59 protein-coding genes (2 of these 59 only partly in view) are annotated in these 56748 nt (G+C 63.3%); 49 read left to right on the top strand and 10 right to left on the bottom strand.

Annotated features, from left to right (window positions below; translation table 11 throughout):
- The 15 genes from KF821_03185 to KF821_03115 all read left to right on the top strand — a co-directional run.
- A protein-coding gene (locus tag KF821_03185) for a 2-phospho-L-lactate transferase (GenBank protein MBX3004815.1) crosses the window boundary here: on the top strand, positions 1–488 show its 3' portion. The gene continues 445 nt to the left of window position 1, outside the view; the window shows 488 of its 933 coding nt (coding positions 446–933); its start codon lies beyond the left edge, outside the window; it ends in the stop codon at positions 486–488.
- 26 nt (positions 489–514) lie between these two features.
- Positions 515–1141, top strand: coding sequence for a 2-phospho-L-lactate guanylyltransferase (cofC, locus tag KF821_03180; protein ID MBX3004814.1), 627 nt, complete (start codon positions 515–517; stop codon positions 1139–1141).
- An 18-nt stretch (positions 1142–1159) separates the two neighbouring features.
- On the top strand, positions 1160–1627 hold the full coding sequence (locus tag KF821_03175) for a four helix bundle protein (protein ID MBX3004813.1): 468 nt from the start codon (positions 1160–1162) through the stop codon (positions 1625–1627).
- 77 nt (positions 1628–1704) lie between these two features.
- Positions 1705–2139 carry a PaaI family thioesterase gene (locus KF821_03170; protein ID MBX3004812.1) on the top strand — a complete coding sequence of 145 codons (435 nt, stop codon included), beginning with the start codon at positions 1705–1707 and terminating at the stop codon, positions 2137–2139.
- Positions 2136–2690: a hypothetical protein gene (locus KF821_03165; GenBank protein ID MBX3004811.1), complete on the top strand. Its 555-nt coding sequence runs from the start codon at positions 2136–2138 to the stop codon at positions 2688–2690. Before KF821_03170 ends, KF821_03165 begins: the two co-directional genes overlap by 4 nt.
- A gap of 1 nt (position 2691) precedes the next feature.
- On the top strand, positions 2692–4050 hold the full coding sequence (locus KF821_03160; protein ID MBX3004810.1) for an aspartate aminotransferase family protein: 1359 nt from the start codon (positions 2692–2694) through the stop codon (positions 4048–4050).
- Positions 4051–4126: 76 nt separating this feature from the next.
- Positions 4127–6157 carry a chloride channel protein gene (locus KF821_03155; protein ID MBX3004809.1) on the top strand — a complete coding sequence of 677 codons (2031 nt, stop codon included), beginning with the start codon at positions 4127–4129 and terminating at the stop codon, positions 6155–6157.
- Between the two features lie 33 nt (positions 6158–6190).
- Positions 6191–7609, top strand: a complete 1419-nt coding sequence (locus KF821_03150) for an FAD binding domain-containing protein (GenBank protein MBX3004808.1) — start codon at positions 6191–6193, stop codon at positions 7607–7609.
- Positions 7609–7947 carry a hypothetical protein gene (locus KF821_03145; GenBank protein MBX3004807.1) on the top strand — a complete coding sequence of 113 codons (339 nt, stop codon included), beginning with the start codon at positions 7609–7611 and terminating at the stop codon, positions 7945–7947. Before KF821_03150 ends, KF821_03145 begins: the two co-directional genes overlap by 1 nt.
- Positions 7947–10181, top strand: a complete 2235-nt coding sequence (locus tag KF821_03140) for a molybdopterin-dependent oxidoreductase (GenBank protein ID MBX3004806.1) — start codon at positions 7947–7949, stop codon at positions 10179–10181. Before KF821_03145 ends, KF821_03140 begins: the two co-directional genes overlap by 1 nt.
- Before the next feature lie 5 nt (positions 10182–10186).
- A complete protein-coding gene (locus KF821_03135) occupies positions 10187–11089 on the top strand; it encodes an alpha/beta fold hydrolase (protein MBX3004805.1) in 903 nt (300 codons plus the stop codon).
- 213 nt (positions 11090–11302) lie between these two features.
- Positions 11303–11899: a nucleotidyltransferase family protein gene (locus tag KF821_03130; protein MBX3004804.1), complete on the top strand. Its 597-nt coding sequence runs from the start codon at positions 11303–11305 to the stop codon at positions 11897–11899.
- Positions 11900–11902: 3 nt separating this feature from the next.
- A complete protein-coding gene (gene thpR, locus KF821_03125) occupies positions 11903–12481 on the top strand; it encodes an RNA 2',3'-cyclic phosphodiesterase (GenBank protein ID MBX3004803.1) in 579 nt (192 codons plus the stop codon).
- Positions 12482–12484: 3 nt separating this feature from the next.
- The gene (rsfS, locus tag KF821_03120; protein MBX3004802.1) at positions 12485–12829 is read left to right on the top strand and encodes a ribosome silencing factor; all 345 of its coding nucleotides are present in this window, start codon (positions 12485–12487) and stop codon (positions 12827–12829) included.
- A 395-nt stretch (positions 12830–13224) separates the two neighbouring features.
- Positions 13225–13482: a hypothetical protein gene (locus tag KF821_03115; GenBank protein ID MBX3004801.1), complete on the top strand. Its 258-nt coding sequence runs from the start codon at positions 13225–13227 to the stop codon at positions 13480–13482.
- A gap of 98 nt (positions 13483–13580) precedes the next feature.
- Here the strand turns inward: KF821_03115 and ndk are convergent, their stop codons facing one another.
- Positions 13581–14036 (bottom strand): nucleoside-diphosphate kinase, encoded by a 456-nt coding sequence (gene ndk / locus KF821_03110; GenBank protein ID MBX3004800.1) that lies wholly within the window; start codon positions 14034–14036, stop codon positions 13581–13583.
- 80 nt (positions 14037–14116) lie between these two features.
- A complete protein-coding gene (locus KF821_03105) occupies positions 14117–17275 on the bottom strand; it encodes a tetratricopeptide repeat protein (protein ID MBX3004799.1) in 3159 nt (1052 codons plus the stop codon).
- An 86-nt stretch (positions 17276–17361) separates the two neighbouring features.
- Between KF821_03105 and KF821_03100 the strand changes: the two genes are divergently transcribed.
- From KF821_03100 to KF821_03090, 3 genes are read left to right on the top strand one after another with little or no spacing between them, the layout of a single operon-like run.
- Complete coding sequence (locus KF821_03100; protein ID MBX3004798.1) at positions 17362–18360, top strand: ATP-binding cassette domain-containing protein; 999 nt, start codon at positions 17362–17364, stop codon at positions 18358–18360.
- Entirely contained in the window at positions 18357–19139 is a 783-nt protein-coding gene (locus tag KF821_03095) for an ABC transporter permease (GenBank protein ID MBX3004797.1), read from the top strand. Before KF821_03100 ends, KF821_03095 begins: the two co-directional genes overlap by 4 nt.
- A gap of 2 nt (positions 19140–19141) precedes the next feature.
- Positions 19142–19843, top strand: coding sequence for a class I SAM-dependent methyltransferase (locus KF821_03090; protein ID MBX3004796.1), 702 nt, complete (start codon positions 19142–19144; stop codon positions 19841–19843).
- Between the two features lie 832 nt (positions 19844–20675).
- Here KF821_03090 and KF821_03085 read toward each other — a convergent pair.
- Both KF821_03085 and KF821_03080 read right to left on the bottom strand, forming a co-directional pair.
- Positions 20676–23030 carry a sodium-translocating pyrophosphatase gene (locus KF821_03085; protein ID MBX3004795.1) on the bottom strand — a complete coding sequence of 785 codons (2355 nt, stop codon included), beginning with the start codon at positions 23028–23030 and terminating at the stop codon, positions 20676–20678.
- A gap of 138 nt (positions 23031–23168) precedes the next feature.
- On the bottom strand, positions 23169–23471 hold the full coding sequence (locus KF821_03080; protein ID MBX3004794.1) for an antibiotic biosynthesis monooxygenase: 303 nt from the start codon (positions 23469–23471) through the stop codon (positions 23169–23171).
- A 206-nt stretch (positions 23472–23677) separates the two neighbouring features.
- On the opposite strand from KF821_03080, the gene KF821_03075 reads away from it, so the two are divergent.
- Entirely contained in the window at positions 23678–24925 is a 1248-nt protein-coding gene (locus tag KF821_03075; GenBank protein ID MBX3004793.1) for a sigma-70 family RNA polymerase sigma factor, read from the top strand.
- 49 nt (positions 24926–24974) lie between these two features.
- Here the strand turns inward: KF821_03075 and KF821_03070 are convergent, their stop codons facing one another.
- The 3 genes from KF821_03070 to KF821_03060 all read right to left on the bottom strand — a co-directional run bounded on the left by KF821_03070 (position 24975) and on the right by KF821_03060 (position 27462).
- A complete protein-coding gene (locus tag KF821_03070) occupies positions 24975–25505 on the bottom strand; it encodes a PspC domain-containing protein (GenBank protein MBX3004792.1) in 531 nt (176 codons plus the stop codon).
- Positions 25502–25834, bottom strand: coding sequence for a PadR family transcriptional regulator (locus KF821_03065; protein MBX3004791.1), 333 nt, complete (start codon positions 25832–25834; stop codon positions 25502–25504). The genes KF821_03070 and KF821_03065 overlap by 4 nt, the downstream gene beginning before the upstream one ends.
- Before the next feature lie 74 nt (positions 25835–25908).
- Complete coding sequence (locus tag KF821_03060) at positions 25909–27462, bottom strand: hypothetical protein (GenBank protein ID MBX3004790.1); 1554 nt, start codon at positions 27460–27462, stop codon at positions 25909–25911.
- Between the two features lie 103 nt (positions 27463–27565).
- On the opposite strand from KF821_03060, the gene KF821_03055 reads away from it, so the two are divergent.
- From KF821_03055 to KF821_02970, 18 genes are all read left to right on the top strand, one after another.
- Complete coding sequence (locus KF821_03055; GenBank protein ID MBX3004789.1) at positions 27566–29017, top strand: hypothetical protein; 1452 nt, start codon at positions 27566–27568, stop codon at positions 29015–29017.
- Entirely contained in the window at positions 29018–29623 is a 606-nt protein-coding gene (locus KF821_03050) for a class I SAM-dependent methyltransferase (protein ID MBX3004788.1), read from the top strand.
- A complete protein-coding gene (locus KF821_03045; protein MBX3004787.1) occupies positions 29620–30843 on the top strand; it encodes a DUF2029 domain-containing protein in 1224 nt (407 codons plus the stop codon). The genes KF821_03050 and KF821_03045 overlap by 4 nt, the downstream gene beginning before the upstream one ends.
- Positions 30840–32804: a hypothetical protein gene (locus KF821_03040; protein MBX3004786.1), complete on the top strand. Its 1965-nt coding sequence runs from the start codon at positions 30840–30842 to the stop codon at positions 32802–32804. Before KF821_03045 ends, KF821_03040 begins: the two co-directional genes overlap by 4 nt.
- Positions 32801–34315 (top strand): hypothetical protein, encoded by a 1515-nt coding sequence (locus tag KF821_03035; GenBank protein MBX3004785.1) that lies wholly within the window; start codon positions 32801–32803, stop codon positions 34313–34315. The genes KF821_03040 and KF821_03035 overlap by 4 nt, the downstream gene beginning before the upstream one ends.
- A 7-nt stretch (positions 34316–34322) precedes the next feature.
- Complete coding sequence (locus tag KF821_03030) at positions 34323–35717, top strand: hypothetical protein (GenBank protein ID MBX3004784.1); 1395 nt, start codon at positions 34323–34325, stop codon at positions 35715–35717.
- Positions 35718–35787: 70 nt separating this feature from the next.
- The gene (locus KF821_03025; protein MBX3004783.1) at positions 35788–36492 is read left to right on the top strand and encodes a response regulator transcription factor; all 705 of its coding nucleotides are present in this window, start codon (positions 35788–35790) and stop codon (positions 36490–36492) included.
- Between the two features lie 8 nt (positions 36493–36500).
- The gene (locus tag KF821_03020; GenBank protein ID MBX3004782.1) at positions 36501–37559 is read left to right on the top strand and encodes an ATP-binding protein; all 1059 of its coding nucleotides are present in this window, start codon (positions 36501–36503) and stop codon (positions 37557–37559) included.
- Positions 37560–37679: 120 nt separating this feature from the next.
- Positions 37680–37820 carry a Flp family type IVb pilin gene (locus tag KF821_03015; GenBank protein ID MBX3004781.1) on the top strand — a complete coding sequence of 47 codons (141 nt, stop codon included), beginning with the start codon at positions 37680–37682 and terminating at the stop codon, positions 37818–37820.
- 180 nt (positions 37821–38000) lie between these two features.
- Entirely contained in the window at positions 38001–39146 is a 1146-nt protein-coding gene (cpaB, locus tag KF821_03010) for a Flp pilus assembly protein CpaB (protein MBX3004780.1), read from the top strand.
- Between the two features lie 32 nt (positions 39147–39178).
- Positions 39179–40411, top strand: coding sequence for a response regulator (locus KF821_03005; protein MBX3004779.1), 1233 nt, complete (start codon positions 39179–39181; stop codon positions 40409–40411).
- Between the two features lie 214 nt (positions 40412–40625).
- Entirely contained in the window at positions 40626–41882 is a 1257-nt protein-coding gene (locus KF821_03000) for a CpaF family protein (GenBank protein MBX3004778.1), read from the top strand.
- 2 nt (positions 41883–41884) lie between these two features.
- A complete protein-coding gene (locus KF821_02995; protein ID MBX3004777.1) occupies positions 41885–42853 on the top strand; it encodes a type II secretion system F family protein in 969 nt (322 codons plus the stop codon).
- Positions 42854–42856: 3 nt separating this feature from the next.
- Positions 42857–43798 carry a type II secretion system F family protein gene (locus tag KF821_02990; GenBank protein MBX3004776.1) on the top strand — a complete coding sequence of 314 codons (942 nt, stop codon included), beginning with the start codon at positions 42857–42859 and terminating at the stop codon, positions 43796–43798.
- A 7-nt stretch (positions 43799–43805) separates the two neighbouring features.
- Positions 43806–44507 carry a ComF family protein gene (locus tag KF821_02985; protein ID MBX3004775.1) on the top strand — a complete coding sequence of 234 codons (702 nt, stop codon included), beginning with the start codon at positions 43806–43808 and terminating at the stop codon, positions 44505–44507.
- A gap of 76 nt (positions 44508–44583) precedes the next feature.
- Complete coding sequence (gene raiA / locus KF821_02980; protein MBX3004774.1) at positions 44584–45147, top strand: ribosome-associated translation inhibitor RaiA; 564 nt, start codon at positions 44584–44586, stop codon at positions 45145–45147.
- A gap of 1 nt (position 45148) precedes the next feature.
- On the top strand, positions 45149–45778 hold the full coding sequence (gene folE / locus KF821_02975; protein MBX3004773.1) for a GTP cyclohydrolase I FolE: 630 nt from the start codon (positions 45149–45151) through the stop codon (positions 45776–45778).
- 81 nt (positions 45779–45859) lie between these two features.
- Positions 45860–46006 carry a pilus assembly protein gene (locus KF821_02970; GenBank protein ID MBX3004772.1) on the top strand — a complete coding sequence of 49 codons (147 nt, stop codon included), beginning with the start codon at positions 45860–45862 and terminating at the stop codon, positions 46004–46006.
- 61 nt (positions 46007–46067) lie between these two features.
- Here KF821_02970 and folK read toward each other — a convergent pair whose 3' ends face one another.
- From folK to KF821_02955, 3 genes are read right to left on the bottom strand one after another with little or no spacing between them, the layout of a single operon-like run.
- The gene (gene folK, locus KF821_02965) at positions 46068–46556 is read right to left on the bottom strand and encodes a 2-amino-4-hydroxy-6-hydroxymethyldihydropteridine diphosphokinase (protein ID MBX3004771.1); all 489 of its coding nucleotides are present in this window, start codon (positions 46554–46556) and stop codon (positions 46068–46070) included.
- Complete coding sequence (gene folB / locus KF821_02960; protein MBX3004770.1) at positions 46549–46905, bottom strand: dihydroneopterin aldolase; 357 nt, start codon at positions 46903–46905, stop codon at positions 46549–46551. Before folB ends, folK begins: the two co-directional genes overlap by 8 nt.
- A 2-nt stretch (positions 46906–46907) precedes the next feature.
- A complete protein-coding gene (locus KF821_02955; protein ID MBX3004769.1) occupies positions 46908–47630 on the bottom strand; it encodes an SDR family oxidoreductase in 723 nt (240 codons plus the stop codon).
- A 108-nt stretch (positions 47631–47738) separates the two neighbouring features.
- On the opposite strand from KF821_02955, the gene traF reads away from it, so the two are divergent.
- From traF to KF821_02895, 12 genes are all read left to right on the top strand, one after another.
- The gene (traF, locus tag KF821_02950; GenBank protein ID MBX3004768.1) at positions 47739–48299 is read left to right on the top strand and encodes a conjugal transfer protein TraF; all 561 of its coding nucleotides are present in this window, start codon (positions 47739–47741) and stop codon (positions 48297–48299) included.
- Positions 48300–48428: 129 nt separating this feature from the next.
- Positions 48429–48698, top strand: coding sequence for a metal-sensitive transcriptional regulator (locus KF821_02945; GenBank protein ID MBX3004767.1), 270 nt, complete (start codon positions 48429–48431; stop codon positions 48696–48698).
- Positions 48699–48718: 20 nt separating this feature from the next.
- Positions 48719–48922, top strand: a complete 204-nt coding sequence (locus KF821_02940; protein ID MBX3004766.1) for a heavy-metal-associated domain-containing protein — start codon at positions 48719–48721, stop codon at positions 48920–48922.
- A 56-nt stretch (positions 48923–48978) separates the two neighbouring features.
- Complete coding sequence (locus tag KF821_02935) at positions 48979–51393, top strand: copper-translocating P-type ATPase (protein ID MBX3004765.1); 2415 nt, start codon at positions 48979–48981, stop codon at positions 51391–51393.
- 66 nt (positions 51394–51459) lie between these two features.
- Entirely contained in the window at positions 51460–52563 is a 1104-nt protein-coding gene (locus tag KF821_02930) for a L,D-transpeptidase (GenBank protein MBX3004764.1), read from the top strand.
- A gap of 8 nt (positions 52564–52571) precedes the next feature.
- Complete coding sequence (locus KF821_02925) at positions 52572–53468, top strand: hypothetical protein (GenBank protein ID MBX3004763.1); 897 nt, start codon at positions 52572–52574, stop codon at positions 53466–53468.
- A 17-nt stretch (positions 53469–53485) separates the two neighbouring features.
- A complete protein-coding gene (locus KF821_02920; GenBank protein MBX3004762.1) occupies positions 53486–53947 on the top strand; it encodes a TlpA family protein disulfide reductase in 462 nt (153 codons plus the stop codon).
- Positions 53947–54933 carry a DUF2085 domain-containing protein gene (locus tag KF821_02915; protein ID MBX3004761.1) on the top strand — a complete coding sequence of 329 codons (987 nt, stop codon included), beginning with the start codon at positions 53947–53949 and terminating at the stop codon, positions 54931–54933. The genes KF821_02920 and KF821_02915 overlap by 1 nt, the downstream gene beginning before the upstream one ends.
- Positions 54933–55718, top strand: coding sequence for a peptidoglycan editing factor PgeF (gene pgeF, locus KF821_02910; protein MBX3004760.1), 786 nt, complete (start codon positions 54933–54935; stop codon positions 55716–55718). Before KF821_02915 ends, pgeF begins: the two co-directional genes overlap by 1 nt.
- The gene (locus KF821_02905) at positions 55715–56443 is read left to right on the top strand and encodes a YggS family pyridoxal phosphate-dependent enzyme (GenBank protein MBX3004759.1); all 729 of its coding nucleotides are present in this window, start codon (positions 55715–55717) and stop codon (positions 56441–56443) included. Before pgeF ends, KF821_02905 begins: the two co-directional genes overlap by 4 nt.
- A 2-nt stretch (positions 56444–56445) precedes the next feature.
- Complete coding sequence (locus KF821_02900) at positions 56446–56688, top strand: YggT family protein (GenBank protein ID MBX3004758.1); 243 nt, start codon at positions 56446–56448, stop codon at positions 56686–56688.
- 3 nt (positions 56689–56691) lie between these two features.
- A protein-coding gene (locus tag KF821_02895; GenBank protein ID MBX3004757.1) for a YggU family protein crosses the window boundary here: on the top strand, positions 56692–56748 show its beginning. The gene runs 261 nt beyond the window's last position; only the first 57 of its 318 coding nucleotides appear in the window; the start codon lies at positions 56692–56694; the stop codon falls past the right edge of the window.

Below are 56748 nucleotides of genomic sequence, written 5' to 3'. Positions count from 1 at the left end.
TCCAAGAGTACTTCGTTGCCCGCCGCTGCGAGCCGCAGGTATCCGGCTTTCGCTTCGATGGCGTGGAGCAGGCGCAGCCCGCGCCTGGCGTTCTCGCCGCCATCGCCGCCGCCGAGCTTGTCGTCGTGTGCCCCTCCAACCCGTGGGTCAGCGTGGCACCTATTTTGGCCGTACCCGGCGTGCGCGACGCGCTGGCGGCCAAGCCAATAGTGGCCATCTCACCCATCATCGGCGGCCAGGCGCTCAAGGGCCCGGCGGCCAAGATGTTCAGCGAGCTGGGCATCCTGCCCAGTGCGCTGGCCGTGGCGCAACACTACGGCAGCTTGCTGCGCGGCTTCGTCTTTGACGAAGTGGACGCCGCGCAGAGCGAGGCCGTGGCCGCGCTCGGTATAATGCCCTTGGTGACTGCCACGGTGATGAAAGACCGCAGCGACCGTGCTCAATTGGCCAGCCAGGTGCTGGCCTTCGGCAGCCACCTGCTGGCATGAGCCTCCCACTACCCAAAGGAACCTAGATGTCAATTTGGGCGATTGTCCCCGTTAAACCCTTGCGCCGCGGCAAATCTCGCCTGGCGCCAGTGCTATCCGAAGATGACCGCGCTGCTCTCAACGAGCGCATGCTGATCCACACCATCGATACGCTCAAGAGCGTGCCCGAGTTGGGCGAAGTGCTCGTGGTCAGCCGAGACCCGGCGGCGCTGGCGATTGCCCGTGAGCACGGCGCGCGCACACTGCAAGAAGATGGGGCGCCACACCTCAACGTGGCACTCACCCGTGCCACGGCCGTGGCGCAGACCTATACCGCCACCAGTGTGTTGGTAGTGCCCGCTGATCTGCCGCAGCTCAGCCCGGCGGATCTCTCCGCCATGCTGCAAGCCGGCAAAGAAGGGCCGGCCGTAGTGATTGCCCCTGACCATCACCACGAAGGCACCAACGCGCTGTATGTCAACCCGGTGGGGTTGGTGCAATACCAGTTCGGCGAGGGTTCATTCCAGGCGCATAGCGCCGCGGCGGCGACAGCGGGTGCACGCCTGCATGTACTCGAGCTGCTCTCCCTTTCGCATGATGTGGATGTGCCGGAGGATTTGGACTTTCTACAATTGAGTGATGTAAACAAGGGAGCGACTAACGAAGTCGTCTAGTCGATTGGTTGATTGGTCATGGCAACAGTTAACCGGTTTCAGGATTTACGTGTCTGGCAATCAGCGCGCGATCTTGTCAATCAGATCTATCTACAAACAAATGCAGGGTCCTTTGCGAAAGACTTTGCATTGCGGGACCAAATTCGCAAAGCGGCAATATCTGTCATGTCCAATGTCGCGGAAGGGTTTGATGCAGGATATGACGGCGAATTTGTTCGCTTCTTAAGCTATTCATTTCGTTCCACAGCTGAAGTGCAATCACAGCTTTATATAGCCCTTGATCAAGGCTATCTTTCACAGGCTGATTTCGATTTGATCCTCGCCACGACCGTCGATGTTCGCAAGAAGATCCGTCGATTGAGTGCCTATCTGGCTGAGCACAAACGCGCAGGTTTTTCGGCACGAGAGACAGCTATCGAATATGTAGTTAATTCTGCAACGGTTGAGCTGCCCGACGAATTTATCTCCGACCAAGCAACTAACTAACCAAGCGACAGGGATAGGACTTTGCTTTCATGACTATGCAAAAACTCCCCAATTCAAAAAACTGTTTCGCCTGCGGCATGCAAAACCCCATCGGGCTCAAGCTCCAGTTCTATGCTGACCCTGCGGTAAAGAATGGCATTGTGGGGGAGTACCGCGTGCCGCAGGTCTATGAGGGCTATCCAGGCATCGTGCATGGCGGCGTCATCAGCACCATCATGGATGAGGCGGTGAGCCGCGTTTTTATGCTGCATGACCACAATCGCTTTATGTACACGGCGCGCCTCACCACCAAGTATCGCAAGCATGTGCCCATTGGGCAACCCTTGCGCATCACCGGCGTGGCGGTCAAAGACCGTGGCCGCGTGGCTGAGGCGCGGGCGGCCATCTTTGACGCCAGTGGCGAGCTGCTGGCCGAAGCTGAAGCCCTGATGGTGGCCCTGCCGCCCGAGGACCTCACCGACGTCAATTTGGATGAGCTGGGTTGGCGCGTCTATGCGGATGGTGACGCGTGAGCGCCGTAAGCATCAAGGGCAATATGCTACAGGTCGGCGCTGAGGCGAGCTTGTCGGACCTGCTTGCGCTGCCGGAGCTTCCCGCTGCCTTGCAGGCGCTGCTGCAGCAGGAGCCAGCGGCGCAGCCCACCGCGCTGGCGTACATCGCCAGCGCACCGGGCAGCGCCCGCCTGGCGGCCGCCATGCTGGCCCTTGACGCCGAACTAGAATATGCCGATGGCCGCACGCAGAGCTACGGCAACTTGCTCGCCTTGCGTGCCAGCGGCATACCCGGCAGCCTGACCGCCCTGCGCTTCAGCCTGCTGGCCACCCTGCAATACTATGAAGCCGATGGCGTGTGGCTGGCGCTGGCCCGCTGGCCTTCGGGCCGCACGCGGGTCGCCCTGGGCGGCTGGAGCGCCGCCCCGCTGCTGGCCCTGGATGGCCGCGATCCCAGCGGTATCCTCGAAGCCGCCGAGAACACGCTGATGCTGGCCAGCAACGGCGCGCCCGAAGACGAAGCGCGCATGCAGGCGGTGCGCCAATTGGCCGAGCAGATCACGCTGGCCTAGCATGTCTATTTCGCCCGAACTCTTGCAAGAAGCGGCTGCCTTGGCGGCGCGTTACCTCGCGAGCCTCGAAGACCGCCGCGTCTTCCCCGACGCGCAGGCGATTGCCGCGCTCGATGCCCTCAACATTCCTTTGCCGGCTGACGGCCAGTCGCCACTCGATGTTCTCCGCCAGTTGAACGCCCATGCCGGTGCCAGCGTGGCCTCAGCCGGGCCGCGCTACTTCGGCTTCGTGACCGGCGGCACGCTGCCCGCCGCACTGGCCGCCTCGATGCTGTCCGCCGCGTGGGACCAGAACACCTTCAGCTCGGTCAACTCGCCCGTAGGCGTGCGCATGGAGCGCATTGCCATCGGCTGGCTGCGTGCGGCACTCGGCCTGCCCGAAGGCGCCGACGGCGCCTTTGTAACCGGGGCCACCATGGCTAACTTCAGCGGCCTGCTAGCCGCACGCCATGCCTTGCTGGCCCGCCAGGGCTGGGATGTCGAGGCGCGTGGCCTCTTCGGTGCGCCAGAGATACGCGTCGTGGTGGGCGCTGAGGCGCATTCCAGCCTGTTCAAGGCGCTGGGCATGGCCGGCTTCGGGCGTGAGCGCGTGGAGCGCGTGCCAGTAGACGGCCGGGGCCGCATGCGCGCCGACCAATTGCCCCCTCTGGATGAGCGCACGCTGCTGTGCATCCAAGCTGGCAATGTCAATACTGGCGCTTTCGACCCGGCGGCTGAACTGTGCGCCGCCGCCCGCGCCGCGGGTGCCTGGGTGCATGTGGATGGCGCCTTCGGCATCTGGGCCGCCGCCTCGCCCGCACTGCGCCATCTCACCACTGGGGTGGAGCTGGCCGACTCGTGGGCCACCGATGGCCACAAGTGGCTCAATGTCTCTTACGATTGCGGCGCCATCTTTGTGCGCCAGCCTGAGCACCTCGCTGGCGCCTTCGCCCAGCAAGCCGCTTACCTATTGCGCGGCGAAGAACGTGAGCCGTACGACTTCACCCCCGAGGCCAGCCGCCGCGCCCGCGGCATTGAGGCTTGGGCGGCGCTGCTCTCACTGGGGCAAAGTGGCCTGGCCGATCTCATCGAGCGCAACTGTGCCCAAGCGCGTCACATGGCCGCCGGGCTGCAGGCGCAGGGCTTTGCGGTGCTCAACGAAGTGGTGCTCAATCAAGTACTCGTCTCGTTCGGCGATGATGATTTCACCCAGCGCATGATCGCGGCGCTGCAAGCCGAGGGCACCTTCTGGGCGGGCAGCAGCCAGTGGCAGGGGCGCAGCGCTATGCGCATCTCGTTCTCCTCTTGGCGCACCACGCTGGCCGATGTCGAGCGCTGCCTGCGAGCCGTGGCGCGCGTGAGCGCCCGCTTGAACGCCTGACCATTCCAACGTGCGGCGTTAACACCCTGGCGAGAAGAGTCCTATAATCGGGGCTCACTTTTCGTTAGGATCTGACATGCAAATTCCCGCTTCATCTCGCTTCGTACAACTTACTTCACGTGTTGCCGCCTGGTTGGATCGTGCCCAGGTCTCCGGCCAGTTGGTGCTTAGTGCCACGGCGGTGGCCGTGGGCCTGGGGACCGGCTTTGGTGCCATTGTCTTTATCTGGATGCTCGGCCAGGTAAGCGCTGTGCGCGATCTCTTGCGCCACTGGCTGGGCTCCGCCCCGGGCCTGATTGTGGCGATGGCCTTGGCCGGCTTTGCCGTGGGCTGGATCATCGAGCGCTTCGCTCGCGAAGCCAAGGGGCACGGCGTGCCCGAAGTGATGGAAGCAATGGTCTTGCGCGGTGGGCGCATTCGCCCGCGGGTCTCGCTGGCCAAGGTGATCGCCTCCTCGCTCACCATCGGCGCGGGCGGCTCCGCGGGCCGTGAAGGGCCGATCGTCCAAGTGGGCTCGGCGCTCGGCTCGACGATTGGCCAGCTACTGCGCTTCTCCAACGAACGTATTCGCACCCTGGTGGCCTGTGGCGCCGCGGCCGGTATTGCCGCGGTCTTCAATGCGCCGATTGCCGGCTCGATCTTTGCATTAGAAGTCATTCTGGGCAGTTTCACGGCACACAACTTTGCGGCGGTGGTGATCAGTGCCGTCTCGGCCAGCGTGGTGACCCAGGCCTATCTGGGCAACCGCCCTTCGTTCGACGTGCCCGCCTATCCGCTCAGCCACCCGGCTGAGTTGCTTATCTATCTGGTGCTGGGTTTGCTGGCGGCCGTGCTGGCGATTGTCTTTATCCGAGGCTTGTATAAAGTAGAGGATCTTTCCGACGCGTGGAGCATTCCGCTGCGCTACAAAACCGCCTTGGGCATGGCGCTCACTGCCGTGGTGGGTTTGCTGATCCCCGGCGAGGCCGTGCTGGGCACGGGCTTGCCACTGATCGGCGATGCCATCGGTTCCGGCTTTGATTTTTCCATCGGGCTGATGCTGGCCATCCTGGCCTGTAAGTTGCTTAGCACCTTGTTCACCCTCGGCACGGGCAACTCCGGTGGCGTGTTTGCGCCCAGCCTGTTCATGGGCGCTATGCTGGGCGGCATCGTGGGCCAGGCGGCGCATGCCTTGTGGCCCACGGTGGCGGTCAACCCTGGGGCCTATGCCCTGGTGGGCATGGCCGCCACTTTTGCCGGGGCCGCACGCGCCCCGATGGCCGCCATTCTGATCGTCTTTGAAATGTCCAATGACTATCGCTTGATCCTGCCGTTGATGATGGCTAGCGTCGTTGCCACCTTGGCGGCGGAGTTAATGTTCAGCGAGTCGATCTACACGCTGAAGCTCAAACAGAAGGGCATCAGCGTGCGCCGTGGCCGCGTGGTGGATGTATTGCAGAGTGTGCGCGTGGACGAGGTGCTCAGCAAGCCCAAACCGCTGGCGCACAACGCCACGCTGGAACAAGCCGAGCGCGAGTTTGCCCGCCAGGGGCGGCGCACCCTGCCCGTGGTGGATGGGCGTTCCCGGCTGGCCGGCGTGTTCAGCCTGGCCGATCTGGAGCTGGCCGTGCAGCAAGATCTGCCCTGGAAGACGCCGGTGCGCCAACTGGCCACTCCGCTGGCCGGGATCAGCCTGGCCTATGCCGATGAGCCCGTGGGCGAGGCCCTGCGACGCATGAGCAGCCGCGGCCTGAGCATGCTGCCCGTAGTTTCGCGCCGCCGCCCAGGCAAACTGGAGGGCGTGGTGCGCCGCGACGATATTCTCAGTGCCTATGATCTGGCTCTGGCGCGCCGCACCGAGGTGGAGCACCGTGCCGAGCAGTTGCGGGCGCGCAATGAGGAACACACCACCTTTGTGGAGTTCCAGCTCTCGGCGCGCGGCTGGGCGGTGGGCAAAACCATCGCCGATGTGGCCAAACGCCTGCCGGCGGGCTGCGTGGTCGTCTCGATCCGGCGTAAGGGCGAAGTGCTGATCCCGCGCGGCGCCACGCGCTTCCAGCGCGCCGACCAGGTGATGGTCTATGCCCGCAAGGAAGACCTGGAGGCCGTGCGCGCCACCCTGGGCTAGTGGGCTGGCGCAGCGCAAACTATAATTAGCCTTATGTGGTCTACCTATCTCACTGTTGCTTCTGTTGATGAGGCCTTGGCCGCCTTGGCCGAACATGGCGCTGCGGCGCGCATTGTGGCCGGCGCTACCGATCTCATCGTAGAGTTTGAGCGCGGCGCACGCAAAGGCGTGCACACCCTCATCGATGTCACACGCATCCCCGGGCTGGACGCCATCACCCAAGATGAGGCCGGCCGCATTCACCTCGGCCCGCTGGTGACGCACAACCAGTGCGCCGCCAGCCCGTTGCTGCGCCAGGCGGCGCTGCCGCTGGCGCAGGCCGCCTACGAGGTCGGCGCGCCACAGATCCGCAACCGCAGCACCGTGGCCGGCAACCTCATCACCGCCTCGCCCGCCAATGACACCATTCCAGCGCTGATGGCGCTGGACGCTACGCTGGTGTTGCGCTCCAGCGCTGGCGAGCGCAGTGTGCGCCTGGCCGAGTTTTACACTGGCGTGCGCCGCACCGTGATGCAGCCGGACGAGATGCTGGTGGATATTCACTTCGCCGCCCTCAACCCGGCCAGCCAGCGCGGCGCCTTCATGCGCATGACCCTGCGCCGCGCCCAGGCCATCTCTGTGATCAACGCCGCGGTAGTGCTGAGCCTGGATGCAGGCAAGGTCAGCGCCGCCGCTATCACCCTGGGCGCGGTGGCGCCCACCATCATCCGCGCCCCCGAGGCCGAGGCCGCCCTGGTGGGGCTGGCCCTCGATGAAACCAGCATCGCCCAGGCGGCGCAGTTGGCCGCCGCGGCCGCCTCCCCGATTGGCGATATTCGCAGCTCGGCCGATTACCGCAAAGAGATGGTGCGCGTCGCTGTAGCGCGCTTGCTCGAAGAGCTGGCCCAATCGCAGCAGCCGCAGCGTATTCCGGAGAAGCCGGTGCTGCTTGCAAAGCCGACCAGTCGACTAGTTGACCAGTCGACTGGTCAGTTGGTCAAGAGCGGCCCTATTGATGTCTCAATAAATGGCAAGCAATACTTATTTGCTTCGGGCCACGAGAAAACCCTGCTGCGCCTACTACGCGAAGAAGCCTTGCTCACTGGCACCAAAGAAGGCTGCGCCGAGGGCGAATGTGGCGCCTGCACCGTATTCATGGATGGCAAGGCGGTGATGAGTTGCCTGGTACCGGCGCCGCGTGCCCACGGCGCCACGATTACCACGGTGGAGGGCCTGGCCGCGCCGGATGGCACGCTGCATCCGTTGCAGCAAGCCTTCGTCGATCATGCCGCCGTGCAATGTGGCTATTGCACGCCCGGGTTCCTGATGTCTGGCGCCATGTTGCTGGATGAGCAGCCGCAACCCACCCGCCAGCAGGCCAAAGAGGCCGTAGCCGGCAATCTGTGCCGATGCACGGGCTACTACAAAATTTTGGATGCGATCGAAAGCGCCGGCAAGGCGGAGGCAGCCTGATGATGTTGCGCAAACCCACGCGTGATCCTTTCCCCTGGCGCGTCCATCCCATTTGGCGCGGCATCGGCTGCCTGCTGCTCATCATCCTGCCGGTGTTGGCCTATGGCTTCACCGATCTGATCATCGCCTGGGCGCTGGCTAACAACGAAACCTTGGCCCGCGGCGTACAAGCCAACCCAGCGCTGCTCACCAATCCCTACTTCAAGGGCACCTTCACGCTGGTGCTTACCGTCATCCTCTATCTGGTGTTCTCGATTCTCGGCTCTATCATCTATTCGCTGGCTGGAGGCCCGTTGAATGAAGAGGTGGCCACCATGACGCGCGGGCGGTACGAATAATGCCCACGCGCCAAACTGCCATCGGCCAATCGGTCACCCGCGTAGATGCGCTGAGCAAAGTACTAGGGCAGGCCCAATATCCCGGCGATATTAACAAGCCGAACCAGGCCTACGCCAAGGTGCTGTTTGCCGGGCGGCCGCACGCCATCATTCACTCCATCGACACCTCGGCCGCCGAGGCCCTGCCTGGTGTCATCGCCATCTTTACCGCCAAGGATGTGCCCGTGAATGCCTATGGCCTGATGGTGCAAGACCAGCCGGTCTTGTGCGGCCCAGGCTCCAGCACACCCTACGCCGAGCGCGTGCGCTTTGTCGGTGACCAGGTGGCCTTCATCGTCGCCGAGAGCGAAGCCATCGCCGCCGCAGCGCGTGACCTCATTCAAGTGGAATACGAAGACCTGCCGGTGCTCACTGACCCGTTGGCCGCCATGCAGCCCGCCGCGCCGCGCCTGCATCCCGATAGCGAGAACACCTATCACCGCTACCGCGTGCGCTATGGCGGCGATATCGAGGCCGCCTTCGCCGCCGCCGATGTCATCGTCGAAGGCGAATATCACACCCCCGTGCAGGAGCACGCCTACTTGGCCCCCGAAGCCGGCCTCGGCTACATCGACGACCAAGGCCGCGTCACGGTGGAAGTCGCCGGCCAGTGGGCGCACGAGGAGCGCATGGCCATCGCCCACGCCCTCGATCTGCCCGAAGAGCAAGTGCGCGTGATCCACCCCGCCATCGGCGGTGCCTTCGGCGGCCGTGAGGATATGTCGGTGCAGATCGTGCTGGCCCTGGCCGCCTGGCGCCTGCATCAGCGCGGCATCCATCGCCCGATCAAGATCATCTGGTCGCGCGAAGAGTCGATGATCGGGCACCACAAACGCCATCCCTACATCATTCGCTCCAAATGGGGCGCTACCAAGGACGGCAAGATTATCGCCGCCCAATCCGAAGTGATCGCCGATTCAGGGCCATACATCTACACCTCGGTCAAAGTATTGGGCAACGCCACCCTGTTGGCCACCGGCCCCTACGTCATCCCCAATGTGCACGTGGATGCCTGCGCGGTCTACACCAACAACATTCCCAACGGCGCCTTCCGCGGCTTTGGCGGCCCGCAGGGCTCATTCGCCTCTGAATCGCAGATCAATAAGCTCGCCGCGGCCCTCGGCATCGATGCGGTGGAGTTGCGCTTGCTCAACGTGGCGCGTGAAGGCGATATCCTCGCCACCAACACTCCGCAGCCCAAAGGCGTCTCGCTCGACAAAGTGATCGCCGCCTGCGCCCGCGCCGCCGGCTGGCAGGAGCACGCCGGCGGCTGGCAGCGCCCCGCTCAGGGTTGGGGCACTGCGTCGCCGCCCGCCGCGCACATTCGCCGCGGCATCGGCTTTGCCAGCGCCTTTAAGAATGTAGGCTTCTCGTTTGGCTTCCCCGAGCGTGCCTGGGCCACGATTGAGATCCATGGCGCGGGCGAGATCGAACGCGTCGTGGTGCACCAAGCCGGCTCGGATGTCGGCCAGGGCGCCCACACCGCCTTCAAGCAGATGGCCGCCGAGGCCGTGGGCGTCCCGCTGGAAAAGGTGGAGCTGGTGGTGGCGGATACGGCCGTCACCGGCGATTCGGGCTCGGCCTCAGCCTCACGCCTGACTTTTATGGCGGGCAATGCCATCCGCGGCGCGGCCGCCGCCGCGCTGGAACGCTGGCACAACGAGGATCGCCCGGCCATCGCCGAATACAAGTATGTGCCCCCGGCCACCACGCTGCTCGATCCCGAAACCGGCGAGGGTGACCCGAACTTTGCCTATGGCTACGTTGCCGAGGCCGTGGCCGTGGAAGTGGATACCCAAACTGGCCAGGTGCATATCACCGATGTGCTCTGCGCCGATGATGTTGGGCGCGCCATCAACCCGCAGCAGATCGAAGGCCAGATCGAGGGTGCCGTGGTGCAGGCCGCGGGCTACACGCTGATGGAGAATTTCATCCAAGAGGGTGGCTACGTTAAGACGCCGTACTTCTCCAACTACCTGATCCCCACGGTGATGGATGTGCCCGACCGGGTGCAATCGCTGATCCTGGAATTTGCCGCAGACGAAGGGCCGTGGGGTGCGCGCGGCATGGCTGAGATGCCTTACCTGCCCTTTGCCCCGGCGGTCACCGCCGCAGTCTATGACGCCACCGGGGTATGGATCGATCAGTTTCCTCTGCTGCCGGAACGTGTGCTGCGCGCCCTCGGCAAGCTCTAGGTGGTATGACGTTCATTGAACGTACCCTGTTTGGCGAACCGCGGCGGCTGGACCGTGCCGCGCGTACGGGCCTGAGCGGTACGCTGGCGCAACTCTCCGACGGCAAGACCTATTACGAAGTGGCCGGCCCGCCCAAGGGCCAGCCCGTGGTGCTCATCCACGGCTTTTCGATGCCCAGCTTTATTTGGGATCCTACCTTCACTGCGCTAGCCGCCGCCGGCTACCGCGTGCTGCGCTATGACCTGTATGGGCGCGGCTGGTCTGACCGGCCCCACCGGCGCTATGACAGGGCACTCTTCGTGCGCCAACTGGCCGAGCTGCTCGATACACTCACGCTACCGCACGCCAGCCTGGTCTCGCTTTCCATGGGCGGCGTGATCGCCGCAGAGTTTGCCTTTCGCTTCCCCAAGCGGGTGCGCCGCCTGAGCTTCGTGGACCCGGCCGGCTTTGATCTCGGCTTGCCCGCGGCGGTCAAGGCCGTATTTTGGCCCGGGGTGGGCGAGCTGCTGCTCGGCGTGCTGGGCCGCATGGGCCAGCAGACTCTGCTGGAAAGCATGCTGGCCGATTTTTACCAGCCCAGCCCCGCAGTGATCGCATCATCTAAGCAGCGTTACCTCGAGCAGATGCAATACGGGGGCTTTAAACGCGCCCTGCTGTCTTCGCTGCGCAGCGGCATGTTGGACGAGGATTTCGTGCTCTATCGCCGCCTCGGCGAGCTGGCCATGCCGGTGCAGCTCATCTGGGGCGAGCTGGATGATACGGTTCCCTTTCGCCATGCACAAACCTTTATGCAGCTTGTGCCGCGCACTGAGTTTCATCCCATCCCACACGCCAAGCACATTCCTCACTTTGACCGGCCTGAGCTTGTTAATCCTCTACTGATCGAATTTATCCAAAGGAGCGTATGAGCCATCACGGGGGTATAGCAGCACAGTATAGGTCGCACATCTCATTGCGAGAAAGCTGTTTTTGTCATTGCGAGCGTAGCGAAGCAATCTACCCGCATCGATTGGCAACCAAGCTCGGTGTAGCAACCAGGCACGCGCGCCGCCACACCGCTGTCCCTCTTCCGTCATTGCGAGCGCAGCGAAGCAATCCCCAAGCCAGAACGCGAGCAGCCCATGCCTGAACGCGTCGCGGGCATCGTGCTGGCTGGCGGCGGCTCCAGCCGCCTCGGCCAACCCAAGCAACTGCTCGATTGGAAGGGCACGCCCTTCGTGCGCCAGGTGGCCGAGACCGCCCTGGCCGCGCAGCTCAGCCCCGTGATCGTCGTCACCGGGGCGGCCGCCGCCGAGGTAACCGCCGCCCTGCACGGCCTGGCCGTGCAGGTGGTGCACAATCCCAATTGGGCCGCGGGGCAGAGCAGCTCCGTGAAGGCGGGGCTGGCCGCGGTGCCCGCCGATGCCGCCGCCGCCATCTTCATGGCGGTCGACCAGCCGCAGTTGCCCGTGCGCCTGCTCGATTCGCTCAAAGAGCAACACGCCTTCAACCAGCCACCCATCGTCGCCACCCTGGTGGATGGCCGCCGCAGCATGCCCGTGCTGTTTGATCGCAGCACCTTTCCTGATTTCGCCACTCTGCAAGGAGACATGGGCGGCCGCGCCCTGTTCTCTACCCACCAAGTTACCTGGTTTCCCTGGTTGGATAGCTCGATGGCGATCGATGTCGATACCCCCGAAGAGTACGCCCGCCTATTGCGCACGTTGGAGCCGCGCTAGCGTATGCGCGCCTTCATCGCCTTCGAGTTGCCCGAAAAATTGCGCAGTGCACTGGCCGCCCTGAGCGCAGGCTTGCAGTCTAGCCTGCGCGGCGTGCCGCTAAGTTGGGTGCCGCCGCGCAACATGCACCTCACGCTTAGATTTCTAGGGGAGATCCGTCACAGCCAGGCGGCTGCCCTCGGTGAGGCGTTGCAGACCATCGCCGGTCACTCTGTGCAACTGGCGGTGCAGCTGAGCGCACTGGGCGCCTTCCCTGGTGTGCAGCACCCGCGTGTGCTGTGGGCCGGCTTGCATGCGCCCGCTGCACTGGCCACGTTGGCGGCACAGGTGGAGCAGGCCGCCATGGCAGCCGGGCTGCCTGCCGCCGAAAGGCCCTTCATGCCGCACCTCACCCTGGCGCGCGTGCGCCGCCAGGCCACGCCGGCCCAGTTGGCTGGCGTGGCAGCGGCGTTGGCAGCGCACCCGCTGCCCGCGCTCAACGCCACGCTGGGCGAGCTGGTGCTGTTTGAAAGTCAACTCAAAGCGGGCGGCGCCGTATATAATCCTCTGGTGCGTGCTTCGTTGCGCAGCACTAAAGGATGAGTAGTGGAACCGTTTGAACTGGCTCGCAAGATCGTAGACGCTCTGGAAGACAAGAAGGGCGAAGACATTATGGTGCTCGACCTGTGCGAGCAGGCGCCGATAACCGATTACTTCGTGATTGCCTCTGGCACCAGTGAGCGTAACCTCAAGGCGCTGCAAGATGCCATCGTCGATGAAATTCGCCCTCAGGTGAGCTATAAGCCGCGCCTGGAAGGCAAGCCTGGCGAGGGCTGGCTGCTGGCCGATTTTGGCAGCGTAATGGTGCACCTCTTTTCCCATTCCCAGCGTGACTATTACCGCCTGGAAGATCTGTGGGCCGAAGCTAAAGTGGTGTTGCACGTACAGTAGCGCGCACTTGCACAGGCTGCCGGAGTTGGCGTGAAACAACACTCATTGCTAGTGGGCCTACTCAGCTTTTTGTTAGCCTCCTGTGCTGCGCTTTCGCCGCAAGCTACCCTCACGGCCACCGCACTCCCTACACAAACTCCCACTGAGGCTGCCACCGCCACTCAGGCGCCAACTCCAACCCCGGCGCCTACCCTGCGCACCAGCATCACTGGCTTTACCTATTCCGAGTTTTCGGGTTTCCCCTTACTCCCAACCCGGGGCACGTATAGCTTTCCCTGCTTGATCGAAGAGATTGTGCTGCTACCCCGCGGCGCATTCATTCAGCTCGAGGGTGAGTATCAGATCGTTGCTATGATGCCGAGCGGGCGGTGCAAACGATTAACATCCCCTTTCGCATGCAAAACACTGCGCAGCAGACGGCCATCTTCTTTGGCAACGCACCAATCGAGGGTATCGCTCCGTATAGTGTTATCGAAGAATCCCTAGGAGCCGGGGGCACCTTGCGCCAGCGAATGCCGGGCAAAATTATTTATGTGTCTTTTGGCCCCTGGCATGCGGCCTGGATTTTCCAGAGCGTGGCTATGCCCGTGATCGAATGGCCGAGCCTCCAGCCGTTGAAGAATTTGCACAACGTGGTGTGCCCGCCGATCTAGGTTCAGACTGGCTGATCCCCTTGCATATTGTGCAGCTTAACTAAGCAACAAAAAAACGGCCTCCGTCACGGAGGCCGTTTTTATCTCGATGGTTGCGCTTACCTGCCTTCAAACACCCATTTGTCAATATCGCGGTTCCAGCTCACCAGCTCCTCAGCCTTGAACCACAAGCCCACTTCGCGCTCACCGGTCTCCGGCTTGTCTGAGGCGTGGGTCAGATTGCGGCCCACTTCCAGGCCGAAGTCGTGACGGATGGTGCCGGGTGCGGCTTCGGTGGGGCGCGTCGCGCCCATCGTCTGGCGGATGGCCGCTACCGCGTTGGGGCCTTCCCAGGCCATCGCCATTACCGGGGCTGAGGTGATGTACTCCACCAGGCCCGCGTAAAAGGGCTTGCCCTTGTGCTCGGCGTAGTGCTCCTCAGCCAGGGCGCTGCTCACCTGCATGAACTTGGCGCCGGCCAGGCGTAGGCCGCGGCGTTCCAGGCGGGCAATGATCTCGCCCACCAGGGCGCGTTGCACGCCATCCGGCTTAACCAAAACTAAACTGCGTTCCAATGTGCCTCCAAAAAATGCTCAGAATAGATTTCTGCGTTAACTTCGCAGCAGGATTTTACCAACTTGCTGAGGGTGCGTCTTTATAGCAAGGCTTTGGCGCGGGTGTAGCAATCCAGCGCCTCGGTGAGTTGATCGTTGCGCATATAGGCATCACCCAGGGTTTGCCACACCGCCACCTGACGCGGGAAGCGCCGTGAGGCCGCCCGCAGATCAGCGATGATGTCATCCAGGCGCAGGCGCCGGCGCAAGAAATAGCTGTAGCCTTCCGCGGCGTCTTCCAGATTGCCATAGTTGAGCGCTTGGCGCGCCTGCGCCAGGCGATCTTCCTGCTCCTCGGCCGACAGGCCGCGGGCACGCCGGCGCGGCGGCTGCGCCGCCGGTACGCCGCTGGCCGCGGCCAACGCCGGCTCCGCCAGCGGCTCAGGCTCAGGGGCAGGCTCACTCTCAGCCTCGGCTTCCGCCTGCGTGCTAGGCTCCGCCGGTTGTGCTGCGCGCATGGGCGCGGGCAGCTGCGCGGCCTCTTCCAGGTCTGCTGTGCTGGCTTGCCAGTCGTCCGCCCGGGGTGCCGCCTCGTGCTGCACCGGGGCCTCGACCGCTTCGTCAGGCGTGCTGCTCTCGGCAGCTGGCTCATCCAGCTGCCGGGCGGGCACCCAACGCGGCTCGATTGCCGGCGCGGGCGCTTCCGCGTCCGGCTCGTCTTCCGCCGCGCTGAAAGAGCTCTCGCTAAATGTCTCTTCCAGCCGCGTATCCTCTGCTAGAGGGGCTTCGCTCTGGGTGAACTCATCAGCACTCTGCCGGGCAGGCGAATTTTGGCCTGCGGCGATTTCAAATTCTTCTTCGTCGGCGGTTGCGTCGCTATCTGCCAGGTACGCTTCTGCTGCGGGCTGCGATTGCGCCGGGCTGGGCATTTCTTCCGCTGGACCGGCGGGCAAGGCATCCGGGTCAAGCTCGTTGAGCCATTCGGGCGCCTCTTCCAATGGGCGCGGCGCTACCGGTTGGCTTCTGGGTGCCGCGCCGCCTTCCATTTCCTGGGCCAGTTGGCGAAGCCAGCCCGGCGTGGTGTACTCGTTGCTGTTGTCAGCCGCAGGGCTGGCTTCATCCGGCACCTCAGGCTCCTGGCTAAAGGGTGAATCTTCGGCGCGCAGTGTGTCCTCAGCCGAGCGTAGCGCCTCGCCCTCTTGCGCATCCGACGCCCAGGCAGTCTCTGCCGTTCCTGCGCGGGTTGGCCAGTCTACTTCCTGCGCCGCATCGCCTTCGCCCGCGGCGGGTGCCTCGAAGCTCAGTTCGTCTGCCTGGGTCGCTGCGTCAACTTCGCTTGCGGCGGCAGCCAGCTCGTCCAGCCAGTTCAGCGTTTCGCTGCGGTTCTCCTGCGCAGGTACCGCCGGGGTGCTCGCCTCTGCTTGCAACCAGGCGGGCTTGTCGGTGTGGCGCTCTGCCGGATCAGTGAGCAGTTCGTCTTCGGCCGCGCCCTGGCGCGCCGCCAGGCCCTCCAGCCAGTTGAGCGTATCTTGCTCTTCGTCTTGCGGGGTGGGGCTGGTCAGCGCGTCGAGGCGCTGGCTGGCGGCTTCGTCTGGCTCAGGGGCAGCCTCAGGCTCCGCTTCGCTATCCGCCTGCATGCCAGCTTCAGCTTGCAGGGCATTCAACCAATCGCTATCGTTGCCGCTTGCCGCATCTGCGCCAGAGTGGCTATCGCTGAGCTCAGCGCTGTGTTCAAGTTCCGGCGCGGCGTCATCACTGGCCGGTTCGTCCTCGGCGAAGGCGGGCGCACTGCCAACGCGCCGGGTGGGTTGGGTATGGGCTAGCTCGGCCTCGTTCAGCTCAGCCAGCCAATCAGGAACGCTGGCGGTGTTGGCATCCTCGCTAAATGGGCCGGCCGCAGCAGACAGATCGCCAGTAGGGGGGGCGCTGGCTGCACCAGGTTCCGCTTCTGCGCCATCTTCATCGGTGAAGGCGGTGTCCATCCAACGCAGCTCGCCGGTGGGCAACCAGCCGGTGGGGTGGCGCGTAGGCTCTACTTCAGGGTCAGGCTCGGGGCTGGCGCTAGCCGCGTTGGCCGGGGCGTCAGCCTCGCCGCTCTCACCTAGATCGAGCGGTTGGCTGGGGCCGAAGCCGGCTTGCTTGAATTCTTCGGTCCAGCGTTTGGCCGGCGGGGTCTGCGGTTCGGCGGCTGGCGCAGGCGGCGAGCTGCCTGCCGGGCGCAACTCACGCAGCCAATCCGGAATCTCATCGGGCTGCAGCGCGCCGGTTTGGAAGGGCAGCGGCGCTTCGCCCTCATCCCGCGCCGCATCGTCAGAAAACACATCACTGGCGACCGGGTTGGGCTCCAGGCTTTCCAGGCTGCTCATCAACGAATCTTCGCGGCCCTCTACGCTGGCGTCTGGCTCGCTATCGCTGGCCGAGAGCCAATCAGGCAATTCTTCTTTTTCGGCGGGCGCCTCGCCCGCTGCAGGTGCACCGAGCAGCATCGGCGTGTCCAGTTCCAGCGCTTCGATCTGCACGCTCTCCGCCGGCACTTGCTCCGGGTCCTTCAGCGTGCTCACCTGGGCGGCGTAAGGATCCAGCTCGGTGACGCGTTCCCAGTAGGGGCCGGCTTCACCATCGCGTTGCTGGCTGCGCAAGATATCCACCATTACGCGGTTGGCGTACAGGCAATAAGGCAGCTTTTGGATGATCTGGGTGCAGACCTCGCTGGCCTCGGCCGGCTGGTTGTTTTTGAAATACATCTCCGCCAGCAAGACCTGCAGATCCGGCCGCTGGGCGTCTTCCGCCAGCGCGTTGCGCAGTTCGCTGATCGCCTGGTTGTACAGATCGCCATGCGAATACATGCGCGCCAGCGCGCCGCGCGTCAGGCGCACCTTGGGCGGCTCGTAGCCCTCGCGTGCGCCATACAGGCGGCGCACTTCACCTTGCACGGCCTTGTTGGAGGGCTGGGACTCGAAGGCGCGTTCCATGTGCCAGATCGCCGCATCCAGATTGCCTTCGTCTTCGCGGATGATGCTCATGCCGATGTGGGCAACAAAATCATCCGGCACCGAGGACAGCACGCGCTGGAACAGGTCGCTGGCTTCGCTATGGCGCTTGCTCTCCAGATAGGCCTTGCCCATCAGACGGTAAATGGCGATGTTCTTGGGGTGAGATTTGAGCACATGGCGGCAGTGCGCCAGGGCATCTTCGACCTGATTGGAGTCGATCAGCTGCTCAATGGCAGCACAATAGTCACGTAAGCTTGTAGTTCCCATGCGCTTTGGGAGGGTAGTATGCCATTTTAGGGGCGTACATGCAAGCGAGCGGGACTAATTTCCCGTGCAGGAGTATCATTCGCCGCATGGGCATTTCAATCGAAACCAATGACCTTAGCCGCAGCTATGGGGAGCTGCAGGCGGTGCAAGCGCTTAACCTCAGCGTGCCCCGCGGCGAATTGTTCGCGCTGCTCGGTCCCAATGGCGGCGGCAAAACCACCACTCTGAGCCTACTCACCACCTTGCTGCGGCCCAGCCGCGGCTCGGCGCGGGTGGCCGGCTTTGACGTCGTGCAGCAGGCCAGCGCAGTACGCCGCCAGATCGGCGTTGTGTTCCAAGGCCCCAGCCTGGATGAGCAGCTCAGCGCCTGGGAGAATCTCGATTTCCACGCGCGCATCTACGCCATGCCGCGCGCTGAGTTCCGCCGCCGCGCCGCCGAGTTACTGGCGCTGGTGGAGTTGACCGAGCGCCAGCATGACCCGGTGCGCAGCTTCTCCGGCGGCATGCGCCGCCGGCTGGAGCTGGCCCGCAGCCTGCTGCACCAGCCCACGGTGCTCTTCTTGGATGAGCCCACCGTGGGGCTGGATCCTCAAACGCGGCACGCCATGTGGGAGTACCTAGCGTGCCTGCGCCAGCAAACTGAGCTGACCATCTTTCTCACTACGCATTATCTGGAGGAGGCCGAAGGCTGTGACCGGGTGGCGATCCTGGATGGCGGCCGGTTGGTGGCGCTGGATCGCCCCGCTGCGCTGAAAGCACAACTGGGCGGCGATGTGCTGCATGTGCAGGTGGCGGATGTCGCCGCAGCCCAGCGCGTGCTGCAGGCCCACGGTGTGGCCGCCCGCCAGGAGGCCGCAGGCCTGGCGCTGGAGACCCCTGACGGGCCGCGCCGCATTCCTGAAGTAGTGGCACAACTGGAGAACGCCGGGCACACCGTGCAGGCGGTCAACTTGCGCCGCCCTTCGCTGGAAGAGGTGTTTATCAAACTTACTGGCCGTGCCATTCGCGCCGAGCCACCCGAAGCCGCGCCCGAAGCGCTTGGCCGGCGCGGCCGCATGGGGCGCCGCCCGCGAGGTGCCCGGTGAGCGCGCTGTATACGATTTGGCTGCGGGATCTCACGCGCTTTTTGCGCAATCGTTCGCGCATCGTTACCTCGCTGGCGCAGCCGCTGCTCTACCTGGCCATCTTTGGTTCCGGCCTCTCCAGCCTGCTGTCCGGCACGGCTTCCATCGGCGGGGTGAGCTTCACCGCTTTTGTGTACCCAGGCGTGATCGGCCTGACGATCATGTTCACCGCACTGTTCACCGCCATCTCGGTAGTGTATGACCGCGAGTTTGGCTTCCTCAAAGAGGTGCTGGTTTCGCCGGCGCCGCGCTTGGCCGTAGCACTGGGCAAGGTAGCCAGCGGTAGCACCATCGCGTTGCTGCAAGGCGTGCTGACCCTGCCGCTGGCCTGGCTGCTCGGCCTGCCGCTCACCCTGGGCCAGGTAGCCCAGCTCATCGCCATCATGGCCGTGCTGGCCGCGGTGTGCACCGCGCTGGGCTTGCTGCTCTCCACGCGCCTGCACGGCATTGAGGGCTACAACGTCGTCATCAACTTCCTGATGATGCCGCTGTTCTTGCTCTCCGGCGCGTTGTTTCCACTGGCCGGGCTGCCAGCCTGGATGAATGTGCTCGTACGCGCCAACCCAATGGCCTATGCCACCGATGCGTTGCGCCAGGTGGCCTTGGCCGCCACGGCACCAGCGGAGTTTCTGGCCGCCAGCCGCCTGCATCCTTGGAGTGTGGATGGGCTCGTACTGTTGGGCTTCTTTGTGTTGTTTCTTGTGCCGGCAGTGCGCGCCTTCAGCAAGCAGGAGGGCTAAATATGCCAGACCTGCAACAACAGATCGCATACTACCGTGCCCGCGCCGGCGAATACGACGAATGGTTCGAGCGCCGCGGGCGCTACGACCGTGGCCCTGAGCTGAATGCCCAGTGGTTTGCCGAAGTGGCGCAGGTGCGGCAGGCGCTGGCCGCCCTTGGGCCGCAGGAGGAGGTGCTCGAGCTGGCGGCCGGCACCGGCAACTGGACGCGGCAACTGGCCGCCCAGGCGCGCCAGCTCGATGTAGTGGATGCCTCGCCGGAGATGCTGGCGATCAACCGCCACAAGGTTGGCCAGCCGGCAGTGCGCTACACGCAAGCCGATCTGTTTGCCTGGCAGGCCGAGCGCCAGTATGACCTGGTGTTCTTCGGTTTCTGGCTCTCGCATGTGCCGCCGGCCCGCCTGGATACTTTCCTCGCCGCAGTGGCACAGGCGCTGCGCCCCGGCGGGCACCTCTTCATGGTCGATTCGCTGCCAGAAAACAGCTCCAATGCCCGCGATCATGCCGATTACGACCCGGCCGGGTATAGCCATACACGCAAGCTCAACGATGGCCGCCAGTTCGAGATCGTCAAGGTTTTCTACCAGCCCGAAGAGTTGCAAGCGCTCCTAGCCACCCACGGCATCCTGGGCGAGATCCTGACGACCTCGAATTATTTCTGGTACGGCGGAGGCACCAAGGCGGCGCCTGAGACTCAAGGCTGAATTCCCGTCATTGCGAGGCAGTGAAGTGGCGCTAGCCACTGAACAACGAAGCAATCCCCACGCGTAGTCTTAAAACAGACTTGGGGATTGCTTTGTCAGCGCTGCTGCGTAGCGCAATCCTCGCAATGACGAAAATAGGGAAGTGTGCTGCGCAAATACAAAGCGCGTACTGCGATGCTCACTTGTCACGCTGAGTTTGACCACAACACAATTAACAAATTTTGCCATTCCGAACGAGCGGCGCAGCCGCGAGGAGTAATCCTTTAGGCCATCACAAACAGGCTTGCTTTTGGTGTGGCCTAAAGGATTCCTCGCTGCGCTCGGAATGACGGCTTTGGAGTAGGGGCATAGCATGCTACGCCCAAGTAGGTTCCTGTCATTGCGACGCAGTGAAGTGGCGCTAGCCACTGAACAACGAAGCAATCCGCGCGCGTAGGATTAAAACAGGCTTGGGGATTGCTTCGTCAGCGCTGCTGCGCAGCGCAATCCTCGCAATGACGGAAATGAGGAAGTGTGCTGCGCCAATACAAATCGCGTACTGCGCTCTGCTCACTTAGTCACGCTGAGTTTGACTACAACACAAGTAGTAAATTTTGTCATTCCGAACGAGCGGCGTAGCCGCGAGGAGGAATCCTTTAGGCCATTGCAAGCAGGCCTCCTTTTGGTGGGGCCTAAAGGATTCCTCGCTACGCTCGGAATGACAGCTTAGTCACAGTATGATTAGCAACTTTGTGGTTAGCTTCTGCTGCTCACCCTTGCTCACTCCTGTACGCACAAAAAAGCCCCGCTGCACTGCAGCGGGGCTTTTTGGTTTCCGTAAACCTGCCTGCCTTTACTTGCGGGCGGCTTTCTTCTTGGCGGGAGCAGCGGCCACTTTGGCCGTGCTCTTGCTGGAGAGGATCGACCAGGCCAGCAGCGCAACCATCACGGCCGCGGCAGCCCACTCACCCGGGCCGAGTTTCTCGATCTGCACCACCATCGGGGCGATGATCACCGAGACCAGGTTGACCACCTTGATCATCGGGTTCAAGGCCGGGCCGGCGGTGTCCTTCATCGGGTCACCTACGGTGTCACCGACCACGCTGGCTTTGTGGCGTTCAGAGCCCTTGCCCAGGTTCTTCTTGGGGGTCTTGGGCTCATCTTCGATCAGCTTCTTGGCATTGTCCCAGGCGCCACCGGCGTTGTTCATGAACACCGCCAGCAGTTGGCCGGAGAGGATAATGCCCGCCAGGAAGCCGCCCAGCGCGTTCACGCCCAGCAGCAAGCCCAACAGGATCGGGGTGACCACGGCCAACACGGCCAGCGGCACTAACTCTTTCTGAGCGGCGCTGGTGGAGATGTTGACGGCCTGCTTGTAATCCGGCTTGACCTTGCCCTTCAGCACGCCACGCGCGAACTGGCGGCGGCATTCCTCAACGATGAGGGCTGCCGCGCGGCTGACCGCTTGAATGGCGTAGGAGGAGAACAACCAGGGCAGGGCGCCACCGATGAGCATACCCACGAAGACCTGGGGCACATCGATGCGGATACCGATGGATTGGATCTGTTCGGCCAGCGGCACGCCCGCGGCGGCCTGCGCCCGACTCACGTCCACCAGGTAGGAGCCGAACAGCGCCACCGCCGCAATCACGGCGGAGCCGATGGCTACACCCTTGGTGATCGCCTTGGTGGTGTTACCCACCGCGTCGAGGTCGGCCATGATCTGCTGGGCCTTCTTGGTGCTCTTGTCGCCCTTGCCGCTCCACGACATCTCACCGATGCCGTTGGCGTTGTCGGCGATCGGGCCGAAGGAGTCCATCGCCACGTTGTTGCCGGTCAGCGTCAGCATGCCGATACCGGTCATGGCGACGCCGTAGAGGATGTAGGTGATCGTCTCGGCGGCGGTGCTGCCAATGCCACCGAAGATCAGGATCGAGGAGAAGATGGTGGCCGCGATCACAACCGCCGCCCACACGGAAGACTCATAGCCCACCGCCAGACCCTGCAAGATCAGGGTGGCCGGGCCAGTGTCCGCCGCCTTCTTGATTTCATCCACCGGCTTCTGGTGCGTGCCGGTGAAGTATTCGGTCATGCGGTCGATCAGGATCGCCAGCAGCACACCGATACCCACCGCAGCGGGAGTGCGCCACCAGCCACCGGGCAAGCCCGCATCCTTCAGGTAGAAGAACGCCGCGGTGAAGAACAGCACCACGGAAATGGCAGCCGAGGACATGAAGCCACTGAAGATGGCGCTCATCGCCTTGGCGGCGTTGCCTTCTTTGCCGGCTTTGACTACATAGGTGCCGATGATCGAGGAGAGCACACCGATGCCACGCACGATCAGCGGATAGATGATCCATTCGATGTGGCCAGTGAGTGCATGCAACGCCACACCCAGGATCAAGCCAGACACGATGGTCACTTCATACGACTCGAAGATGTCTGCGGCCATACCGGCGCAGTCGCCCACGTTGTCGCCCACCAGATCAGCCACCACGGCCGGGTTGCGCGGGTCATCCTCGGGGATGTCGTTCTCCACCTTGCCCACCAGGTCAGCGCCCACATCGGCCGCCTTGGTGTAGATACCGCCGCCCACGCGCATGAACAGTGCCAGCAGCGTGCCGCCGAAGCCGAAGCCCAACAGCGCATCCGGCGCGGCGATGCCGAAGTAGATGAAGATCAGCGTGCCACCCAACAGGCCGAGGCCGTCGGTCAGCATGCCGGTGATCGTGCCGGCGCGGTAAGCGATCTTGAGCGCACCCCCGAAGGAGTTGCGCGCCTCAGAGGCCACGCGCACGTTGGCGTTCACCGCCATGCGCATGCCGATCTGGCCCACCAGCAGCGAGAACACCGCACCCATGATGAAGCCGACCGCGCGGCCGACACCAATCGTGGTGCGCACCTGCTCCGGGCTCAGGGTGTGGAAGCGCTCGATCGCTTCGGGGGTGGGGGGCACGATCGCCACCGAGAGGTACATCGCCACCGTCAGCACCACGATCAAGGGGATGATCGTGCGCAATTGGCGGCCCAGGTAGGCGTTGGCGCCGTCACGAATGGCGCCCCATACTTCCTGCATCTTGGGGGTGCCGGCGTCAGCCGCCATCACTTCCTTGCGCAGCCACAGGGCGTACGCCAGGCCCAGCAGGGCCACAGCCAAGACGGCCCAGATCGCTCCGACCTCAAAACTGGTCAAACCTAATTCATACATGCAAATAACTCCTGAGTGAAATGTTGTGCTTTCCTTAAAAAGCGCCGAGGCGAGTGGCCCACGGCGCTTGGTTAGGCGTGCAAGGATGGATTGTAATTTGTGGTTAGGCTTTGCGTCAAGCGCCCCGCCAGGGGTGGCTTACAGGCCCTTGCCGCCCTGCGGAGCCAGTTCCACGCGGTCAGAGATCGCCGCGATGAGCGGGCGCGCTTCGGCGATCAGCGTGCGGGTCGCTTCGTCACCCAGTGAGGCCTGGTGGGCGGCCTGACTGGTCCATACTTCGCTGACCCAGACCGCATCCGGCTCACCCGGCTGGCTGCTCACCAGGTAGATCAGGCAATCGGCGTTCTGGCGCAGCCCCTCAGCCGCCTGCAGCAGGATCTGCAGCAAGGCCGGGCCGTTTCCAGGCGTAGCGGTAAATTTCCCGTGGAGTCCGTAGGACATCGCAGCAATTATAGGCTGTGCTGCCGCAATTGCCCACTCCTAACACTCATTTGGGGCAAAAAAGATTTACTTATTGACTCCTCACTTTGATTCGCTGTATAGTGACTGTCCACTCGGAAGTTAAAAACGCCCAGCAACAGCCCCCGGTTGCTGGCTTTTTATGCCCCGTCCCCGGTGAGGTCTGCAAGCGAAAAGAGCGTCCTGTAGTGCTGAACGAAAAACTCCTAAGCGATATTGTTGAAAATGATCATGATCAAGACCGTGACCATCCTGCTGTTGTCCGTTTGATCGAGCTTGGCCGTAAACAAGGGTACGTTACGATTGACGACATTCTCAACTTTTTCCCTGAAGCTGAGCGCGATGTAGATAAACTGGAAGAGGCCTTTGCCGCCCTGCTAGGCGCCGGTGTGGCCTATGTGGATGACCCTGAGGGCCTGGAACCCGCCGTTGACGCCGATATGAGCGGCGACGACGATATTGAAGAAGAAGAAAGCGAGAGCCGCCGCCAACGTGAGGCGGATGATAACTACCTCGCCAATATCGATACCGATGACATGATCGGCCTGTACCTCAAAGAGGTCGGCCGCGTACCGCTGCTCACCGCCGCCGAAGAAGTTAGCCTGGCCAAGCGCATCGAAAAGGGGCGCATCGCCCGCGAGGTGCTGGCCACCGCCCGTATGGACGAAACCCAGCGCAACAAGTACCGCTTCAACATTGAAGATGGCTGGGCCGCCCGTGAGCACCTGATCACGGCCAATAGCCGTCTGGTGATCAGCGTAGCCAAGAAATACATGGGGCGTGGTGTGCCCTTCCAGGATCTGATCCAGGAGGGCAACATTGGCCTGATCCGCGCCGCCAAGAAGTTCGATTACCGCCGCGGCCACAAATTCAGCACCTACGCCACCTGGTGGATTCGCCAGGCGGTGACGCGTGCGATTGCTGACCAGGGCCGCACGATCCGCGTGCCAGTTCACATGGGTGACCAGATCAATAAGCTGCTGCGTGTGCAGCACCAGCTCACCCAGCGCCTGGGCCGCGAACCCTCGGTGGAAGAGCTCGCTATGGCGCTGGATGTGCCCGCCAAGAAGGTGGAGAATATGATCCAGGTGGCGCGCCGCCCGCTCTCGCTCGAGACGCCCACCGATGATGAAGAAGACTCCGTGTTGGGTGACTTCATCCAAGATCACGAAGCGCCGGCCCCGGATGACTCGGCTACCTACAACTTGCTGCGCCAGCACCTCGGCGAAGTGCTCGATGGCCTGCCCCCGCGCGAAGTGCGCATCCTGCAACTGCGCTATGGCCTGCTCGACGGCCAGGCCTACACCCTCGAAGAGGTGGGCAGCAAGATGGGCGTGACGCGTGAGCGCGTGCGCCAGATCGAAGCCCAGGCGCTCAGCCGCTTGCGCCATCCCGTGGTCAGCAAGAAGCTCAAAGAATACTTGGGCGAGAACTAAGCATAAAAAAGGCGCCGGTGAGGCGCCTTTTTTGTTGGCTGGCTCTGCACTACTGTAGTGAGTTTCTCCCATAGCTCGCGATGTACTCTTCGCGAGTCACGACCACCGGCAGGAAGAAGGCCGCGGCGAAGTAGACGAGGATGAACACCCCGCCGGTCACCAGCGCCAATCCAATGAAAATTGTGCGTATCCAATCCACATTGATATCCGAGTAAGCCGAAAGCCCCAGGCAAATTCCAAGGATGTCTTGGCCCTCTTGGATGCGCACCAGCGGCCGGCGCCTTTTAGCTTTGCCCGTCTTGCTATCCGGGCTGGCTGGGCCGTGGCCGACTGGGCCAATCTCTGCCAGCACGGCGCGAATGTCTTCGGGCTGCACCACCTGCTCCGGTGTGGAGAGGCGCGCCGCCAGCTTTTCGCCGATGGATTGCTCCAGGTCGCGCAGCACCTCGGCACGGTCGGCATCTTCTGCCAGCGCATTACTGGCCTGCTGCAGATAGGTTTGCAGTGCCTCATAAGCGGCTGGCTCAGCGGTGAAGCGGGTAGGGTAGCCATTCAGCGTAATCAGGATCAAATTCTTCACTTTCGTTCTCCTAAGGTGTCGATCAGCGTGGTCAGTTGCCCCCAGTAGGCATGGAACTCGGCCAGTTGCTTGCGCCCGGCGGGGGTAAGGGTGTAGTACTTGCGTGGCGGGCCGGCCTCCGATTCGTGCCACTCGTAGTCGAGCAAACCTTCGCGGCGTAGTTTGCTCAGCAGCGGGTACAGCGTGCCTTCCTGGGTGGCAAAGTCGGTCGTGCTCAGGCGCTGCAGGATATCGGCGGCGTAGACCTTGCCAGCGGAAACGATCACCAGCAACAGGTATTCCAGCAAGCCTTTGCGTAGCGGTGCGAGTTTTGCGTCTGTCTCAGCCATAGTACCTTCTTGAATAAAGGTACCATAGTTTGAACCGGTGTGTCAAGTGGGTTTTGCGAAAGCGAATCGACGGCTTAGGGATTGCGTTGGAAGACTTGCAGCCCGCCTTCGGGCCCGTAAATCTCGCGCGGGAAGAATTGCACCAGCGTATAGCTGGCGAGAAAATCAGCATCTTGTTGCAGGCTGGCGCGCCCGTACAGATCCAGGATCACGACATAGTCAGGCTGCTGGTCACGGATCAGGGCCGGGGGCACGGCGTAGACAAAATCTCCATACATGGCAGCATCCAGCGGATAGTAGGGCAGGGTTTCTTTGGAGTTCAGGCCTACCAGATCCAGAATGCATACATCCAGAAAATAGCCCAGCACGCCTACATCCCCGGCGGCCACCACGATCGACTGGCTCTCGGCGGGCAGGCGCGGCTGGATGAAGGCCACCGCCTCACGGTAGACCTCCTCGGCGCGCTGCCAGGCCATTTTGGGCGCGGGGCGCGCTGAGGGCGGGTCCGGATACCGTGCCCACCCGTGCAGGTTGAACAGGAAGGGCAGCGCTACCAACAGCGCGCCCAGTGGCGCCAGCCGGCGGGGAGCGGCGATGCGTGGCAGCAAGTCCGCGGCGATCTTTTGCACGCCCAGCGCGATGAACAAAATGTAGAAGGGCAGCGGCGGGGCCAGATACCAGCGGAACAGCAAGGGGTTAGAGACCGCGAACACAATGAAGTGCAACCAGGGGAACAGTGCAAACGGCAGGCTACGCGGCTCGCGCCGCGCCGCGTACAGCGTGCCCACCAGGCTGAGGAACGGATACAGCCACAGGCCGAGGTACAGCCAGCGCGTGGTGAAAGTCTCGTACTCAACAAAGGGCATGCCATAGTGCTGCAGCAGATGAATGAATGCATCCATCGGCGCCACCAGGTAAGCATTGCTCTTGGCGGCTACCGATTGCGCCACCGGGCTGCCGAAGTACAGCCAGGCGAACAGCGCCCAGGCCAGCAGCGGCAGCAGAAAGGTGGCGATGGCTTTGGCGTTGCTGCGCCAGAAGCCGGCCTGCCAGGGGCGCGGTTGGGCGCGCAGGAAGTAGTGCAGCAGCACCGGGCCAACCAGCAGCACCGCATCGGGCCGGGTGAGGATGGCCGCCGCGCCCAGCGAGGCGGCCAGCACGATGCGTTGGTGCAAATAGGCCCATAGCAGTGCGATCAGCAGCAGCATGTAGGTGCTGGTCTCTAGGCCACCGATGGCAAAGGTCACGCTGAACGGCGCGATCGCCCAAGCCAGTGCCGTCGCCAGGCCAGCCGCCGGCGAGCCGAGGCGCTGGCCGATCTTGAACAGCAGCACCACGCCCAGGCCATCCGCCAGCGCCGAAACCAGCACTGCGATCAGTGGAAAGTTGGCCTGCGCACCGCCGAAGGGCAGCGCCAGCAACGCTAGCAGGAAGGTAAACAGCGGCGTAGTGGTGCCGAGCACCGGCTGGCCGGGGTTGTAGACGAAGCCATACCCGGCGAGCAGGTTGCGCGCATAGCGGAAGGTGATGTAGGCATCATCGATGATGCGTTCGCCGGGGATCAGGCGCGCCGCCACTGCGAGAACGAAAAGGCCGATCAATAGCCAGGTGCTGGATTTGCGCCACATGCTCGCAATGGTAAAACGAAACCGACATTTAATCTGCAAATCGGCATCGGTATTTGCTGGGCCCAATCGCCCGCCGCACTGAATTAGCCATTACTATAGAGAGATGTCATTCCGGCGCCTGCTGCTTGTGCTCAGTTTTCTGGCCGTGTTTGCCATGGCGCTGCGCATCTCCAGCGACAGCGACACTTGGTGGCATCTGCGCACCGGCGCCCAGATCTTGCAGACGGGGCAGGTTCCCCAAACGGATAGCTATTCGCATACACGCGCCGGCGCCGCCTGGCTGTATCCCAGCGCCGCCTGGCTGAGCGAAATTCAAATGGCGGCGCTGTTCGCCACCTTCGGCTTCGCCGGGCTCAACCTATGGGTGGCGGCGCTGGTGACGCTGGCCTTCGGCTTTGTCTACGCTGCCATGCCGCGCGGCGGCCTGTTCGTGCGCGGTGCGCTGCTGGTGCTGGCCGCCGCCAGCTCGGCGGTGTATTGGGCGGCGCGGCCGTATTTGTGGAGCTTTGTCTTCAGCGCGCTGACCCTGTGGCTGCTGGAAGCCGCCCGCCGCGGCCAGGTGCGCCGCTTGCTGTGGTTGCCACTGGTGATGCTGCTGTGGGCCAATAGCCACCCCGGCTTCATCGTCGGGTTCATCTTGCTCGGCGTGTATGCGCTGGCGCTATCGATTGAATGGCTGCGCACTCCGGCGCGCCCCGCCTTCGCTGAGCTGTGGCGTCGCCAAGGCTGGTTGGTTGCGGCCGCCGCGGCGGGCATGCTGCTGGCGGTGTGCCTCAACCCGGCCGGGCTGCGCATGCTGCGTTACCCCTTTGATACCGTGGGAATGGATGTGCTGCGCAGCTATATTCAGGAGTGGCAATCGCCCAATTTCCATGAAGCGCGCATCTGGCCCTATGCGGCCCTGTTCGCCCTCAGCTTGCTGGCGATGCAGTACGCGCCCACGCGCCCCAGTGCCTATGACGTCTTGCTGCTGGGGGTGCTGGGCGCGCTGAGCTTGCTGGCCGGGCGCAATATCGCTTTGTTTTCGCTGGCAGCCCCGTTGGTGCTCAGCCGCTACCTGCCGGAGGGGCTGCTGCGTGCCGAGCAGCGTTTGGATACCCATTCGCCGCCCACGCGCCCGCAGGCACTGCTCAACAGCTTGCTGCTGCTGCTGGCCCTGGCGGCGCTAGCCGCCAAGGCCACGCTGACCCTGCCGGCGGAGGCCAACTGGCGCGCCCTGCGCAGCCAGTTGCCGCTGGGCGCGGTGGCCTACCTGCAAAGCGCTCCGCCACGCGGGGCAATGTTCAATTCGTATAATTGGGGCGGTTACCTGCTGTGGGCGCTGCCTGGCACGCCCGTGTTTGCCGATGGGCGCACGGATCTGTATGGGGATGCTGTCTTGAGTGAATGGCTGGCAATCGCCACTGCCGAACCGGGCTGGCAAAGCAAGCTGGCGCAGCGCCAGGTGCAAACCGTGCTGCTGGAGCCCAGTTGGGCGTTGAGCAAACTGTTGCCCACCGTGGGATGGCAACTCTTGTATGAAGATGAGCATACGCGCCTGTTCGAAAGGCAATAAATGAGCGCGGCATCATTCGCCCAGCCACGCACGCGCGGCCGTGGGCTGCTTGAGCCGTATCTGGCGCGTTGGCGCGCCGCCAAGGCCAATGCGCTCATTCCCGCGGCCTTGCGCCAAGGCGCCATTTTAGATATCGGCTGTGGCCGCCACAGTTATTTTCTCGCCACCACCGCCTTCAAGCACAAATTTGCCCTCGACCAATTGCCACCGCTTGAGCCGGATACTCAGATCGAATGGCTGGTGCGCGATTTGAATGAAGATGCCCACTTGCCTTTCGAGGACGGCCAAATGAGCGTGATCACTTTGCTGGCAGTGGCGGAGCACCTCCATCCGCACAGCCTGGCCAGCCTGCTGCGCGAGGCGCACCGCGCCCTGCATCCTGGCGGCCGGCTGATCCTCACCACGCCGGCCGGCTGGACCGCAGGGCTGCTGGCGGCGATGGCGCGCTACGGCTTGCTCAGCCGCGTGGAGATCGACGAGCACGTGGTTGCCTACACGCCGCAACGGCTGCGCCAGCAGTTAGAGGAGGCTGGGTTTGCCGCGCGGCAGATCCAGCAGGGCAGTTTTGAGTTGGGCATGAATCTATGGGCCCAGGCCGAACGATGAAAACACCTATAGCCTGGCCGCGGCTGGCGGCGGGCCTGGCGCTGCTGGCGCTGCTCGGCGTGGCTCTAAACGTGGTGAACTTGCGCTTCACGCGCACCAGCCCCGGCGGCAATGATTTTTTGCCGCGCTGGGTGGGCACGCGCATGTTCCTCACCGAGGGCGATAGTCCGTACAGCGCCGCCACCACCGCGGCGATCCACGACCGTATGTATGGGCGGGCCGCCGAGGCCGATGAGGACCAGGCGCTGTTTGCGTATCCGTTCTACTCCATGTTGGTCTTTGCGCCGTTTGCGCTGGTACCCGATTATCCGTTGGCGCGCGCCCTGTGGATCACCGCTCAGGAGATGGCGCTGGCCGCTACGGTGCTCGCCGCGCTGGCGCTCACCGGCTGGCGCCCCGGGCGCTGGCCGCTGGTGGCCGTGCTGGTGTTTGCCATGGTGTGGTTTCACAGTGCCAAGCCCCTGGTGGATGGCAACGCTTCGATCCTGGTGACTTTGTTCGTCACCCTGGGATTGTGGGCGTTGCGCCGCGGACGTGATGGTGCCGCCGGGCTGCTCTTGGCGCTCAGCACGATCAAGCCGCAAATGGTGGCGCTCTTGCTCCTGTTTACCCTCAGTTGGGCGTTGTCACAAAAACGCCGCGGCGTTGTGGTGTCTTTTGTGCTTAGCCTGCTGGCACTGGTGGGCATCAGCACCGCGCTGGAGCCCCAATGGCTGGCGCAGAACCTGTTGCAACTCCTCGCCTACACTGGCTACACCCCGCCCGGCACGCTATTGGGGGCCTTCACGCAATGGTGGGGGGATGCCGGCCATACAGCGGGGCTGCTGGTAAGTGCCGCGCTGGGCTTGCTCCTATTCTATGAATGGGTCAATGCCAGCCAACAGCCCTTCGATTGGTTTTTGTGGACGGCTTGCGTGACGCTGGTGCTTAGCCCCTTGGTCGGCCTGCCCTCCACCAGCTCCAACCATGTCATCTTGTTACCGGTGATCATTTGGTTGCTGGCCTTGTGGCAGCGGCGTACGCGCCAGGTGCACGCCACCTGGTTCTTTTTACCGGTGCTGTTTGTGGGGCTATGGGCATTGTTCTTAGCTACCTTGCCGCAGGAGCAAACCCAGTTTCGTGAACATCTTAGTTTGCTATTGGCCGCGCCGGTATTTTTGCTGCTGAATTTGTATTGGTTGCGCTGGTGGTTGCTGCACCGGCGTGGGGTGGCGGCATGAAGGCGCGCCCCTGGTTGGCGCTGGGCGTGCTGCTGTGGCTGGCGTTTGGTCTGGCCTATTACTACGCCTTCCACCGCCCGTTCACGCCGCAGTTTGCCGTGCAGCTGGCACGCGCCGGGCGTGATCTGCTGTGCACCGGCCTGCTCTTCTCCGCCGCTGGGGCGCTGGGCACGCGCCTGCTCGGCGCGCTAGACGCCGCCCCGCTGGCACGCCTGGCCGTGCGCGCTGCGCTGGGCTTGGGCATGCTGAGCTTTCTCTATTTGCTATTGGGTTCCTCGATCGGCACGCAGGCCTGGGTGGCCTGGGCCGCTTTGGCGATAGTACTGGGCCTGCTGCGCCGCTCTCTGGCGAGCTGGTGGCAGGATGCCGCCAGCCTGGCGACGCTGTGGGCGGCCAGTGGCCGCCTGGGGCGCCTGCTGGCCGGGCTGTGCGCGCTGATCTTTGCCGGGGCCTTGTTGGTGGCGCTGGCGCCGCCGCTGGCCTTCGATGCCCTGGTCTATCATCTCAGCTTGCCCAAGTTGTACATCGCCAATGGCCAGGTGGGCTATCTCAGCGAGATCATGTATTGGGGCTTCCCCCAGGTGGTGCACATGCTGATGACCTGGGCTGCGGCGTTGGGTGCCACCCAGGGCGCGGTAGTGGCCTGGGGCATGGGGCTGCTGGCGGCATTGGGCTTGCTGGGCCAGTTGAGCCAGCAGCTTTCGGCGCGGGCCGCCTGGGTGGCGCTGGCCGCCTTGCTCAGCGGCGCCTCGCTGGTCACTGCGCTCAGCTCGGCCTATGTGGATTGGCCCGGCCTGCTGATGGGCTGGGGTGTGCTGTTCTTTCTTGAGCTGTGGCTGCGCCAACGCCAAGCGCGTTGGGCGCTGTGGGCGGGCGTGCTGTGTGGGTTGGCCTTTGGCAGCAAGTACACCGCAGGCATCTATGCACCCCTCGGCGGCTTGGTGTTTGTGCTCGCCGGCAAACCGGATTGGCGTGCGCTGCTGCGCTACCTGGCGGCGGCGTTGCTGTGCGCGGCGCCCTGGCTGCTACGCAACGCGCTGGCCACAGGCAACCCGTTTTACCCATTGCTGTTGCCGGGCGGCGAGATGGATGCCATCCGCCTGGGCTACTATCAGGGCTTTGCCGCCCAGGGCAACTGGTTGGATGCGCTGCTCTTGCCGTTCCGCGCCACCTGGCTGGGCATCGAAGGCGGGCACATTGGCAACGCGGCCGGCTACGAAACCTCGCTCGGCCCGCTGCTGTTGCTGTTTGGCCTGCTGGCGCTGCTGCCCGCTGGCGTGCCAGCCGCGGCGCACAGCCTGAAACGCAGCAGCGTCATCGTGGCACTGGGCGGCTTGTTCGTCTGGGCGCTGGCCGGGCGGCTGACCGGGCACTTGATCCGCAGCCACCTGTACTTCAGCTTATTCCCTGCCTTCGCTACCCTGGCGGCATTCGGGTTCGAAAAAGCGCAGAGCTTGCGGCTGGGCGCGGTGCGCGTGGGGCGGCTGGCCGCCGCCAGCACCCTGCTGGCCTTGGCGCTCAGCGCGTTGGGCAGCAGCCTGGGCCTGGTGCAGCGTGGCGTACTCGATTGGTGGAGCGGGGCGCTGGATGATCAGGCCTACAGCCAGCGCAATCTCGGCTTGTATGCCTTGGTGATGCCCGCCCTGCCAGAGGACGGGCGCACCCTGATGCTATGGGAGACGCGCGGCTGGGCCTGCCTGCCCAACTGTGAGCCGGATGAGATCATCGATCGTTGGCCGCACGATCTGCAGGTCAGTGGCTCGCCGGCGGCAGTATTGGCGCGCTGGCGCGCCGAAGGCTATGCCTATGTGCTCTACTATCGCCTGGGGGCGCAGTTCGTCTATGCTGACCCGCAGCACTTCCATACGTTTAACTTGCAAGTAGTGGAAGACACGCTGGGCAGCTTGCCAGTCGTGGAAAACTTCAACGAAGATTACGTGCTCTACCGGTTACAGCCATGACGCGCAAAGACTATTGGATACTGTTCGGCTTGGGCTTGCTGGTGGCGCTGGTGGTGGCCACGCTGCAGCACTCGCCCGGCTACATGGATGCGGAGTATTACCTGCTCTCCGGGCAGACGCTGGCGGCAGGCGCTGGCTTGCGAGAAAACATCCTCTGGAATTATCTCGATGCGCCCGCCGGGCTGCCGCATCCGGCACACAGTTATTGGATGCCGCTGCCCGCGCTGCTGGCCGCGGCCGGCTTGCGTTGGCTGGGCGGCTGGTGGGGGGCGCGCAGTGTGTTTCTATTGGCTGCCGCCAGCCTGCCGCCGCTGAGCGCGTATCTCAGCATGCAACTCACCGGGCGGCGTGGCTCGGCGCGTTTGGCCGGCTGGCTGGCGCTGCTGCCCGGTTTTTATCTGCCGTACATTGCCACCACCGACAGTTTCGCGCTGGCCATGCTGCTCGGCGCGCTGTTCTTCGTGCGGCTGGCCGGTGGCCTGCGCACGGCCTGGCAGGCCGTGGCACTCGGCGCGCTGGCTGGCTTGCTACATCTGGCCCGCGCCGAGGGACCACTGTGGCTGCTGTTGGCGCTGTGGGCCGCCTGGCGGCTGGTACCCCGGCGAGGGGTGTGGCTCAGTATGGCTGGCTACAGCGCGGTGATGGCGCCCTGGTGGCTGCGCAACCTGGCCGCCTTCGGCAGCCCACTGGCGCCGGGCGGCAGCCTGGGGCTGTGGCTGACGAATTACGACGAGTTATTCAGCTATCCGGCCAGCCAACTCAGCCTGCAACATTGGTTGGCCAGCGGTTGGCCGGCGATCGTGGCGGCGCGCGCCAGTGCGCTGGGCCAGAACCTGGCCAGCACACTGGTCGTCAGCGGCCTGGTGGCTTTGGCACCGCTGGTGGTGTGGGGCGCCTGGCGCCTGCGCCGCCATGCGGCCGTGCAAACTGGCGCGTTGGCCTGGCTGGCACTGTTGCTGGTGTTCAGCCTCATCTTTCCGTTTGCTGGGGCGCGCGGTGGCTTCTTCCACGCCGCCGCGGCCCTGCAGCCGTTGGTCTGGGCGCTGACCGCGGCGGGGTTGCACGCTGCGTTGGAGTGGGGCGCGGCGCGGCGCGGTTGGGAGCTCACTCGCGCCGGGCATATCTTTTCGCTGGGGGTTTTAGGCTTAGCCTTGGCGCTGAGTGCGTATGCCGTGCAAGTGCGCGTGAGCCACGGCGCCTGGGACGCGGGCTACCGCCACTACGTTGAGGTGGCCGAGCAGCTGGACGCCTGGGGCATTGCACCTGAGACGCGTGTACTGGTCAATAACCCGGCTGGCTTCAGCCTGGCCAGCGGCCGACCAGCGATCGTGATCCCGCATGGGGGGCCAGGGCCGGCCGGGCAGGCCGCCCAACGCTATGATGCGCGCCTATTGATACTGGAGGCCAATCACCAGCCCAGTTGGGATGCGATCTACCGCGCTGGGCCGTTATTGAGCAGTTTGCAATTCCTGGGGGAGGTGGGCGATACGCGCATTTTCCGGCTTCCGTAATTGGCGTGTGGCCTTGGGCTTTTTGGCCGCCGCCGCCTTAGGCGGCTATTTGCTGGCCAGCGGCGGCCACGGCTTTCCGCTGGATGACGCCTGGATCCACCAGACCTATGCGCGCAACCTGGCCCAGCGCGGCGAGTGGGCCTTCGTGCCCGGGCAGCCGTCAGGCGGCGCCACCAGCGTACTATGGGTGCTGCTACTGACGCCGAGTGCGTGGCTTGGCCCCGAAGTGTGGGCCGGCCTGCTGGGCTGGCTGGCGCTGTGGGGCTTGGGCTTGCTGGGCGCGGCCGCTTTTGCACGCTTGCGCCCCGCGCAAGCCGCCTGGGCGCCCTGGGTAGGCGCACTGCTGATCCTGGAATTCCATCTGGTCTGGGCGGCCGGCTCCGGCATGGAGACGGCCTTGTTTGCCCTGCTGTGTTTGGCGGCGCTGTGGCTCAGCCTGCACACCCCGCTGCCCGGCTTTGCCGCCGGGCTGCTGGTGGGGCTGGCGGTACTGGTGCGCCCCGAAGGGCTGACCCTGCTCGGCCCGCTGGGCTTGGTCGCGGTGCGCCGCACGCGGCCCGCCGGCACGCTGGCCGGCTTGGCGGCTGGCCTGTGTGTGCTGCTGGTGCCCTATCTGCTTTTCAATCACAGCGTGGCGGGCACTTGGTGGCCCAACACGCTGTATGCCAAGCAGGCTGAATACGCTGCCCTGCTGGCGCAGCCACTGGGGGCGCGCTGGGCGGCGCAACTGGCCCAGCCGCTGATCGGCGCCGGGCTGGTGTTGCTGCCCGGGCTGCTGGTGGGTGGCCTGCGCGCCTGGCGCCAGCGTCACTGGCTTGAATTGTCGTGGGGGGCGTGGCTGCTGGGCTTTGCGTTGTTGTTCGCGCTGCGCTTGCCGGTGACCTACCAACATGGCCGCTATGCCATGCCAGTGATCCCGATCTTGCTGGTACTGGCCGCGGCGGGGGCGCTAGCAGCCAGCGCGCAGCTGCGTTCTGCGCACTGGCGCCGCCGGCTGGGGTTTGCCTGGAGCAGCTTGCTGGCATTGTGCACACTGGCCTTCTACATCCTTGGGGCGCGCGCCTATGGGCGCGATGTGGCCTTCATTCAAAACAACATGGTGGCCGCAGCCGAATGGCTGGCCGCCAACACGCCCGCATCCGCGCGCCTGGCCGCGCACGACATCGGCGCGCTGGGCTACTTTGCGCCGCGGCCGCTGCTCGATCTGGCTGGGCTGGTTTCGCCCGAGGTCGTGCCCTTCCTGCGGGATGAGGCGCGCCTGGCGCAGTACCTCGATGCGCAACGCGCCGAATACGTGATCCTCTTCCCCGATTGGTATCCACAACTCAGCCAGCGCGCCGCGCCAGTGTGGCGCGCGCCGGCGGGCGAGATGGTGATCCTGCGCTGGCCGGCCGGCGAATGATCGGGCGCCAGGCTGGCTATGCTATACTGCCTTACGTAAAATTTTGCCCAGCAAGTGTGAACGAAACCCGATGCCAACGATCAGTGTAGTGGTGGTAGAAGACCACCCCATTTTTAGACAAGGGCTGGTAGATGCCTTTGCTGTTGAAGACGACATTCAAATTGTGGGGCAGGCGGCCGAAGGGCATGCAGGCTTGGCGCTGATCAAGCAACTGGCGCCGGATGTGGCCGTGGTGGATGTCAACCTGCCCAATATCAACGGCCAACAGCTCACCCGCCATCTGAAAACTGAAAAAAAGAATGCCACCCGCGTGGTGCTGCTCACCGCTTACGATGACAGCTCGCAGGTGGTGCACGCCATGGCCGCCGGCGCGGCAGCCTACTGCGTGAAGGATATTGACCCCTCGAAACTGGTGGATATTGTGCGTGCCGTGGCCCAAGGCGGCTTCGTGGTCGGCGAGCAAGTGCTCGACCAGCCCAGCCTGCAACGCTGGCTGGGCGAGCGCAGCGAGCTCTCCGGCCGGGTCTATAGTGACCCCGGCGAGCCGTTCGAGCCGCTCTCCGGCCGCGAGATGGAAGTGCTCGAATGCGTTACCCGTGGCATGAGCAACAAAGAGATCGCGACCCATCTCGATATCAGCCATCAGACCGTTAAGAATCATGTGACTGCGGTGCTGCGTAAACTCAACGTGGAAGATCGCACCCAGGCGGCCGTCTACGCCTTGCGGCGTGGCTGGGTAAGATTGTACGAGAATGAAAAACACGTTCAGGAGTGAGCGCGGCCATGGCTGAGTCTCAAGATGCAGTATTTGCCGGCGCGCAAACCAACGCCTCGGCCTTCGAAGAGCTGGAGCTGGAAATTACCCAGACGCAGCGCGAACTGGCTGAGATCGACCTGCTGCTGACCCAGAGCAAAGGCGAGCTGGACAAGCTGACCCAGCGCAACGCCACCATCACCGCCCACCTGCAGCAAATTCAGAATCAGATCGATGATGTGCCCGCGCCGGATATTCGCGTGGCCTATGACGCCGCGCTGGAGGCGCAGCAGCGCCTGGTGGTGATGCGCGGCCAATTCGAAAAACTACACAGCGACAAGGCCCGCCTGGAGCGCCAGTTGCAGGTGTTTACCAAGCTGCGCGAGGCGGAAGCCAGCGAAACCAAGCCGCCCGAGGGCGCGCGCAATACGCAAAACTCCATCGAAGTGATGATCCAGGCCCAGGAGCAGGAGCGCCAGCGCCTTTCGCGCCAAATGCATGATGGCCCGGCCCAGGCGCTCTCCAACTTCATCCTGCAGACCGAGATCGCCTTGCGCCTCTTCGAGATCGACCAGGAGCAGGCGCGCCAGGAGCTCAATAGCCTCAAGGCGGCCGCCTCCAGCACCTTCCAAAAAGTACGTGACTTCATATTCGATCTGCGGCCGATGATGCTTGATGATCTGGGCTTGGTGCCCACGATCAAACGTTATGCCGATTACCTGGCCGAGAAGATGGGCGTGGATATCCCGGTAAGTGTCAGCGGCTCAGAGCGCCGCCTGGAGCCGTACCTGGAAGTCGTCGTCTTTCGTGCCATTCAGGAGCTGCTGAGCAATGCGGCGCTGCATGCCCAGGCCACCACAGTGAAGGTGCAACTCGATATCAGCGCGCACCAGGTGCGTGCCAGCGTGGAAGACAACGGCCGCGGCTTTGACCCGCACGCCGTGCCCGCCGAGGCCGAGCTGACCCTGAAGGCGATCCGTGAGCGCATGGATTTGCTGGGGGGCAGCTTTGACATGGATAGCGCTGCGGGGCAGGGGGCGCGCTTTGCCTTCACTGTGCCAGCCGAAGCGCGTGCTCCGCTGACCTGACAGATGTCCCCATTTTCCCTTTAGTACTCTAATTCTATTGCGTAAACACACGCCAGTTTCTATAATCTAGGCTATAACTCTGCACTTGCAGGGAACTTGTAGTGAAAGGAGGAACTCCTAATGTTCAACTCTCAAAAGGGTCAAGGGCTCGTAGAATATGCGCTGATCTTGGTGCTCGTCGCCATTGTGGTCATCGTCATCGTGTCCTTGCTCGGCGGATCTATCGGTAACGTATTCAGCAACATCATCGCCAATATCTAATTCGGTGTACATCTATTCGTAATACAGCCCTGGCAACCCCAGGGCTGTATTCGTCTGGCGGCTCGGTAGGGCATCGGCCTAGCCCATAGGCGGGATTGGCAAATTGACGAAATTTCATGTAGACTACTTCTGCGCCCATACCACCTTGTCGGGTGGGAAGGCGTCGAAAGGGTTTTAACTATGCGTGTAGGAAGACTATTAATCGTGCTGGCCATCCTGGTGATCTTGGCGCTGGTGGCTTTGTATGCCGTGCTCAATTCCAACGCGGGCGGCAGCGCGGATCAGCCGGTCAACACTGTGGATATTGTCATGGTGATGCAGCCGATCGCACGTGGCGAAGCGATCACCGCCGAACAATTGGGCCTGCTCTCCTACCCGAGTGACCAAACCATCGAAGGCATGTTTACCGATATCAGCCAGGTGACCGGCCGCCGTTCACGCTATGACCTGACGCCCGGTACGCCCCTGAATGCCAGCATGCTGGCCGACGACACTGAAGTGGTCGAGCAGGGTGGCTCGGATACCGCGCTGCTGATCCCTTCCGGCATGGTGGCCTTCCCGATCCCCATCGATCGCTTCTCCAGCCTGGCCTATGGCCTGCGCGCCGGTGATCATGTCAACGTCATCGCTACCTTGCTGCTAGTCGACTTGGATCAGAGCTTCCAGACGCAAACCCCCAACAACACCGCCGGCATTCTCGAGCCGGGCAACGCGCTGATGACCGGTGGCCAGACCAGCGAAGGCCAGAGCACCGCCAGCGTGGAGGCTAACGAGCTGATCAATGTGTTGACTGCCCAGGTGGTCAACGGCGGGCCGAGCGCCCAGTTGGGTACAGGCTTCGTTGACGAACAGACCGGCCAGCCCTTCTACGCCGTGCCCTCGGAGAGCCAGCGCCCGCGTCTGGTAAGCCAGACCCTGCTGCAGGATATTGTGGTGCTGCATGTCGGCAACCACCTGTACACCGATAGCGCCGGCAACGAAGTCAAGCCGGCCACCGCCAGCACCGAGATCGACCCGAACACCGGCCAGACGATCGAAGTGCCCGTGACGCCCGACCCGCCTGACATCATCACCCTGATCGTGACCCCGCAGGATGCGGTGACGCTTAACTACCTTATCTACGTGGGCGCCGAGCTCAATCTGGCTTTGCGCCCCAGTGGTGATGACAGCCTGGTGACCACCGAAGCGGTGACCTTGGAATTCCTGCTGAACACCTACAACATTCCGGTGCCCAGCAAGCTGCCGTATGGGTTGACGCCGCGCATTGACACGCTGATTTCGCCCACCCAACAGGATCAACTGCAGACCCTACCGCAACAACCCTAGGCCGCAAGAAAGGCAGAACGGATAGCCGTAGGATGGCCGCAGACGAAAAAATTCGCGTCTTAATTGTGGATGACGTAGCCGAAACACGCGAGAACATCCGCAAACTGTTACAGTTCGACGTGCAAATCGAAGTGGTGGGCGCCTCGCGCAATGGCTTGGAGGGCGTAGACCTGGCGATCGAAACCCAGCCGGATGTTGTGCTGATGGATATCAACATGCCGGATATGGATGGCATCAGTGCCACCGAGGCCATCCGCAAAAAAGTGCCGCACACCCAGATTGTGATCTTGTCGGTGCAGGGCGATTCGAATTACATGCGCCGCGCCATGTTGGCCGGGGCGCGTGATTTCCTCACCAAGCCCATCGATGTCGATGAGCTTACCGCGGCCATTCGCCGCGCGGGCCGCGTAGCCTGGAATGAGAAAGAGAAGCTTGCCTCCAGCGGCTTCAGCGGCCCGTCCGGATCGGGTAGCGGCAGCGGCACCTTGCTGCCGGGTGACCAGGGCCATGTGATCACCGTGTTTAGCCCCAAGGGCGGCACCGGCAAGACCACGCTGACGGCCAATTTAGCGGTCAGCATGCGCCAGCAGGGCCAAACCGTGGTGGCGGTCGACGGCAACTTGCAGTTCGGCGATCTGTCGTTCTTCTTCAATGAGCAAGGGCGCAACAATGTAGCCGATCTGGCCCCGCGCGCCGATGAGCTTGACCGCGAAGTAGTCGCCGAGGTGTTGCTGCGCCACGAAGCCTCGGGCGTGCACATTCTGGCGGCACCGATGCGCCCAGAGCAGGCCGATACGGTGAGCGGCGAACAATTTGGCTCCGTGGTGCGCTACCTCAGCCGCATGTACCCCTATGTGCTGGTGGATACCGGCTCCCTGTTAAATGAGCTCACCCTGGCGGCGCTGGACAGTGCCAGCATGGTCGTCTTGATGATCACGCAAGACATCCCTTCCATCAAGAATGCCCGCCTGTTCCTTGACCTGGCGGAAGGGGTGGGGCTCTCCAAAGAGCAGATCGTGCTGGTGATGAACCGCTTTGATAAGCGCCGCACCATCACTCCCGAGCGTGTGCGCGACAACTTCAAGAAAGAAGTGGCTGCAGTCATCCCGCTGGATGAAAAGCTGGTGGTGCCCGCCATGGATCGCGGCGAGCCGTTTGTGCTGCGCAATAGCAGCACGCCGGTGGCCAAGAGCATTGCCGATCTGGCTGGGTTGCTGATCCAAAAGCTCAAGGCCCAAGTGCCCAGCCAGATCGAAGTAAGTTAGGTGGCGGCAGGAGAATTAACCGATGTCATTGATGCGACGCCTGGAGCGTGGACAATCTGCCGAAGAAGCGCAACGTCAGGCGCCCACGCCCACTGAACGTAAAGGCCCCACCGGCGATCTGCCGGCGGGCAAAAATCCGCCCCCGCCGCGCCCCAACACGCTGCGCGCCCGCCGCATTACCCCCGGTGCGGCGCAGCCCGGCCGCGGCGGCTACATGGACCTTAAGACACGCGTGCAGACCCGCTTGCTCAGCGAGCTGGATCCCGCCCTCGACATCAAGAAGGATGAGGTGCGCCGCACCATCCAGGAGCTGTTTGAGCAGATCCTGCTGGAGGAGAACACCGTCCTCTCGCGGCCTGAGCGCCAGCGCCTGTTCGAGCAGATCGTGGCCGAGATCCTCGGCTTCGGCCCGCTGCAGCCGCTGCTGGATGACCGCAGCGTCACCGAAATCATGGTCAACGGCTACAAGAACGTCTACGTTGAACGCGGCGGCAAATTGCACCGCACGCCGATCACGTTCGAGAGCGATGCGCACGTCATGCGCATCATCGATCGCATCGTCGCCCCGCTGGGCCGCCGCGTCGATGAAGCCAGCCCGTATGTAGATGCGCGCTTGCCGGACGGCTCGCGCGTCAACGCCGTCATCCCGCCAATCTCCCTGGTGGGGCCGGCGCTCACCATCCGTATGTTCTCCAAAGACCCCATCACGGTCGATCAGTTGGTGGAGTACGGTTCGCTCACCACCGAATCGGTGATCTTCCTCAAAGCCTGTGTGGAAGCTAACCTCAACATCGTGATCTCCGGCGGTACTGGCTCGGGCAAGACCACCTTGCTCAACGTGCTCTCCAGCTTCATTCCCAGTGATCAACGTATCGTCACCATCGAAAACGCGGCGGAATTGCAACTGCGCCAGGAGCATGTGGTCACCCTGGAAACGCGCCCGGCCAACATTGAAGGCAAGGGGGCGATTGACGCCCAGCAACTGGTGGTGAACGCCCTGCGTATGCGCCCTGACCGCATTATCGTGGGTGAAATTCGTGCCGGTGAGGCGCTGGATATGCTCCAGGCGATGAACACCGGCCACGAAGGCTCGATGACCACTGCACATGCCAACGGCCCGCGCGACACCATCTCGCGTATCGAAACGATGACCTTGATGGCCGGCTATGACCTGCCCGTGCGCGCCATCCGCGAGCAGATCTCCTCGGCGATCGATCTGGTGGTACACGTCGACCGCCAGCGCGATGGCTCACGCAAAGTCGTCAACATCACCGAAGTGGTCGGCATGGAAGGCGATGTCATCACCCTCACCGACATCTTCCAATTTGAGCAGAGCGGCTTTGAGGATGGCAAGGTGATCGGCCAACTGCGCTCCACGGGCTTGCGCCCCAACTTCCTGCAACGCGTGGAGGATGCGGGTATTCACCTGCCCCCCAGCATCTTTGGCGTCGGGCAGCGCCCACGGTACTAGCCATGCCGGCGTGGATCCTTTGGACCGGCATCATCATCGCCATCGCCCTGTTTGGCATTGGCTTGGCGGTGACCCTGCGCAGCGAACGCTCCCTGGTGGACAAGCGCCTGGAAGGCTACCTGGCGGAGAAGCAAACCAAGCTGGAAGATGCCGAGCTGAGCAACACGAAGAACTCGGCGCTGACGCGCTGGGTCAACGAGCGCGTTGCCAGCACCAATTATGGCGACAACATCTCGCGTGAGTTGGCGCGCGCCGACATCAAGCTGAAATCGGGGGAATACATCATCCTGATGGCGGCGGCCAGCGTGTTCACTGGTTTGTTCTCGTATTTCTTCTTTGATGGTTCCTGGTTTCTAGCCCTCGTCGGCCTTATCTTTGGCCTGTTCATCCCGCGCTTCTTCGTCGGCTTCCAGCAGGCCAAGCGCCTGCAGAAATTCAATGACCAGTTGCCGGATATGCTCAACTTGATGGTCAACGGTTTGCGCACCGGCTTTTCGGCGCTGCAGGCGATGGAAGCGGTGAGCCGCGAGCTGCCCTCGCCGATCAGCGATGAATTTCGCCGCGTCGTGCAGGAAATGCAGCTCGGCGTTTCGATGGAAACCGCGCTGGATAACTTGCAGCGCCGCATCACCAGCGAAGATCTCGATCTGGCGGTCACCGCCATCAACATCCAACGTGAGGTGGGTGGCAACCTGGCCGAAATTCTGGATACGATCTCGCACACGGTGCGCGAGCGCATCCGCATTCAGGGTGAGATGCGCGCCATCACCGCTCAGGTCAAATACTCGGGGCGCTTCCTGGCACTGATGCCGCTGGGCCTCGGTTTGGCCCTGTGGGGGCTCAACCGGGACTATATGATGGAATTCTTCAAAGAGCCCGTGTTATGCGGCTACCTCATGCTGGGCGTCTCTGGCATCATGCTGGCGATCGGCTACTTTGTACTGGATAAGTCCAGCTCGGTGGAGATCTAGGCCATGATGTGGATTGCACTGCTCTTGTTGTTCGTCGTGATCGCTGGCGCCGTGGCGCTGGTGGTGCTCGGTTTGCGCGAAAGCCGCGGCGGCGACACTCTGTCTCGCCGCCTGGCGGAGTACGCCGAACGCGGCGAGATCACCAGCCTCGAAGAGATCGAACTTTCGCAGCCCTTCATGGAGCGCGTGGTCTACCCGGCGGCACAACGCTTTGGAGAACTGGCGCAGCGCTTCACCCCGCAAAACGCCATCACCGAAACGCGCCGCCTACTGGATATGGCTGCTGCGCCGCGCTGGCTGGAGCCTACCGTCTTCCTGGCCTCACGCTTGATCTTTGGCCTTGGCCTGGGCGGGTTGATGTTCTTTGTATTCTCGCTGTCGCCTACCACTTCGCCGTTTGCGCTCACCTCATTGCTGATCATCGGTGGCTCTGTATTCATCGGCTTCTTCCTGCCCAACATGCTGCTCAATCGCAGTGTGCGCCGCCGCCAGACCGAAGTGACCAAGGCCATGCCGGATGCGATGGATCTACTCACCATCTGTGTGGAGGCCGGCTTGGGCTTTGATGCCGCCATGCGCAAAGTGGTTGAGAAGTGGGATAACGATCTGGCGCGCGCCTTTGGCCGCGTATTGCAAGAGATCCAGTTGGGCAAGCTGCGCCGCGAGGCGTTGCGCGATATGGCTGACCGCCTGGGAGTGGATGAGATCAACACCTTCGTGGCGGCAGTGATCCAAAGCGAACAGTTGGGCGTTAGCATGGCACGCGTACTGCGCGTGCAGTCCGATGCCATGCGCATCAAGCGCCGCCAGCGCGCCGAGGAAAATGCCCAGAAGGCCCCAGTCAAAATGCTGCTGCCCATGGCATTGCTGATTTTCCCCACCATCATGATCATTTTGCTCGGGCCGGCGATCCTGCAGATCATGCGCTCCGGGGCGTTCTTCTAGCCTACGCATGGTGCGCAGGCTCTCGGGCCGTCTGTGGGGCGTCGCGGCGGGCTGGCTCTTCCCGCCACGCTGCGTAGGCTGCAATCAACTGGGCGAGATATGGTGTGCTGACTGCCAGGCCCGCGTCGAGGTCTTGGCGCCTCCGCTGTGCCCACAATGTAGTTACCCGCTCAGCGATCCGGCGGCAAGCTGTATGGCCTGTGAGCGCGTAGCATTTGCCTTCAGCGCTGCGCGCGCCTGGGGCCGCTATGCTGGCGTGCTGCGGCGGGCCATCCTCAAGCTCAAACACAAACGCAATCTGGCCCTGGCTGCGCAACTCAGCCGCCCGCTGGCCGCGATCTATCCGCCTGACTGGCAGGCCGACTGTGTGCTGCCCGTGCCGCTCAGCGCGCGCCGGCTAGCGCAGCGCGGGTATAACCCGGTGCAACTGCTGGCGGCACCGCTGGCGCAGCAGTTGCAGTTGCCGCTGCTGACCGGCACGCTGGTGCGTAGCCGCGATACCCGCCCGCAGATGGAATTGCAGATGCAGCAACGCTGGGCGAACGTGCAAGATGCCTTTGGCCTGCAGGGGCAGGCCGTACAGGGGCAGCGCGTCCTGTTGGTGGACGACATTATGACTACCGGGGCCACGGTGCAGGCCGCCGCGCGCACCTTGTTGGCGGGTGGGGCGCGCTCCGTGCATGTCCTCGTGCTGGCGCGAACATTGTGACAATTGCACTATATAAGCGCGGCGCGGGCTTTGGTACACTAGATTCGAACCTTTCTCTCACCCCTTTGGAGGCGCCATGTTGAACATCGAGATCTTTGGCCATGACCTGAAGGTAGATGACTCCCTCAATGAGCATGTCGAGTCGCGCGCATCCAAGCTGGAGCGCTATATCTCCGGCCTGGAGGAAGCCCGCGTGGATCTCTCGCACCGCCCCGCGGCCCGCGAGGCCGCCCATCGCTACAAGGCGCAAATTACGCTGCGCGGCAAGAAGTTTGTCTTGCGTTCTGAGCAGCGCTCGGACCAGATCCTGACCGCATTTGATTCGGCCCTGGAGCGCATCCAGCGCCAGATCGAACGCTACAAGGGCAAGCGCTACCGCGGCAAGGGCGATGGGGCCTCGATCAGCGATGAGGCTACCGAAGAGGTGGCCGCGCTCTACGAAGAGGAGCCGGTGGAGCAAGTGGTGCGCCGCAAGAAATTCCTGCTGCACCCGATGAGCGAAGGCGAGGCGATCGAGCAGATGAGCCTGCTGGGCCACCAGGATTTCTTTGTCTTCTACGATATGGAAGCCGGCGGGGTGAGCGTGCTCTACCGCCGCGGTGATGGTGACTTTGGCCTGATCAACACGGAGCTGGCCTAGGATGTCGTCCACTACCAAAGTGTATGAAGCGGCAAACCTACTGGATGGCGAGGTGGATCAGCCTGCCATCCAGCAGGCCGTCACCCAGATCCTGGGGGCGGTAGGCGAGGACCCGCAGCGCGAAGGGCTGCAGGGCACGCCCGACCGTGTGGCGCGCGCCTACAGCGAGCTGCTCTCTGGCTACCGTACCGACCCGGTGAAGCTGATCAACGGTGCTCTGTTTGAAGTGGAATACGATGACATGGTCATCGTGCGCGACATCGAATTCTTCAGCTTGTGTGAGCACCACATGCTGCCCTTCATCGGGCGCGCCCACGTGGCCTACATTCCACGCGGCAAGGTCATCGGCTTGTCCAAGATCCCACGCATGGTGGATATGTTCTCGCGCCGCTTGCAGGTGCAGGAGCGCCTGACGCGCCAGATCGCTGATTTCCTGTGCGGGGCGATCAACCCACTGGGGGCTGGCGTGGTGGTCGAGGCGCTACATATGTGCTCGATGATGCGCGGCGTAAAGAAGCACGATGCCCGCATGACCACCTCCACCATGGTGGGTAGCTTCCGCTCCAACCCCTCTACCCGCCAGGAGTTTTTGGATAATCTGGCGCGCGGGGCAGAACGGCTGAACTTCTAAACTCGGCTGGGCTGGCGATTGTGGCCGTATGCTCCGTATAGTATGATGGTACTGGTACCTTTAGCGTGCCAGGAGGTCTATATGCAGACCAGACATGAACGGGGCCAGGGGTTGGTGGAGTACGCCATCATCATTGTGTTTCTTGCCATTTTGTGCATCGTCGCGTTGCAGTTCTTGGCAGGTGGCATCTCGAATAGCTTGTACGATACCGTAATCAGCAATCTTTGATCCATCCCCACCATATCGGGGAGCAAAAATAGCCGGATCGCCGGCTATTTTTGATTCTTGCTTACAGTGTCAGCTCTACCGGTTGTAGTTGCTGCTGGTGGCGCAGGTCTTGGGCCAATTGCTGCAGTGTTTGCCCGCTGTGCGGGTCGGTCAGATCGGGCAAAAGCTCGCTGAGCGGCACGGCGATGTGCGCCGCCAGCCAGATCTCAGGATCGAGCGCCTCGCCGGCGTATACCAACAGGTCGAGGTCCAGTGGGCGCGGGGCATTGCGGTCGGCACTGCGCACGCGCCCCTGGGCCGCCTCCCGCGGGCGCAGCACGTGGGCTTTGAGGTCTGCCGCCTCGAGGCGGGTACGCAGCGCCGCGGCGGCATTCAGGAAGGTTGGCCCGCTGCCATGCAGCGGCGCCGAGCGCCATACGTTGGAAATCGCCACCAGGCGGGTATCGCCCGGCAGGCTGGGCTGGCGCAGCGCCGCGGCGGCCAGCGCCAGGTTCTCCGCAGGCGCGATATTGGCCCCCAGGCCAATATAGGCCAGTTGGGGCTCAGCCACCCGCCTCTCGCTCGATCTCCACGCCCACCGCGGCGGCAAAGCGCACCGCGCCCGGCTTCTCAACGCGCACCTTGGCGGCGCGGGCGCCGGGTTGCGCCAGGCAGATCGCAGCGATGTCGGCAGCCAGCGCTTCCACGGTTAGGCGCTGGGCTGTTTCCGTATGGGCGATGACCTGCTTGGCCACGGTACGGTAATTCACGCTGTCGTTGATGTCGTCGCTATGTCCGGCTTGCGTTAGATCCGCCTTGATCTCGATGTTGATCAAGATGTCCTGGGGGGTGGTGCGCTCCCAGTCGTTCAAACCGATGATGCCGCGCACAAGCAGATCTTTGATGATGAGTGTATCCATAGTTACACCAGGTGGCGTCCTCCATCCAAATGAATGATCTCCCCGGTGATGTAGCTGGGCCCGGTGAGCAGAAACAACAGGGTTTGTCCCACTTCCTCCAGCGTCGCCCAGCGGCCAGCGGGCACGTCTTTGATGATGGCGGCATTTTCGCCGCCATCACTGGGCGGCAGGATGGCGCCCAGGGCAATGCCATTCACGCGGATGTGCGGCGCCATGCTCTGCGCTAAGGCGCGCGTCAGGCCCGCCAGGGCCACCTTGCTGATCGTATAGGGCAGGTGGTCACCCGCCGGGCGCAGGGCGCGCCAATCCAGAATGTTGATGATGTGCCCGGAGCGCTGCCCGGCAGCCCGCCAGAATGCCTGGCTGAGCAGGAAGGGCGTAGTGAGGTTGAGGTCCAGATGGCGCTGCCAATCGGCCGCGCTGGTAGTCTCCAGGGTCAAGTCCTCGAAGATCGCCGCGCTGTTCACCAGGCCATCTACTGGCCCGTAGGCCTGGGCCTGCTGCAGTAGCGCGGTGGCCTGCTGCGGTTGGCTAAGATCAGCTTGCAGCAAATGGGCGCGTGCGCCAGTGGCGCTCAGCTCGGCGTGCAGGCGCGCGGCGGCATCGGCGGAGCGGTGGTAGTGCAGCAGCACGGTGCCGCCGGCGGCCGCCACGGCGCGCGCCAAGGCGGCGCCCACGCGCACCGCTGCGCCGGTGATCAGAATATGCTTGCCGGCCAATGACATGTATCTATTCTAACCCTGTGATTTTTCGCCGGCCGAGCGCATTAAATCAAAGTTAGAGGGCGGCGCGCAGCGCACAGCCCGACCTTGCGCGGGGTTAATATGGGCATGATGTTGGCACGCACTGCTTCTTCTTCCGCTTCCCCCGTAGTGTGGAAAGCGCCGCTATACTCCGCCGGGCTGGTGTTGGCGGTCTTGCTGGCCGCCTGCAGCCCGCACGCGGTATCCATCCTGCCGGAGGGCCAAATTCAGTTGCAGAACGGCACGCGCCAGATCAGCGAGGTATCCGAGGCCAGCGGCCAACTCACGCTCAGCGCCGATCTGCCCGCCATTCGCCCGGGCAGCCCGGATTTTCACGCCAGCCGCGTAGAGGATTTTGAACTGGCCTCTGGCGATGTGCAGTTGGTGGAATTCTTTGCCTACTGGTGCGCGGTGTGCAAGGCGGTGGCGCCTACGATCCATGGCCTCGAAAATATGTATGGCCACCAGGTGAACTTTGTTTATCTCGATCGGGATGATCCACAAACCCTGCGGGCGCAAGAGTTGCTGGGCTATACCTACCAGCCGCACTTCTTCCTGATTGGCCCTGAGGGCCAGGTGCTGGGGCAGTGGCGCGGCTATGTGGACGGGCAAGAGCTACAACGTGCCTTGCTCGATTCGTTGGCGCAATAGCACATTCACTACACCAGGTCAATCACGCGGCTGCTGCCTGAAATGCAGCGGCCCTTGCATTTAACCGCGCGGCGCGCTATACTTTCTATACCCACCCCATATGGGGGGGGGGGTATTCAGGAGGTGTGTATGCAGCATGCACAAGCCAGCAAACGCTTGAAGACGATCGAAGGGCATGTGCGCGGCATCCAGCGCATGGTGGATGATGGCGCCTATTGCATTGACATCATTCGGCAGATTCAGGCTACCCAGGCCGCCCTCAACAAGGTGAGCCAGATCGTGCTCGAAGAGCATATGCATTCCTGTGTCATCACCGCGGTGCGCGGCGAAGATGCGGCCGAACGCGAACGCGTGCTTGCCGAAATCGCCGAGGTGTACCAGGCGGCTACCAAGGTCTGAGGACCACAAGGAGAAACACCATGAACACGATTGTCTATAACGTTCCCAAGATCCACTGCGGGCATTGCACCCAAACCATCGAGAACGAGCTGGCCGAACTGCCCGGTGTGGAAGCTGTGAAAGCCAGCCTCGAGGATAAAAAGGTAATGGTGCGCTTTGTGGAACCAGCCACCGACGAGTCGGTCAAGGCGCTGCTCGCCGAAATCAATTACCCGGTGGCCTAAGCGCCGCACCCAGCACACCGGCGGCGGGTCCGCCGCCGGTGAGAAGGAAGCCAGCTATGGCTGTTGCCAGCAAGCAATACAACTTGCCCATTCTGGGCATGACCTGTGCCAATTGTGTTTCCACCGTGGAACGCAATCTCTACAAAGTGCCCGGGGTGGCGCATGCCAGCGTTAACCTCTCCAGCGAGCGCGCTGCGGTCGAGTTCGATCCCAGCCAGGCGAACCTGGATGCCATGCTGGCGCGCATCCGCAAGGCCGGCTACGATGTGGCCAGTGGTGAGGCGCAACTGGCCGTCACTAACTTGAATGACCCGGCGGACGCACGCCGCTTGCAGGCCGCCTGGCGCGGGGTGGATGGCGTGCTGGATGCCCAGGTCAACCCGGTGAGCGCGCAGGCGCGCATTCGCTACATTCCCACCATCGTCAACGAGGCCGAGCTGCGTGCCGCCGCCAAGGCGGCCGGCTTTGAGCTGGCCGCTGCCAGCGCCGGCGAGGATGTGGAAGCTGGCGTGCGCCGCAGCGAGATCGCCAAGCAGCGCCGCCTGATGTGGTTCAGCGTGTTGTTCACGCTGCCACTGTTCATCCTCTCGATGGGGCGCGATTTTGGCCTCTTCGGGCACTGGGCGCATGCCGGCTGGGTCGATTGGTTGTTCTTCGCCCTGGCTACTCCGGTGCAATTCATCGCCGGCTGGAGCTACTACGTCAACGGGTTCAAATCGCTGCGCAACCGCAGCGCCAACATGGATGTGCTCGTCGCCCTGGGTTCCTCAGTGGCGTACTTTTATTCTGTGGCGATCCTGCTCGGTATGTTCAGCGGCCACGGCTACTTTGAAACGTCGGCCACCATCATCACCCTGATCCGCGTGGGCAAGTATTTGGAAGTGAACGCCCGCGGCCGCACCGGCGATGCCATCCGCAAGCTGATCGGCTTGCAGCCCAAGCTGGCACGCGTGCTGCGCAACGGGGTCGAGCTGGAGATCCCCAGCGCTGAAGTGCAAGTGGGTGACCAGGTGATCGTGCGCCCGGGCGAGAAGTTCCCTGCGGATGGGCGCGTGCTCGAAGGGCTGAGCTCGGCGGACGAATCGATGATCAGCGGCGAATCTTTGCCGGTAAGCAAGGCGCCCGGTGACGAAGTCATCGGCGCTACGCTCAACAAACAAGGGCGCATTATCTTCGAGGCCACCAAGGTGGGCAAGGCTACTGCGCTGGCGCAGATCGTCAGCCTGGTGGAGCATGCTCAAAGCACGCGCCCGCCGATCCAAAAGCTGGGCGACAAGATCTCCGAAATCTTTGTGCCGGCCGTGATCGTGATTGCCAGCATCACCTTCTTGTTGTGGTACTTCGTCTTCCCCACCGGTACGCCGGATGCCACGCTGACGCGCGCCCTGATCAACACCGCCGCGGTGTTGCTGATCGCCTGCCCGTGCGCCATGGGCCTGGCTACGCCCACCGCGGTGATGGTGGGCAGCGGGCGCGGCGCTGAGATGGGCGTGTTGATTAAATCGGGGGAAGCGCTGGAGCAGGCCGCCGATATTTCCATGGTGCTGCTGGACAAGACCGGCACGCTGACCCGCGGCCAGCCGGCGCTCACCGATGTGCTGCTGGGCGAGTACCCCGCCGGCGAAGATGCGTTGCTGCGCCTGGCGGCGAGTGTGGAAGATGCCAGTGAGCATCCGCTGGGCGAGGCCATCGTGGCCGCCGCCAACGCCCGCGAGCTGCCGCTGAGCCGCCCGGCGCACTTCGAAGCTTTGGCGGGCCGCGGCGTGGCCGCCGAGTTTGAAGGCGCCCAGGTACTGATCGGCAACCTGGGCCTGATGCACTCGCACCAGATCGCCTTAGGCGATCTGGCCGGTGCCGGCGAACGCCTGCACCAGGAAGGCAAGACTGCGATCTATATTGCGGTGGATGGGCGCCTGGCAGCGATCTTCGGCGTGGCCGATACGCTCAAAGAGCATGCGCACGCGGTGATCAACGAGTTGCACGCCATGGGCTTGCAGGTGGGTATGATCACCGGTGATGCGCGCGGCGTAGCCGACGCGGTAGGCCGCCAGCTTGGCCTGGATTATGTGCTGGCCGAAGTATTGCCGGAGCAGAAAGCCGCCGAGGTGACCCAGCTGCAGGCGGCGGGCCACAAAGTGGCGATGGTGGGCGATGGCATCAACGATGCCCCAGCGCTGGCGCAGGCCGATCTGGGCATTGCCATCGGCACCGGCACAGATGTAGCCATGGCCACCGCCCCGGTGGTGCTGATGACCGGTGATCTGCGCGGTGTGCCCCGCGCGATTGCGCTCTCCAAGCGCACCCTGCGCACCATCAAGCAGAATCTGTTCTGGGCCTTTATCTACAACATCCTGCTCATCCCGGCGGCGGCCTTGGGCTTCCTCAGCCCGATCCTGGCGGCGGGCGCTATGGCATTGAGTGACATCTTCGTGATCGGTAACAGCCTGCGCTTGCGCAAGGCCAAGATCTAGTTGGCGAGGGCGGGGCTATGCCCCGCCCTTCATTTTCGTTTCATCCGCCTGCGATAGAATACGCCTATGTCTGCACGTTCCCCTCTCAATCGACAAGAGTTCCTAAAACTGGGTGGCCTCGGCCTGGGTGCGCTGGCGCTGCGCCCACTCGGCGCGGCTGTAGCGCAGCCCGCCTGGCAGGCGCCGTTCCCGCAGGCGGAGCGCCTGGGGCGCGTGGTGGAGGAGCTCGACCGCTATGTGTATCTGCGCGCCGCCCCCAGCCGCGAAGCGGCCGAGGTCGGCCAGCTCTCCGGCGATACCGTGGTGCCCTGGTTGCGCGAGGTGGTGGGCAGCGCCAGCGGTTTGCGCAACCAACGCTGGATCGAAACGCCGCAGGGCTACGTGTGGGCACCGTTTTTGCAGCCGGTGAAAAACATCATCAATGAACCGCTGGCGGCGCTGCCGGAGTACGGCGAAGGGCCGGGCATATGGATGGAAGTTACCCAGCCGTATGTAGAAGTGGAGCTAGTAAATGCCAACGCGCCCGCCGGGCCGCGCATTCGTTTTTTGGTGCAGCACAACTGGCCCATTCGTTTGTATTACGGCCAGGTGCTGTGGGTGGATGACTTGCGCAGTGGCCCCAACGGCGAAGTGCAATATCACGTCTATGACCGCCACGGCGGTTGGGGGGATCACTTCTGGGCGCCTGCCAGTGCCTTCCGCCCCATCCACCCCGAAGACATCAGCCCGATCTCGCCCGAAGTCGAAGACAAGCAGATCCTGATCAACATTGCCCGCCAAACCATGTCTTGTTACGAGAACGGCCGCGAGGTGTACTTTTGCCGCGTCTCCACCGGACGTGATGGCGAAGATGGCGCCGGGCTGACCCCCGTGGGCGACTACCTGCGCGTGTATATGAAATACGTGGCCACCACCATGGCCGGCGGCACTTCTGGTGCCGGTTATGACCTGGCCGGCATTGGCTGGTGCACCTTCGTCGCCACGGGCGGCATTGCCATCCATGCCTGCTACTGGCACAACAACTATGGTGAGCGCACCTCGGCCGGCTGCATCAACGCCACGCCAGAGGACGCCAAGTGGGTCTTCCGCTGGAGTTCGCCGCAGGTGGACTATGTACCCGGCAAGATTGACCAGGTGGCCGGTACCAGCGTGCGCATCGTCCAGAGCTAAGGCCCGGCATGATCCCGATCCCCAGTATGTGGTTAGCCTTCCTGGCCGGGTTGGCGTCTTTTTTGTCTCCGTGTGTATTTGTATTGGTGCCGGTCTACGTCGGCTACCTTAGCGGGCGCGCCGCCGCCACCGACGCACCCGCAGAGCGCCGCACCTGGCTCAGCTTTCTGCACGGCCTGGCCTTTGTGCTCGGTTTTAGCGTGGTGTTCATTCTGCTTGGCCTGTTCTCCGCCGCCTTAGGCCACATCCTCTTCTCGTTCTCACGCTTGCTGGCGCAGCTGGGCGGCATCGTGGTCATCCTGTTTGGTTTGCACCTCAGCGGCATATTGCGTATTCGCTGGTTGGATTACGAGCTGCGCGCCCAGGCCAGCATTCAGGCCGGGCGCGGCTTCCTCTCCTCGGCGATGATGGGCGTGTTCTTCTCCGCCGGCTGGGTGCCCTGCGTGGGGCCGGTACTCGGCTCGATCCTCACCCTGGCCTTCAACAGCGCGGAGCTGGGCACCGGGGCGCGGCTGCTGAGCGCCTACTCGGCCGGGCTGGCCATTCCCTTCCTGGTGGCCGCCACCCAGGTGGGCTGGATCAGCACGGTAGTGCGCCGCTACGCGCGCCTCAGCCATTATGTGGAGCGCATCACCGGCCTGGTGCTCATCGCGCTCGGCGTGTTGTTGCTCACCGGCCGCTTCCAGACCCTGGCCAGCTTAGGCTTCTTCTTCGAAACGATGGAAGAAGGCCGCATTGGCTTGCAGATGCTGCTGGGCTTGCTGGCCAGCGCCGCGCTGGGCCTGGGCGTGGGTTGGCTGGCCCAGCGTCGCGGGCGCAAATTTGGCGAATGGTGGCTGATCGGCAGTGGCGTCAGCATCGTGGTGATGGCGCTCTTGTTTGCCGCCGGGGTGGGGCGCGGGTGAGGCGCCTTTGCTTACTGGTGCTGCTGGCCAGCCTGGCCGCCTGTGCGCCGCTGCCGGCCAGCGAACCGGTGGTGGGCGCCCAGGCGCCGGATTTCACCCTGCCGATGCTGGATGGCACTACGCTGCGCCTGAGTGAATTGCGCGGCCAGCGCGTGCTGCTAAACTTCTGGGCCACCTGGTGTGGCCCTTGCCGCGAAGAAATGCCGGCGATCCAGGCACGTTATAATCAGGGCGATTTCGCCGTGGTAGCGATCAACTTCGCTGAATCCAACCAGCAGGTGCAAGGATTTCTGGCTGAGATCGGGGTGGAGCTGCCCGTGGCGCTGGATCGTGACGGCGCCGTGCAGGAGCTCTACCGCGTGCGCGGCTACCCCAGCAGCTTCCTGGTGGATGCTCAGGGCGTGATCCGCGTCTTCCACATCGGCGAGTTGAGCGCGGCTCAGATCGATCGCTATTTGCAGCAAATGGACGCCAATTAATGATCACTGTCACCCTATACACGAAGGACAACTGTTCGTTGTGCGTGCAGGCCAAGCAAGACCTCGAGAGCTTGCAGGCCAGCATCCCGCACACGCTGGCCCTGGTCAACATCGAAGACGACGCAGATCTGCAGAAATCGTTTGGCACGCGCGTGCCGGTGGTGCAAGCCGGCCCCTATGTACTGGAAGCGCCGTTTGACCGCCAAAAGCTGCAAATGACGCTGGCCGCCGCGCACGATCGCGCCGAGCAGTTGCAAACCGATCCCAAATACATTCAGCGCAAAGCGCGTGGGGCTCATATGAACACAACGGATAAAATCGCTCGCTTTCTCGGCCGCCATTATCTAGCGGTGCTCAATCTGCTGATCGCCCTCTATGTTGGGTTGCCGTTCCTCGCCCCGGTGCTGATGAATGCGGGCTATCCTGGCTTGGCGCGCCCGATCTACTCCACCTATGGCGCGGTATGCCACCAGATGGCCTTCCGCTCCGTGTTCTTGTTTGGCGACCAGCCGGTCTACCCGCGTGCCGCGGCAGATATGCAAGGGCTGACTACCTATGAAGAGGCCACCGGCCTGGATGGAGAAGATATGTGGGCGGCGCGCAGCTTTATCGGTAATGAGCAGGTGGGCTACAAAGTGGCCTTCTGCCAGCGCGATATTGCTATCTACAGCGCCATCCTGCTCTTCGGCTTGATCTTCGCTGCCAGCGGCCGGCGCATCCGCCCATTGCATTGGATGCTGTGGGTGGCCCTGGGCATCTTGCCAATCGCTATCGATGGGTTCAGCCAATTGCTCAGCCAGATTCCCGGTTTTGACCTCTGGCAGTACCGTGAGAGTACGCCACAGTTACGCATCCTCACCGGTGCCATCTTCGGTTTTATGACTGCCTGGTTTGGCATCCCCTTGCTCGACGAATCCTTCGAAGAGACGCGTGTGCAGACGGCTGCCAAAGCCGCCCGCCTGCGTGGCAAAACAAAAACCCGCTGATGCCGTTTCACGCCGCGCAGGGCCTGCGTTACCTGACCTTTGAAGGGTTTGCTGCGGCAGGCATCCGGCATGCCATCTTTACCCGCCAGGGCGGGGTGAGCGCCGCACCCTACGATAGCCTCAATGTTGGGGCCACGGTGGGGGATGAGCCTGAGCTCGTGCGCCAGAACCTGCAGCGCGCCTTCGCCGCGTGCGGCTGTGCTCCCGATAGCCTCTTCGATAGCTGGCTGGTGCACGGCCGCGAGGTATTGGTGGCCCAGGCGCCGCGCCCCGCAAACCAGCGCCCCGAAAAGGCGGACATCATCATTACCGATCAACCTGCCGTAACCCTGTTCATGCGCTATGCCGATTGCGTGCCGGTGCTGCTGGCCGATGCGCAGCGCGGTGCGGTGGCGCTGGCGCATGCCGGCTGGCGCGGCAGCGTGGCGCGGGTGGCCGCCGCGGCGGTGGCCGCGCTGGGCACGCACTACGGCAGCCGCCCGCAAGACCTGCTGGCGGCGATCGGCCCGTGCATTTCCACCGCGCGCTACGAAGTGGGTGAAGACGTGGTGCGCGCGGTGCAGGCGGCCTTTGGCAGCCAGGCGGCCGCGCTGCTGCCCGTGCTGGATGGCAAGCCACACTTTGATCTGGTGGCGGCCAATTGCCTGGCCTTGCAGGCCGCCGGGGTAACCCACATTGAAAGCGCTGATCTGTGTACTGCCAGCCAGCCGCAGGATTGGTTCTCACACCGCGCGTCTGGCGGGCGCACGGGCCGTTTCGGCGCATTGATCACCCTGGCCACATGAGCTACTCCGCGCGTCTTGCCCAGAATTTGGCCGCAGTGCGCCAGCGCATCCAGGCGGCAGCCGAACAAGCCGGCCGCCCAGCCGCCAGCGTCACCCTGGTGGCAGTGACCAAAGGCCACCCGCTGGAGGCATTGCAGGCCCTGTTGGCATTGGGAGTTACCCAAATCGGTGAGAGTTACCTGGCAGAAGCGCGCCACAAGCAAGTGGCGCTGGCCGCCAGCCCAGATGTACAATGGCACATGATCGGCCATGTGCAAAGCCGCAAGGCGCGCGAGGTCAGCGAGCATTTTTCCATCGTCCATTCGGTGGATAGCTTGCGCCTGGCCGAACGCTTGCATCGCTTCGCCCAGGAACGCGGCCAGCGTTTGCCCGTGCTGCTCGAATGCAATGTCAGCGGTGAGATCACCAAGCAGGGCTGGGCGTGTGCGCAGGACCCGGCAGAATTCTTTGCCGATGCGCATGTGGTGGCCGGGCTGCAAGGCCTGGAGCTGCGCGGCTTGATGAGCATGGCGCCGATCACCGCCCGCCCAGAGGAGGCGCGCCCCTATTTTGAGCGCACGCGCCAGCTGCGTGATGCGTTGGCCCAGCGCCTGGGCCAGCCGCTCCCCGAGCTTTCAATGGGGATGAGCAATGATTATGAAGCCGCCGTGCTGGAAGGGGCTACGCTAGTACGCATTGGCGAAGCGCTGATGGGGCCGCGCCCCAACGCCGAGGAGACGAAGTAACCATGGAATTTGCCATCACGCTGCTTTTTCGAATACTCAGTTGGATTGTGATCATTGATGTGGTGCTGAGCTACTTTATGGATCCGTATCACCCGCTGCGCCGCGCCCTGGATCGCATCGTCGAGCCGATGCTGGCGCCCATCCGGCGCATCTTGCCTTCCACGGGCATGCTCGATTTCAGCCCGCTGGTACTGCTGATCCTGCTGCAGTTGCTCAGCACGATCGTCATCAATGCCTTTCGCTAAGCCATGACGCGCCGCAGACTCAGCGACGGACGCCACGGGGCAGCACTGGCCATTCGCGTT

The sequence above is a fragment of the Anaerolineales bacterium genome (assembly GCA_019637755.1).
Classification (GTDB): domain Bacteria; phylum Chloroflexota; class Anaerolineae; order Anaerolineales; family UBA11579; genus JAMCZK01.
This window is presented reverse-complemented; position numbering and strand designations above follow the sequence as displayed.

Coding starts and splice junctions, on each gene's coding strand:
- KF821_03115 (MBX3004801.1), top strand. CDS start 13,225: ATGCAAAACACTGCGCAGCAGACGGCCATCTTCTTTGGCAACGCACCA.
- KF821_03085 (MBX3004795.1), bottom strand. CDS start 23,030: ATGTATGAATTAGGTTTGACCAGTTTTGAGGTCGGAGCGATCTGGGCC.
- KF821_03160 (MBX3004810.1), top strand. CDS start 2,692: ATGTCTATTTCGCCCGAACTCTTGCAAGAAGCGGCTGCCTTGGCGGCG.
- KF821_02900 (MBX3004758.1), top strand. CDS start 56,446: ATGGAATTTGCCATCACGCTGCTTTTTCGAATACTCAGTTGGATTGTG.
- KF821_03155 (MBX3004809.1), top strand. CDS start 4,127: ATGCAAATTCCCGCTTCATCTCGCTTCGTACAACTTACTTCACGTGTT.
- KF821_03135 (MBX3004805.1), top strand. CDS start 10,187: ATGACGTTCATTGAACGTACCCTGTTTGGCGAACCGCGGCGGCTGGAC.
- pgeF (MBX3004760.1), top strand. CDS start 54,933: ATGCCGTTTCACGCCGCGCAGGGCCTGCGTTACCTGACCTTTGAAGGG.
- KF821_02990 (MBX3004776.1), top strand. CDS start 42,857: ATGATGTGGATTGCACTGCTCTTGTTGTTCGTCGTGATCGCTGGCGCC.
- KF821_03105 (MBX3004799.1), bottom strand. CDS start 17,275: ATGGGAACTACAAGCTTACGTGACTATTGTGCTGCCATTGAGCAGCTG.
- KF821_03050 (MBX3004788.1), top strand. CDS start 29,018: ATGAGCGCGGCATCATTCGCCCAGCCACGCACGCGCGGCCGTGGGCTG.
- KF821_03150 (MBX3004808.1), top strand. CDS start 6,191: ATGTGGTCTACCTATCTCACTGTTGCTTCTGTTGATGAGGCCTTGGCC.
- cpaB (MBX3004780.1), top strand. CDS start 38,001: ATGCGTGTAGGAAGACTATTAATCGTGCTGGCCATCCTGGTGATCTTG.
- KF821_02930 (MBX3004764.1), top strand. CDS start 51,460: ATGTCTGCACGTTCCCCTCTCAATCGACAAGAGTTCCTAAAACTGGGT.
- KF821_03005 (MBX3004779.1), top strand. CDS start 39,179: ATGGCCGCAGACGAAAAAATTCGCGTCTTAATTGTGGATGACGTAGCC.
- KF821_03065 (MBX3004791.1), bottom strand. CDS start 25,834: ATGGCTGAGACAGACGCAAAACTCGCACCGCTACGCAAAGGCTTGCTG.
- KF821_02955 (MBX3004769.1), bottom strand. CDS start 47,630: ATGTCATTGGCCGGCAAGCATATTCTGATCACCGGCGCAGCGGTGCGC.
- KF821_03130 (MBX3004804.1), top strand. CDS start 11,303: ATGCCTGAACGCGTCGCGGGCATCGTGCTGGCTGGCGGCGGCTCCAGC.
- KF821_02905 (MBX3004759.1), top strand. CDS start 55,715: ATGAGCTACTCCGCGCGTCTTGCCCAGAATTTGGCCGCAGTGCGCCAG.
- KF821_03080 (MBX3004794.1), bottom strand. CDS start 23,471: ATGTCCTACGGACTCCACGGGAAATTTACCGCTACGCCTGGAAACGGC.
- KF821_03140 (MBX3004806.1), top strand. CDS start 7,947: ATGCCCACGCGCCAAACTGCCATCGGCCAATCGGTCACCCGCGTAGAT.
- KF821_02995 (MBX3004777.1), top strand. CDS start 41,885: ATGCCGGCGTGGATCCTTTGGACCGGCATCATCATCGCCATCGCCCTG.
- folB (MBX3004770.1), bottom strand. CDS start 46,905: ATGGATACACTCATCATCAAAGATCTGCTTGTGCGCGGCATCATCGGT.
- KF821_03090 (MBX3004796.1), top strand. CDS start 19,142: ATGCCAGACCTGCAACAACAGATCGCATACTACCGTGCCCGCGCCGGC.
- traF (MBX3004768.1), top strand. CDS start 47,739: ATGTTGGCACGCACTGCTTCTTCTTCCGCTTCCCCCGTAGTGTGGAAA.
- KF821_02940 (MBX3004766.1), top strand. CDS start 48,719: ATGAACACGATTGTCTATAACGTTCCCAAGATCCACTGCGGGCATTGC.
- thpR (MBX3004803.1), top strand. CDS start 11,903: ATGCGCGCCTTCATCGCCTTCGAGTTGCCCGAAAAATTGCGCAGTGCA.
- cofC (MBX3004814.1), top strand. CDS start 515: ATGTCAATTTGGGCGATTGTCCCCGTTAAACCCTTGCGCCGCGGCAAA.
- KF821_03045 (MBX3004787.1), top strand. CDS start 29,620: ATGAAAACACCTATAGCCTGGCCGCGGCTGGCGGCGGGCCTGGCGCTG.
- KF821_03035 (MBX3004785.1), top strand. CDS start 32,801: ATGACGCGCAAAGACTATTGGATACTGTTCGGCTTGGGCTTGCTGGTG.
- KF821_02915 (MBX3004761.1), top strand. CDS start 53,947: ATGATCACTGTCACCCTATACACGAAGGACAACTGTTCGTTGTGCGTG.
- KF821_02925 (MBX3004763.1), top strand. CDS start 52,572: ATGATCCCGATCCCCAGTATGTGGTTAGCCTTCCTGGCCGGGTTGGCG.
- KF821_03020 (MBX3004782.1), top strand. CDS start 36,501: ATGGCTGAGTCTCAAGATGCAGTATTTGCCGGCGCGCAAACCAACGCC.
- KF821_02985 (MBX3004775.1), top strand. CDS start 43,806: ATGGTGCGCAGGCTCTCGGGCCGTCTGTGGGGCGTCGCGGCGGGCTGG.
- KF821_02970 (MBX3004772.1), top strand. CDS start 45,860: ATGCAGACCAGACATGAACGGGGCCAGGGGTTGGTGGAGTACGCCATC.
- KF821_03000 (MBX3004778.1), top strand. CDS start 40,626: ATGGACCTTAAGACACGCGTGCAGACCCGCTTGCTCAGCGAGCTGGAT.
- KF821_03145 (MBX3004807.1), top strand. CDS start 7,609: ATGATGTTGCGCAAACCCACGCGTGATCCTTTCCCCTGGCGCGTCCAT.
- KF821_03060 (MBX3004790.1), bottom strand. CDS start 27,462: ATGTGGCGCAAATCCAGCACCTGGCTATTGATCGGCCTTTTCGTTCTC.
- folE (MBX3004773.1), top strand. CDS start 45,149: ATGTCGTCCACTACCAAAGTGTATGAAGCGGCAAACCTACTGGATGGC.
- KF821_02935 (MBX3004765.1), top strand. CDS start 48,979: ATGGCTGTTGCCAGCAAGCAATACAACTTGCCCATTCTGGGCATGACC.
- KF821_03025 (MBX3004783.1), top strand. CDS start 35,788: ATGCCAACGATCAGTGTAGTGGTGGTAGAAGACCACCCCATTTTTAGA.
- KF821_03040 (MBX3004786.1), top strand. CDS start 30,840: ATGAAGGCGCGCCCCTGGTTGGCGCTGGGCGTGCTGCTGTGGCTGGCG.
- KF821_02945 (MBX3004767.1), top strand. CDS start 48,429: ATGCAGCATGCACAAGCCAGCAAACGCTTGAAGACGATCGAAGGGCAT.
- raiA (MBX3004774.1), top strand. CDS start 44,584: ATGTTGAACATCGAGATCTTTGGCCATGACCTGAAGGTAGATGACTCC.
- KF821_03170 (MBX3004812.1), top strand. CDS start 1,705: ATGCAAAACCCCATCGGGCTCAAGCTCCAGTTCTATGCTGACCCTGCG.
- KF821_03055 (MBX3004789.1), top strand. CDS start 27,566: ATGTCATTCCGGCGCCTGCTGCTTGTGCTCAGTTTTCTGGCCGTGTTT.
- KF821_03100 (MBX3004798.1), top strand. CDS start 17,362: ATGGGCATTTCAATCGAAACCAATGACCTTAGCCGCAGCTATGGGGAG.
- KF821_03015 (MBX3004781.1), top strand. CDS start 37,680: ATGTTCAACTCTCAAAAGGGTCAAGGGCTCGTAGAATATGCGCTGATC.
- KF821_03175 (MBX3004813.1), top strand. CDS start 1,160: ATGGCAACAGTTAACCGGTTTCAGGATTTACGTGTCTGGCAATCAGCG.